The following is a 57,671-nucleotide window of genomic DNA, read 5'->3' on the forward strand; positions in this document are numbered from 1 at the left end:
GACAAAACCCCGAAGACCGCCGCCAAAAATCAAACTAACTCCTTTTATCTCAATAACTTAACCATCTGGCACAAATCTCGCTATAGCACTCCCCACACCCGTTCCACCCACAAAAATAACAATCGAAGGAGCACACCATGAGTGTGATCATCGCCTTGGCGGCCCTCGCGCTGCTGATGCTCGCGGCCTACCGTGGCTACAGCGTTATCCTTTTTGCCCCGATCGCCGCCCTCGGCGCCGTCCTGCTCACCGACCCGTCTGCCGTCGCCCCTGCTTTCACCGGGGTGTTCATGGAGAAGATGGTCGGTTTCATCAAACTCTACTTTCCCGTATTCCTGCTCGGCGCCGTGTTCGGCAAGCTGATCGAACTCTCGGGTTTCTCCCGCTCGATCGTCGCGGCAGCGATTCGTCTGCTCGGCACCCGCCAGGCCATGTTGGTGATCGTGCTGGTCTGCGCTCTGCTCACCTACGGCGGCGTTTCATTGTTCGTGGTGGTATTCGCGGTCTACCCGTTCGCAGCGGAAATGTTCCGTCAGAGCAACATCCCCAAGCGCCTGATCCCGGCAACCATCGCCCTCGGCGCGTTTTCGTTCACCATGGACGCCCTGCCCGGTACGCCGCAGATCCAGAACATCATTCCCAGCACCTTCTTCAACACCACCGCGTGGGCGGCGCCGTGGCTGGGTGTGATCGGCACGATTTTCGTGTTCTGCGCCGGCATGCTGTTCCTGCAGCGCCAACGCAACAAGGCGCAGCGTGCCGGTGAGGGCTACGGCACCGAACTGCGCAACGAACCGGAAACCGCCGAAGACCTGAAACTACCTAACCCGTGGATTGCCCTGTCGCCGCTGCTGGCGGTGGGGATCATGAACCTGCTGTTCACCCAATGGATTCCGCAGTGGTACGGCAAGACCCACAGCCTCGCGCTGCCTGGCATGACCGCGCCGGTCACCACCGAGATCGCCAAACTCACGGCGATCTGGGCGGTTCAGGCAGCCCTGTTGGTCGGCATCCTGATGGTGTTGGCTTTCGGCTTTCAGGCGATTCGCAGCAAACTCGCCGAAGGCAGCAAAAGTGCAGTCAGCGGTGCGTTGCTGGCGGCGATGAACACCGCGTCGGAATACGGTTTCGGTGCGGTCATCGCCTCGTTGCCGGGTTTCCTGGTGCTGGCCGACTGGCTCAAGAGCATCCCCAATCCGCTGGTCAACGAAGCGATCACTGTGACGCTGCTGGCCGGCATCACCGGTTCCGCCTCGGGCGGCATGAGCATCGCGCTGGCAGCGATGTCCGAACAATTCATCAGCGCCGCCCACGCCGCCAACATTCCACTGGAAGTGCTGCACCGGGTGGCCGCGATGGCCAGCGGCGGCATGGACACCCTGCCGCACAACGGCGCGGTGATCACCCTGCTCGCCGTCACCGGCCTGACTCACCGTGAGGCCTACAAGGACATTTTCTGTATTACGCTGATCAAGACCCTGGCGGTTTTCGTGGTGATCGGCACTTTCTACGCCACTGGCATTGTGTGAGGTATTGATGACGACTCTTTCTGGCAAGACCGCACTGGTTACCGGTTCCACCAGCGGCATCGGACTGGGCATCGCCCTGACGCTGGCCAAGGCTGGCGCCAACCTGATCCTCAACGGCTTTGGCGACGCGTCGAAGGTGATCGCCGAAGTCGAACAGTTCGGCGGCAAGGTCGGCCATCACCCGGCAGACGTCAGCGACCCTGCGCAGATCGCCGACATGATCGCCTACGCCGAGCGCGAGTTCGGCGGCGTGGACATTCTGGTCAATAACGCCGGTATCCAGCACGTCGCGGCGGTGGAAGAGTTTCCGGTGGAGCGCTGGGATTCGATCATCGCCATCAACCTGTCGTCGGTGTTTCACAGCACCCGCCTCAGTCTGCCGGGCATGCGCGCCAAGGGTTGGGGACGGATCGTCAACATCGCCTCGGTGCACGGTCTGGTCGGCTCCACCGGCAAGGCCGCGTATGTAGCGGCCAAGCATGGCGTGATCGGCCTGACCAAGGTGGTCGGTCTGGAAACCGCCGCCAGCAATGTCACCTGCAACGCCATCTGCCCTGGTTGGGTGCTGACGCCACTGGTGCAAAAGCAGATCGACGATCGCGCGGCCAAAGGTGTCGACCCGCAGCAGGCGCAGCACGATCTGCTGGCCGAGAAACAGCCGTCGCTGGAGTTCGTCACTCCGGCGCACTTGGGTGAGCTGGTGCTGTTTCTGTGCAGCGAGGCCGGCAGCCAGGTGCGTGGCGCGGCGTGGAATATCGATGGCGGATGGCTGGCGCAGTAAGCTTGCAACTGATCGCTCCCACATTGCAGTGGGAGCTTTCTGACCAACAATAAGAGGCAAACCATGTCCGACATTCTCTGGCAGCCCGATGCCAAACGCATTGCCCGATCCCGCATGGACGGCTTTCGGCGCTTCATCAATCAGCGCCACCACCTGAAGCTCGACGACTACCCGGCCCTGCATCAATGGTCGATCGACCAGCGCGAAGCGTTCTGGCAGGCGATCGTGGATTTCTTCGACATCAGTTTTCACACCCAGCCCGACGCTGTTCTGCGTGGAGGCATGAAAATGCCGGGGGCCGAATGGTTTCCCGGCGCCACGTTGAATTTCGCCGAACACCTGCTGAGCCGACGCGACGATGCCATCGCCGTGATCGCTATCGGGGAAAATGGCCAGCGAGAACTGCTGACCTGGGGCGAACTGGCCCAGCAAGTCGCCGGGTTCCAGGCCAGCCTGCAAGCCTCTGGCGTTGTCGTTGGCGACCGGGTTGCCGCGTGCATGCCCAACACCTGGCAAACCCTGGTGGCGATGCTCGCGACCACCAGTCTCGGGGCAATCTGGTCATGCTCGTCGCCGGATTTCGGCACCCACGGCGTAATCGACCGCTTTGGCCAGATCGAACCGAAAGTACTCATCACCTGCGCCGGTTACCGTTACGCCGGCAAAGAGATCGACCAGACCGTCAAGATCAACGAAATCCTCGAACAGCTGCCGTCCTTGCAACAACTGATCATCGTCCCTTACGCGCGCCCCCACGCCCATGCCACGGATTACCGGACGCCCGCCAACGTCACGCTGTGGGACGACTTCTATGAACCGGCCGATGAGCCGTACTTTGTCCCGGTGCCGTTCGATCATCCGCTGTACGTGCTGTATTCCAGCGGCACCACCGGCGTGCCGAAGTGCATCGTGCACAGCACCGGCGGCGTGCTGCTGCAACACGTCAAGGAGCACGGGCTGCATGTCGACCTGGGCCCCGGCGACCGGTTGTTCTACTACACCACCTGCGGCTGGATGATGTGGAACTGGCTGGTCTCGGCACTGGCGGTCGGCAGCGCGGTGGTGCTGTATGACGGTTCACCGTTTTATCCGGACAACGAGCGCTTGCTGGAGTTGCTGGACGACGAGCAGGTCAGCGTGTTCGGCACCAGCCCGAAATTCCTCGCGACTCTGGAAAGCAGCGGCATCAAGCCGCGCGAAAGCTACGACCTGAGCCACCTGAGAACCCTGCTTTGCACCGGCTCCGCGCTGTCGCCGCAGAGTTATGACTTCGTTTATCGCGACTTCAAACCGGACGTGTGCCTGTCATCGATGTCCGGCGGTACGGACATTGTGTCCTGCTTCGTCAACGGCAACCCGATGTCAGTGGTTCGCCGGGGCGAAATCATGGGCAAGAGCCTGGCGATGGCAGTGGAAGTGTGGAATGACGCGGGGCAACCGGTGATCGCCGAAAAAGGTGAGCTGGTGTGCACGCGACCATTCCCGGCGATGCCTATCGGACTCTGGAACGACCCCGACGGTGAAAAGCTGCGCAAATCCTATTTCAGTCAGTTCCCCGGCGTCTGGGCCCAAGGTGACTACGCCGAACAACTGCCTCACGGCGGGATGCTGATTCACGGCCGCTCCGACGCGGTGCTCAACCCCGGCGGCGTACGCATCGGCACGGCGGAAATCTACCGTCAGGTGGAAAAAGTCCCGGAGGTGCTGGACAGCGTCGCCATCGGTCAGCAGTGGCAGGATGATGTGCGCGTGGTGCTGTTCGTGCGCCTCAAGGAAGGCGTAGCGCTGGAGGAAGCGCTGCAACAGCAGATCCGCCAGGTGATCCGTGCCAACACCACACCACGCCATGTGCCGGCGAAGATCGTCGCGGTCACCGACATTCCGCGCACCATCAGCGGGAAAGTGGTTGAGCTGGCGGTTCGCAATGTCGTGCACGGTAAGCCCGTGAAAAACACCGATGCCCTGGCCAATCCCGAAGCGCTGGAGCAGTTTCGGGATCGGCCGGAGTTGACGACCTGACCGGGCGGCGGTTTTGAATCAACCGACAGCCAGCATGCTTACACTGGCTTGTTCAACGTGATGATCACCGGTTCGACAATTGGCTTGCCGCCACTGGTGTCGACCGCGCCGCCAATAATCGCCATATTGTCGTCAAACGTGATCTTGTTGGTGCAAACCTGACTCAGCAGCGACGTCGCCACAGCCAGAGAGTCGGCGTTTGCAAATGCCTTGGACGGAGGATGGCATTCCGTGCCTTCCTCCGATACAGGCAGACAACCCATGGCGATATTCAGCAACGGCGTTATATCGAGTCGCTGCCCCTCGTTACTTTCGAACTCTGCATCAGTGACATAGCCGACATCATCGGTTTGAGCACTTGCATGGAACAGTTCATGAATCAGGTCATCGGCCACCACATCATGGTTGAAGCCCAGACCTGTGAAGTGACTGTTGAGATTTTTGGTGTGGATTTCAACAAATGCAATATTTGATCCGCTACTGGACCCAGAACTTTTCCAGCGTTTGTAATTGTCCACGTCCAATGCGGCGAGCGTGGCGTCCTCCTTAAACCCATCGAGCACAATGTTACTCATCGAAAAACCGGCAAAGTCGAAGCGGATCAAGCGCAGATAGTTCACCAGGCGCTCGGTGGCTACCGCTGAGGTGTCACCAAATAATGTCTTCATCACCAGGCTGCAATCTTTTTTGAAGTCATGTTGCTGGATTACATTGATGGCGTTATCTATTTTCGCTCGAGCGCGCGGCAGACTCTGCTCGACGAACTTGCGCGTGTAGCTCTCTGGCAGGGTTTTAGGGGAATAAGGCAACTGCACAGGCGCTCGATACGAAAAACCGTCCAGCGGCTTGCCCCAAAGGTCGCCGCGACGATTCAAGGCATACCATTTGCCATCTCTGCGCGCAGCCAGTACCGAAACGCTGTCGCTCGCGACACCACATGGCCGCCAGCTGCCAACTCCCACTTGCGTACCGGCGCTTTCGATCAGATCAAAGGAATGTCGGCGACCGCTGATCGTGTGCAGCTGCCTGTTCGCTCTCGTGATAATCTCATGCGTATTTTTATTGAATCGCAGCAGGCCTTTATGAACGAGCTTCCCACCGCTCTGCAGGCCCGAAGGCACACCGTCGAACGGATTGAAAAGGGAAATCGCCGAGGTAAAGGCCAACCTGGTGAAACGCGCCGCTTTTGACGTGTTGGAAATGGCCTTGGCTGAAATGCTCACCACTTTCGAAGCGGCTCCCGCCACCGTTCCCACCAGGCCAATGCCATCCATCAAACAACCGTAGATCCCGTCTACTACCTTGTCATGTTCGCCGGATGCAATGTCCTCAATACATTTTTTGAACGGCACCACCAGGTCGATGAAATAAGTGAGCAGTCGCTCACCCTCCTGTCGGGAAAGCTCAAGTGGCGTCGGTATGCGCACCAACTCTCTGAGTTCATGGGCATGCAGGAACGGACGGTGATCGACGATGAACCTGGCAATGCGCGCAACGTTCGGATCGTTGAAGCGCTGGTATAAACCCTGCCTGGGATTTGCAGAGGTATGGGGCTTGGGCAACTTACCAAAGTTATCGAGGATTGCCTGGCTGGTAGTGGTCGCAGGGTCCGGTGCCGCCGCATGGGTATAGCATTTCAAATTGAGTGGCAGTTCTTGCGGGTCAGTCAGCGTCACTTGAGTAGTCAGATCTGCCGGCCAACTCATTCGCGAACGCTGTTCGAGTTTTCGCTCGCGAATGATCCAATTACCCAGCGCGTCGTTTTTGCGGAATTCTCCACGCGAGGTGAACAGCTCATAGCAAATGAAGGCGTTGTCGTGAGAAGCGAACATCACCAAGCCAAAACGTCCGGTCGCAGCGTCTCTGGTTTGCTGGGTTTCTCTATCTTGCTCTATCTCCAAAGGGCCAGGCCCACGACGTTTAACGGTATAGATCGCTGATCCGCGCACCGTCAGAAAGTTTATCTGTGCATTCATGAATACATTCAGATCCGGTTCGGGCATCTGCGCCAACGCCAGTTTCACGGTGGACAACATGGCGCTGTTGAGTTCCGTCCGATACACCGCTAACTGACGATCCATCTCCTCGTCACAGGAAGTGAGCTTCAATAATTGTGGGTAGCGCGTGTACAGGCTGATACCCGAGGGGTTGTAATTGATGGCCGGTTTGGGGATCCCGTTTGTGACCAGACGCACAGTGCGCCTGTCCCACTTGCCAGTGACCAGATCGCCCGATTGATGCAGGTCGACCATGGACATGACTTGCTGCCCTCCCAGCTCGGAGAGGGCATTTTCGTCCAGGGTGTCACAGCCCGGTGCCGCGACTTTCAATGCCGCGCGGGCAATGGCTGCTCTGGAGGGTAATGGGGTCGAGAATGCACGGGCTATCTGGGCGAGTTGCTCCGAGTATTGTTCGAACGCATCGATCGCACGTCGAGTGGTGGCTTCCTCAGCTTGTTCAAGTTCAGTGCCTGTCACTACCTGGTTAAGCAGTGCCCAATCGACGATGGGGTCGATCACAGCCAGATCCCGTAAATGTTTTTGTGCTGCGCTGACCGGTTCGAGATCGGCGTAAGCCATGATCTGCGAATAGCTCAATACTCGCGACGCACCCGTTTTCACCGCCTCCACCAGTGCAACGGCACGACTGAGGTTGAGCCACGCAATCGATCCCAGGGTGACAGAGGACGGTGTATCACTGACCAGAAACTCTGGAGCCGTGCGCGCCAGGAGCAAGTGCGCAGCCAGGGGAGCCACCTGTCGATCTACCCATCCCTTGGCCGAAAGAAAATCGGCGAGTAGCTCACGTATTACCGATGGATGACGATCCATATCGTCCGGTGAATACAGAACAAATCCGCCAATGTTCCTGCGCTGATGGCTGTGGCCTATCGAGGGATCCAGATCAAGCAATATGGCGGTAGTCAAGAACTGCCGGAGAACGGCATCGGAGACAGGCAGTTGTTCGTTCTCGCCCACCCAGCCAAGTTCTTGCAGATACTTCCTGGCAGCAATCTGGGAGACGGGATAACTGACGTACTCGACAATGCGCTGAGCAGCGTTTTCATGGGAGACCTTGGCGCGTCCGGTGACGTTATAAAAAGCGGTCAGTAACTTGCTTTTCGTCATGACTTTGGCTTTGGCCCGGCGAATGGCCGAAAACTGTTCATCTGACAACGTTACCAGTGTCTGGCCTTCAGTTTGAAAATGTTCCCAGTAGTCTGCGGGTTCGTCTACTTGAGGATCAAACTTGAACAACGCAATGAGGTTGCTGACCTGCGCCTTGTTTTTCGGCACGTCGATTTCATGAAACTCAAACCACTGGTCAAGCGTAATAGCGAGATCGGTCCATATATAACCGCCTGCCGCCCGAGCCACATCTGAAATCAGCTTTATTTCTGAACGTACTTCCTCAGTGAATTCAAAGTGCCCTGCTGCAACCAGATCCACCCAACCTCTTTTTCCGACGTAGACTTCCATCTTGCCGTCGGCCGTAACGCGTAACAGACCGTCATGATCGCGAGCGTCCTCCCGAATAAGTGCCCCAAATACCGCACCTAACTCCTCTAGCTTGTTAAGCATGAGCATGCCGGGATTGTAAATCTGGAACAGCGACGAACCATCCTGCAATTCAACTTCATGCGCAAACCAGTCGATGATTTGATCATCGGAATACTTGTCCAGCGCAATTTCCAACTGTTCCAGGACAACGCGACGTTCATCGGCATCAGCCTTGGATGTTTTGTTCCACGCGGCAAGCGTAACGGCCGATGGCCGGAAGAACTTGTTCTTTTTAACGGTATCCAATTTACAACCTCATCAAGTTAAGAGCTTATTCGCTCAGCCGGACGAAGTTGTACTTAAACGAAAAAACAACGTCTAGTTTAAAACCATTAAATTCCGTTACCAACCCCCTTCACAAACTTGCGCACGCAAAAAACTATTCCATCAAATCCCACTTCCCGGACACTGAGCCTTGAGCATCATCCGCACCATCTGAAAGTTTAATTCGCAACTTCAAATTATTAATCGAGTCAGCGTTCTTCAAGGCTTCCCGTTCGTTGATCACGCCTTCCGACACCAACGCAAACAACGCTGCGTCAAATGTTTGCATGCCAAGTTCCGTGGACTTTTCCATGATGGGTTTGAGTTTGTCCAACTCGCCGCCCTGTATCAGATCGGCGACGGTAGACGTGCCGAGCAGCACTTCGACCGCTGCTCTTCGCTGCCCCGCCACTGTACGCACCAACCGTTGCGAGATGCAGGCTTTCAAATTATTGCCCAGCGCCTGCAACAGCTGCGGCTTACGCTCTTCGGCAAACATATTGATGATCCGGTCCAGCGCCTGATTGGCGTTGTTGGCGTGCAATGTGGACAGCACCAGATGACCCGTTTCCGCGAACGCCAATGCATGCTCCATGGTCTCGCGGTCGCGGATCTCGCCGATCAGCACCACATCCGGCGCCTGGCGCAGGGTGTTCTTGAGCGCCGCATGAAAGCTACGTGTGTCGACCCCGACTTCGCGCTGATTGATGATCGACTTCTTGTGTCGATGGATATACTCCACCGGATCCTCAATGGTGATGATGTGCCCGCTGCTGTGGCGATTGCGATGATCGATCAGCGCCGCCAGGGAGGTAGACTTGCCGGAGTCGGTAGCGCCCACGAACAGAATCAACCCCTGCTTGAGCATCACCGTTTCGAGCAGCACTGGCGGTAATTTGAGGTCTTCGAATCGCGGAATGTCGAGTTTGACGTTACGGATAACAATCGACACGTCGTTGCGTTGTTTGAAAATATTGACCCGGAAGCGGCCGATACCCGTTCGAGAAATCGCCAGGTTCATTTCCAGATCCCGGTCGAACTCACGGCGCTGCTCGGCGTCCATCAGGGAGGCGGCGACACTGCTCACCTCGCCGGGTTTGAAGGGCTGGTCGCTCAAGGGTGTCAGTACCCCGTCGAACCGCGCACTGGGTGGTGCACCGGTGGAAAGAAACAGATCCGAACCGTGACGGCTCGCCAGCAGTTTGAGCAGTGCGTCGATTTCCATGGCAAGAAACACCCGTGAAGCTTTCAATGAATCGCAAGGCCCGTCGTCGTGACGCAACGGGCCTTACAGCGTCTACCGCACTAGGATAGTAGACGCCGCCTCACCGACCGATGCTCAGGATTGATGTGATGAACGCTGTACCGAACACCAACGACGCCCAGGCATTGATTGCCCGAACCGACTGGAGCCGCAGCCCGCTGGGCGCCTCCGGCACCTGGCCACAGAGCTTGCGCACCGCGGTGGACATCGTGATTCACTCGCCGATGCCGATGCTGCTGTTGTGGGGTCCGCAATTGACCCAGATCTACAACAACGGCTTTGCGCTGCTGGCCGGCAGCAAGCATCCGCACGCTTTCGGACAGCCGGCACATCAGATATGGCCGGAACTTCGAGACTTTACCGACCCGATTTACAGCGCAGTCCTACAAGGCCAGGTGCGAACCTACAGCGAACGTCGCTTCACCCTGCAACGGGACGGCCAGGATTCCGACTTCTGGCTGGATTTGACCTACAGCCCGATCCGCGATGAAAGCGCGCAAGTGGCTGGCATTCTGGTCACCGCCATCGAAACCAACGAACGCCGACGCATCGCCCTGGAACTGCAGCAACGTTCCGAAGACAGCCTCAAGGCCCAGCGTCAAAGCGAAGAGCGCCTGCAACTGGCGCTGGCGGCCACCGATGCGGTCGGCACCTGGGATTGGGACATCGGCGAAGACCGCTTCATCGCCGATGCGCATTTCGCCCAGTTGCACGGTGTCGATCCGGCCCTGGCCGGTCAGTTGCCGATCAGCGAGTACCTGCACGGCGTGCACCCCGAAGACCGCGCAATGATCGCCCGCAGTATCAAGCATTGCATTACCCACGGCACCGAATACGCCGAGGAATATCGCCTGCTGCAAGCCAATGGGGAACTGCGCTGGGTGTTCGCGCGAGGGCGCTGCTACAAGGATCATCATGGCCGGCCGATGCGTTTTCTCGGCGCCGCCCTGGACCTGACCGAGCGCAAGCACACCGAACAGGCACTGCGGCAAAGCCAGACCGAGCTGCAACTGATCATCAACGCCATGCCGATCCTGATCAGCTATGTCGACCACGAAGAATGCTTTCGCCTGAACAACGCCGCGTACCTTGACTGGTACGGGCTCACGCCACAGGAGCTGTACGGTCGCACGATCCGCGAAGTGATCGGCGAAGAGGCTTATTTCCTGCGGGCACCGTACATCGCTGAAGCCCTCGCCGGTCGGCCCTGCTCGTTCAGCCTGTACACGCCACACCGCGACGGCAGCCAGCGGCATGCCTTGATGAATTACCTGCCGCGCCACGGTGCGGACGGTGCGGTGAACGGTTTCTACATCTTCGTGATCGACGAGACCGAACGCAAAAAGACCGAAGAAGCCCTGCGCAACCTCAACGAAACCCTTGAGGAACGTGTGAGCGCGCGCACCGAGCAACTGGCCCAGGCCAACCAGCGTTTGCAGAACGAGATGTTCGAACGCGAACGCGCCGAAGACGCCCTGCGTCACGCACAGAAAATGGAAGCGGTCGGCCAGCTCACCGGCGGCATCGCCCACGACTTCAACAACATGCTGACCGGCATCATCGGCAGCCTCGACCTGATGCAGCGCTACATCGCCAATGGCCGCGCCGATGAGATCGGCCGTTTCACCGACGCGGCGGTGTCCTCGGCCAACCGCGCAGCCGCGCTGACTCACCGCCTGCTGGCGTTCTCCCGACGTCAGTCGCTGGATCGCAAGACCATCGACGTCAATGAACTGATCCACTCGCTGGAAGACCTGATCCGCCGCACCAAGGGTGATCCGATCGAGCTCAAGTTGCGCCTCGCCGACAATGTCTGGTCCGTCAGTACGGATGTCAGCCAACTGGAAAACGCCCTGCTCAACCTGGTGATCAACGCCCGCGACGCCATGCCCGACGGCGGCGAGCTGTTGATCGAAACCGCCAACGTCAACCTCGACGGCAACGACATCACCACCCTCGAACCGGTCAAGGCCGGGGACTACTTGATGCTCGCGGTGAGCGACAACGGCACCGGCATGACGCCTTCGGTGCGCTCCAAGGCGTTCGATCCGTTCTTTACGACCAAACCCATCGGGCAAGGCACCGGGCTCGGGTTATCGATGATTTATGGCTTTGCCCAGCAATCGGGTGGACACGTCAGCCTCGACAGCCTGCCTGGCCAGGGTACCTGCGTGCGGCTGTACTTGCCGCGCCTCCACGCGCCGGAACCTGAGCAGCCATTGGCGGAAACGGTCAGCGAGACACCCACCCCCGCGACCGGCGAAAACGTGGTGGTGGTCGAGGACGATCCGGCGGTGCGCATGCTGGTCATGGATCTGCTCAAGGAGCTGGGTTATCGCGCCCATGAGGCCGAAGACGCCAAGAGTGCCCTGCCGCTGCTGGAGTCGGACATGCGGATTGACCTGCTGGTGACCGACGTCGGCCTGCCGGGCATGAACGGCCGGCAAATGGCTGAGATCGCCCGCCAGCATCGTCCGGGGCTCAAAGTATTGTTCATGACCGGTTACGCGCAGAAAGCCGCCGAACGCCAGGGCTTTCTGGAAGATGGCATGGACATGGTCGCCAAGCCGTTTTCCATCGAACAGCTGGCCGGCAAGATCCGCACGATGATCAGCCAAAATCCGTGACTTGAGGCATAATCCGCGCCCCGCCGTCACCCCGCTACAGGTATTGCACGATGAAAGCCCAAGCCCGCCATATTCTGGTGAAGACCGCCGAAGAGGCTGAAAAACTCAAACAACGCATCGCCAATGGTGAAGCGTTCGATGTGCTGGCGAAGAAGTTTTCTACCTGCCCGTCCGGCAAGCGCGGTGGTGATCTGGGTGAAGTGCGGCCGGGGCAGATGGTCGGTGCGATCGATGCGGTGATCTTCAAAAGGCCGCTGCGCACGGTGCACGGGCCGATCAAGAGCAAATTCGGGTATCACCTGGTGCAGGTGTTTTACCGCGATTGATCCAGTGCCCTGAAGGCGCGGCTTTCGGCAGCGCCTTCAGGAATCGGCATCAATCCCTGGGGATCAGCGCCCCAGGCACTTGAATGACCTGACTGGCCAAACGATGTCCCGCCTCCGCCGCCTGCGCAGGACTTGCGCCCGACAAGCGACTCGCCAGATACGCCGCACTGAACGAATCCCCCGCCGCCGTAGTGTCCACCACCTTTTCGACCTTCTGCGCCGGGACTTCAAACGCTTCCCCGTCGCAACGGATCAGACAGGCTTCAGCGCCGCGCTTGAGCACCACTTCCGGCGTGCCAATCTGCGCGTACGCGTCAAACACCGCGTCACAGTCCTCGAAATGGAACAGCGCCTGCTCGTCGTCCACCGTCAGCAATGCCAGATCGACATGGGGCAACACGCTGCGATACGCCGTCCGCGCCTCCTCCACCGATGCCCACAAACGCGGCCGATAGTTGTTGTCGAAGACGATTCGCGCATCACGCTGACGGGCTTCGATCAAGGTTTGAATCAGCTTTTCCCGACCCTGTGCGCCGAGTACCGCCAGCGTGATACCGCTGAAATACAACACGTCATAATCCGGCAGCGCCGCCAGAATCGGCGCAGCCGCCGGCGTGGTGAAGCAGTCGCGAACGGCGGCTTCGTTGCGCCAGTAAAGGAAGCGGCGCTCCCCGGCAGCGTCGGTCTGGATGCAATACAGGCCCGGCAGGCGACCGGGCAAACGCTGAACCAGATCCAAGCCAATGTTTTCATCGGCCCAACTGCGGCACATCGCATCACTGAAGCTGTCGTCACCCAGCGCCGTGACGTAATCGACCTGCGCCTTGTCGCCCATGGCGCGGGACAGATACACCGCCGTGTTCAGCGTGTCCCCGCCAAAGCTCTGTTGCAGGCTGCCATCGGCACGTTGCTGGAGTTCGATCATGCATTCGCCGATCAGGGCGATGCGCGGGGTGTTCGGACCCAACGGACTGAGCGTGTTCATCAGAAACAGGTTTCCATGGTTTCGATCACCGACAGCTGCTCGTCCACCAGCAGCCCTACGCGCCACTTGTCGAAGGTCAGGCACGGGTGCGAAGTGCCAAAGGAAATGATGTCGCCGACGCGCAATTCCACGCCGGGCGCCACGGTCATGAACGCGTGCTGGTCCATCACTGCCGTCACCTTGCAGGCGCCGACATCGTCGCCCACCGCTGGCAGCACACCGGCCTTGTAACGCAGCAAGGGCACCGGCATCCCGGCATCGAACGCCACGTCACGCTTGCCCAGGGCAATCACGGCAAAGCCAGGCTCGGGCATCGACTGCACGTGGGCCCAGACTTCCAGCGCCGGACGCAGCCCTTCGTGCAGGTCACTGCGACGATCGAGCACGCAGCACTGCGCCTCTTTATAAATGCCATGGTCGTGGGCCACGTAACTGCCGGGACGCAACACGCTGAGGAAACGCCCGCCAGCGTTCTGCGCCTCGAACGATTCGGCGATCAGGTCGTACCAGGCCGAACCCGACGCGGTGATGATCGGCTTGGCGATGGCGAATGCTCCGCTGTCCTGCAACTGCACCGCCAGGCGCACCAGCGAAGCCGCGAATTCACGGATGCCGCTGACGGCGTGATCGCCATGGATCACGCCTTCGTAACCTTCGATGCCGGTCAGGGCCAGCGCCGGTTGTGCAGCAATGGCCTTGGCCAGTTCGATGACTTCCTGCTCGCTGCGGCAACCGCAACGGCCACCGACCACGCCGTACTCGATCATCACGTTCAGCCGCACGCCACGCGACGCGAAGAAAGCGCCCAGATCGGCGACGTTGTCCCGGTGGTCGACCATGCAATAGAAATCGAAGCCCGAATCGGCCGCCAACAGATCGGCAATCAACGCCATGTTCGGCGTACCGACCAATTGGTTGGCCATCAGCACCCGGCGCACGCCGTGGGCGTATGCGGCGCGGGTCTGGGTGGCGCTGGCCAGGGTGATGCCCCACGCGCCGGCGTCGAGCTGACGACGAAACAACGCCGGGGTCATGCTGGTCTTGCCGTGGGGCGCGAGTTCGGCGCCGCTGTCGCTGACGAATTTCTGCATCCAGCGGATGTTGTGCTCCAGCGCTTCGCGGTGCAGCACCAGCGCCGGCAGGCTGATGTCACGCACCAGTTGCGCGCCGAGGGCGGCGTCGCCCTTTTCCACGGCAGCAGTGTTGTTGGCAGTCGTCATGGTCGAACTCCTCACAGTCGCGCCCGCAGGCAAGCGCGGTTATTCGTTGATTCGCCGGGCGAGGCTGTTGGCGCTCTCGATCAAGACCCGGCGATAGTCGTTGTAATTGTTCTTGGCATCGGCGCGCGGCGCGACGATGCACAGGGTGCAGATGGCCACGCCATTCGGGTCTTTGACCGGGGCGGCGAAGCAGTGGGTGAAGGTGTCGGCGACACTGTCGAAGGAGAAGAAACCGTCGATGCCGGCCTGACGGATTTCCGCCAGAAACGTCTCCATCGGCAGGCGTTCGCCATCCGGCAGGATGAAGTCGTCGGGGTCGATCAAATCGCTGATCTGCTGGTCACTCAAGTGCGCCAGCAGCAGGCGTCCCGAGGCGGTCCACGGGATTGGCGCGTTTTCGCCAATATCGGAAGAAATGCGGAAATGCCGCTCGCCTTCCTTCATCAGTGCCACCGTGTATTTGCGCCCGTTAAGCAGGCACATCTGCGCGGTTTCCCGGGTCTGGCTGACGATCTCCTGCAACGCGTGATCGGCCTCGCGACTGAGGTCGAAATGTCGCAAATGCGCCTGCCCGAGGAAGTACAGCTGACGACCGAGATAGACGTGACCATCCTTGCCCACCGGCTCCAGGATCCGCCGCTCGAGCAATGACGCCACCAGTTCGTAGACCGTGGATTTCGGGCTGCCGATGCCGTTGGCGATGTCGTTCGGGCGCAGTGGCTGGCCGATTTCCTTGAGGAAATCGAGGATATCGAACGCCCGGTCCAGACCGCGTGCCCGGCGCTTGATGGTGTCTTCGGTCATTTCTGTGGTTCCCATTCAAAGTGCCGGGAGTTTATCGCGAAAGATCGTTCCCATGCTCCGCGTGGGAATGCAGCCAGGGACGCTCTGCGTCCTTTGGAACGCGGAGCGTTCCTTGAGGCATTCCCACGCAGAGCGTGGGAACGATCCGCGTGCTGATCAGGCCTTTTTCTTGTACGCAATGCAGTCGATCTCGACCTTGCAGTCGACCATCATGCTCGCCTGCACACAGGCCCGGGCCGGTGCGTGTTCGGGCTTGAAGTACTCGCCGAAGACCTTGTTGAAACTGCTGAAATCCCGCGGATCGTCCAGCCACACGCCGGCACGTACCACGTCTTCCAGGCCATAACCGGCCTCTTCGAGAATCGCGATCAGGTTTTTCATGGTCTGGTGCGTCTGCTCGACGATGCCGCCCACAATGATCTCGCCATCCACCGCCGGCACCTGCCCGGAAACATGCAGCCAGCCATCGGCTTCAACGGCGCGGGCGAATGGACGCGGCTGGCCGCCAGCGGCGGTGCTGCCGGTGCCGTAACGAGTAATGCTCATGGGTGTTTCTCCTGATTGAAAAAGTGAAAAGTCAGAACCGCGTGCTTTTGAGAAATTCCGCCAGCCGCGGCGATTGAGGACGCTCGAACAGTTCCTTGGGAGGCCCCTGCTCTTCGATGCGCCCCTGATTCATGAAAACGATCTTGTCCGATACCTCGAAGGCAAAACGCATTTCGTGGGTCACCAGCAACATGGTCATACCGTCCTCGGCCAGGCCTTTGATCACGTTCAGCACTTCGCCGACCAGCTCCGGATCGAGGGCCGAGGTGACTTCGTCGAACAGCATCAGGCTCGGGTTCATCGCAATCGCCCGGGCAATCGCCACGCGCTGCTGCTGACCGCCGGACAACTGGCCGGGAAAATGATTGCGCCGTTCCAGCAGACCGACCCGCTCCAGCCATTTTTCGGCCAGGGCCACGGCTTCGTCCTTGTGCATCTTTTTTACTTTCAGCAGGCCGAGCGTGACGTTCTGCAACGCGGTGAGATGCGGGAACAGATTGAATTGCTGGAACGCCATGCCGGTCATCGCCCGATGACGGGCAATGACTTTTTCCGGGTGGCGCACGCGTTTGCCGTTGAGTTCGTCATAGCCGATGGATTCGCCGTCGAGCAGGATCTGCCCGCGCTGGAATTCCTCCAGCATGTTCACGCAGCGCAACAGCGTGGTCTTGCCCGAGCCACTGGAGCCGATCAGCGTCACCACGTTGCCGCGCTGCATGCTCAGGTCGACGCCCTTGAGCACTTCGACCGCGCCGTACTGTTTGTGCAGGCCACGGATGTCCAGCAGGGGCTGAGCGTTCTGGAGGTTGGAAACTTGAGCTTGAGTCATGGCAGGGCCACCCGCTTTTCAATGTGCCGGCCGAGTAATTCGATGCCGTAGTTGATGACGAAGAACAGAAAACCGGCGAACAGGTAAAACTCCAGGGTCATGAACGTCCGGGCGATGATCTGCTGAGTGCTGAGCAACAGCTCGGCCACGCCGATCACCGACAGCAAGGTCGAGGCCTTGACGATTTCCGTGGACGAGTTGACCCAGGTCGGCAGGATCTGCCGCAGCGCCTGAGGCAACAGCACGTAGCCGAGGGATTGATAGAACGTCAGGCCGATGGCCTTGCCGGCTTCCATCTGCCCGCGTGGCAACGCCTGCAACGCACCGCGCACGATCTCGGCTACGTGGGAGCCGCAAAACAGCGTCAGCCCGAGGGCGCCGGCCTGAAAGGCACTGATCTGCCAACCGAGCGCCGGTGCCATGTAGAAGCAGGCCAACACCAGCACGAACACCGGCGTGCCGCGAATCAGATCGACATAAAAGCGGAACGGCGCGCGCATCCAGAACTTGCCGTAAGTCAGCACCAGCCCGGCAAACACACCGATCACCGTGCCGAACAGAATCGCCAGCGCCGACACCTGCACGCTGGTCAGAAAGCCTTGCCACAAGGCTTCGCGGGCAATCCACAACTCATGCAACCAACTGGGGGATTGGTACATCGCAGCCTCCTATCGGCGGATCGCCAGACGCTGCTCGAGGTAACGCAGCAGCATGGCAATGAGGTAACAGGCCGCGACATACAACACCGTGGTTACCAGCCAGGTTTCGATCACCCGGTAGCTCTCGACGTTGATCTTGCGCGCGTAATAGGTCAGCTCCGGCACCGCGATCGCGGCGGCCAGCGAGGTGTCCTTGAACAGCGAAATGAAGTTGTTCGACAGCGCCGGCAGCACGTTGCGCAACATCACCGGCACGGTGACGTAGGCTTTCACCTGCCACTCGCCCAGACCGATGGCCAGCCCGGCTTCGCGCTGGCCTTTGGGGATGCTCAACAAACCGCCGCGGAACACTTCGGTCAGGTACGCCCCGGCATACAGCGACAGCGTGATGATGAACGACGGGATCTTGTCCAGCCGGATCCCCAGGCTCGGCAACGCAAAGTAGATCAACAGAATCAACACCAGAATCGGCGTGTTACGGATCACCGTCACATACACCGATGCCAGCACCCGCAAGGCGCGATGCCTGGACAGCAAGGCAAACGCCATCAGCAGGCCGATCACGCAGCCGATGGCGATCGACACCAGCGCCAGTTCGAGGCCCAGACCGAGCCCCGCCAGCAAGGTGTCGAAATCGCGCCACACGGCAGCAAAGTTCAACTGATAGTTCATGGTCGGCAGTACCTTGAGCGGGGCGCATCAGAGCGCCCCACTCTCACGGGATCATTTGAATTCGACAGGGAAACCGATGGCAGGCGATGGCAGATCGACGCCGAACCATTGCTTGAACGAGGCGGCATAAGTCGGGAACTCGACGCCGGTCATGGCTTCATGCAGCGCGGTATTGACGAAGTTCAGCCAGTCCTGATCGCCACGTTTGACGGCGCAGGCGTAGGTCTGCGGACTCCAGGCGTAAGTCGGGCTGCGGTAGCGGCCAGGGTTCTGCACCATCAGGTATTTGACCGAAGACTGGTCGGTGGCAGCGGCATCGGCGCGACCGGAGTTCACGGCCTGGTACATCAGATCGACGCTGTCGTACTGATCGACCTTGGCCTTGGGCAGCGCCTGATGCACCAATTCCTCGGCATACACGTTCTGCAATACGGCTACGGTCACGCCATCGCCCCCGGCCTGCAGGTCTTCGATTTCCTTGTACTTGCTGTTGTTCGGCAGCAGCAGGCCGACGCCTTCGCGGTAGTACGGCAGAGTGAATGCCACTTGCTGCGCACGGCTGGCGGTGACAGTGATGAACTGACAGCTCATGTCGACCTTGTCGGTCAGCAGGTTGGGAATCCGCGCATCGGACGACTGCACCACGAACTCGACCTTGCTCGGGTCATTGAACAGCCCTTTTGCCACCATCCGCGCGATGTCGATATCAAAGCCCTGCAACTTGCCGTCCGCGCCCTGGAAGTGCCACGGCGCGTTGGTACTGCCGGTGCCCACAATCAGTTTTCCACGGGCCAGGACGCTGTCGAGCTTGCTGTCGGCCGCTTCGGCCATACCCATGACAGCGGAAGAAGCCGCGAGAACAAAAACACACGCTTTGAACAAGGAAGGTCGGCGATGCATGGCAAGCACTCCAGAGGATTGTTTATTCCGCTATACCGGAACACGGTTTGTTACTACGGAATAGACAGCAGAAAGTGTGCCACAGGATTCGCGGGGAATCTGCACCCGTTTGAAAATTCACAGGAATCAAAGAGATACGTAAAACGGAAAAATAGAGAAACAGCGAGAGCGCGGAGCGTGCGCTACCGTTGGCTACAACAATGCGGGTAACAGGTTCCCAGTCGGTGCACGGGTGATCGATTCAGGGGCAGCGTTTATCTCCGAGAACCTAGCTCAAAGGTCGTCTATCGAAACTTTTATGGTCGGATCATTTTCCCGCTCCTTGCAGAGAGCTATCAGCTCCAGATCCTCAAGGCGATTCATAAGTGCCTCATCGATTCGTACTACGGAAACTGCTTTCAAACCTGCATCGCTGCCCATCAGGAGCTCCTATGATAAATGCCTGAAAACGATACCAGCTGCCTTGCCTCCGCGGATCTGAGTCTTCTGAGGGAATGCTCTTGCATCAAAGTAGGACGAAATCATCCTTTGCAGGACCTACCTGTAATTTCTGACAGTAGACCGCCGTTTTGCCCTGCTTTAACGTCAAAGGCCTTCCATATTCATTGTTCAGGAGGCTCCGATGACGACACCGACTCGATATTCAGCGTTGCCCCCGACGTACCGGAAAGTCTTGAAAGCCAGGCGCCTTGTTGTCCTGTATTTCTTCAACGAGCACTGCGGTGCCTGCGTGTCTTCCGGCCCCGTTTTTCTCGAGATCGCCAAGCCCTTTCGGCCCTGGATGGATATCTTCATGCTCGATACCGCACAGTCGTGTCGGCATCCGGATGTCAAGGGCACACCGACGGTGCTGTTCTACAAGGAAGGGGTTCTGGTCAAAATACTGAAAGGCATCGGTACAGAGGAATCCCTGCGTCACAACTTCACCCAACACCTCGGCAAAACCAGGCACTGCGCTGCACCACGCAAACCGAGCCATGACCTGAACTGGCTGCATCACACCCTCCGCACCCTCTGCACCGTCCACCGCGCAAAACGGTGGAACCTTTCCTGAAAGTGCCATCCAAGCGCCATCAGGCAGTTGCACCTTCGCTGCTATTGATCTGTAACAACTAGCCTCGAGACCGGATTGGACAAGCTCCCATCCGGCTGCTTTTCTTTATTTCTCAGAAAGAGAAGAGTGCTGCCGGCCCTCGGGTCGCAGCCTTGCTACGTCCCAGGAGGGGTCAATGTCCTTTAAAGTCATGATGGTTTTCGGCACCCGCCCGGAGGCCATCAAAATGGCTCCGCTGGCCCGGATTCTGCGTCAGGGGCCCGACATCACACTCAACATCTGCTCCACCGGTCAACATCGCGAGATGCTCACTCAGGTGCTGGACGCGTTCGAACTGACGGTCGACGAAGACCTGCAAGTCATGACCCAAGGCCAGACCCTGAACGGTCTGTCGCAACATCTGCTCGCCCAGCTCGATCAGGCCTACGAGCGGGTCAAACCGGACATCGTGCTGGTCCACGGCGACACCACTACCAGCTTCATCGCCGCCCTCGCCGCCTTCAATCGTCAGCTGCCCATCGGTCACGTCGAAGCCGGTCTGCGTACCGGCAATCTGCGCGCGCCCTGGCCCGAGGAAGCGAATCGGCGCCTGACCGGCGTGATAACCGACCTGCATTTCCCGCCGACCTCCAAATCCGCTGCCAATCTGCTACGCGAAGGCGTACCCGAAGACAACATTGAAATCACCGGTAACACCGTGATCGACGCCTTGCTGTGGATGCGCAAGCACCAGCAGGACATCGATTGGCATCCGCCCGCCGATTCGCCTCTGGCGGCAATTGATGACCAGCGCCGGATGATTCTGGTGACCAGCCATCGACGGGAAAATCTCGGCGACGGTTTCCGCAATATCTGCCAGGCCCTGGCCGAACTGGCCGGGCAATACCCGGACGTGCAATTTGTCTATCCGGTGCACCTCAATCCGCTGGTGCAGGAGGTGGTGTACGGCATGCTGGCCGACAAACCGAACATCTATCTGGTGCCACCGCAGGACTATCCGAACTTCGTTTGGCTGATGGGCCGCGCGCACTTCATCCTGACCGACTCCGGCGGCGTCCAGGAGGAAGCCCCGGCAATCGGCAAACCGCTGCTGGTACTGCGCGATGTCACTGAACGGCCTTCCGTGCTCGAGAGCGGCACGATGTTGCTGGTGGGCACCGACAAGGCGCGCATCATCAAGGAAGCCCGGCTACTGCTGGACGACCCGGACACCTACACCCGCATGAGCCGCGTTCACTTCCCGTATGGCGACGGTCACGCCAGCGAACTGATCGCCACCCGCCTCCACGCCTGGCTGAGCGCACACTCGGCGGTGGGTAAAGGGGTATGAGTCTGGGTTGGGTCGATTTCTTCGCGTATGTGCTGTTCGGTCTCAAATATGTGGCGATTGCCCTCGCCCTGCTGATGTTCATCCTCGGCCTCGATGACCTGTTCATCGACCTCGTGTACTGGAGCCGCAAGTTCATCCGGCGCTGGCGGATCTACGAAAAATTCAAGCGCGCCGACGAGGAGCGCCTGTATTCGATTCCCGAGAAGCCGCTGGCAATCATGGTGCCAGCGTGGAACGAAGTCGGCGTGGTCGGCGAAATGGCGCGTCTGGCCGCCTCGACCATCGACTACGAGAACTATCAGATTTTCGTCGGCACCTACCCCAACGATGCCGACACCCAGGCCGATGTCGACGCGGTGTGCCAGCACTACCCCAACGTGCACAAAGTGGTGTGCGCCCGACCCGGCCCGACCAGCAAGGCCGACTGCCTGAACAACATCATCGACGCGATCCTGCGCTTCGAGAGCGAGGCGAAAATCCAGTTCGCCGGGTTCATCCTGCACGACGCCGAAGACGTGATTTCGCCGATGGAATTGCGCCTCTACAACTATCTGTTGCCGAACAAGGACCTGATCCAGATTCCGGTCTACCCCTACGCGCCGGAGTGGAAAGGCTTCACCGCCGGGCACTACGTCGATGAGTTCGCGGAAAACCACGGCAAAGACGTCATTGTTCGCGAAGCCCTCACCGGTCAAGTGCCCAGCGCCGGCGTCGGCACCTGCTTCAGCCGCAAGGCCATCAGCGCCCTGCTGGAAGACGGCGATGGCATTGCCTTCGATGTGCAAAGTCTCACCGAAGACTACGACATCGGTTTCCGCCTCAAGCAGAAAGGCATGAAATGCATCTTCGCCCGTTATTCGGTCAGCGATCCGAAACTGGCGCTGGAGCAACCCTGGGTGTTCGGGATGAACCGCGAGTTCTCTCAGGTGATCTGCGTGCGCGAGCACTTTCCCCGCGACCTTCAACATGCGATCCGGCAGAAATCGCGGTGGATTGTCGGCATCGTTTTCCAGGGCACCCAGAACCTCGGCTGGAGCCGCAAGGGTCTGCTCAATTATTTCCTGTGGCGCGACCGTCGCGGGCTGATCGCCTACCTGCTGAGCTTTTTGGTGAACCTGCTGTTCCTGGTACTGCTGTCGATGTGGGCGGTCACGATCATTTCCCCGGACTCGTGGCGTTATCCATCGATTCTCGCCGACAGTTCGCTGCTCTCGGTGCTGCTGTGGCTCAACGGCCTGATGCTGCTCAACCGCCTGTTCCAGCGCGGCTGGTTTGTCACTCGTTACTACGGATTGGTTGAAGGTCTGCTGTCAGCGCCGCGCATGATGTGGAGCAACTTCGTCAATTTCTTCGCCAACCTGCGCGCCCTGCGTCAGGTGATGGAAATGGGCGATTCTCGACGCGTGGCCTGGGACAAAACCACTCACGAATTCCCGGCGCTGACCAAGGCCCAGCGCACTCCACTTGGCCATCGGCTGGTGGAAAAAGGCCTGCTTACCGAAGAGCAACTGGAAGCGGCGATCACCAGCCCGGTACGCCGGCGCCTCGGGCGCGAACTGCTTTTGCGTGAATACATCAACAGCACCCAACTTGTGCAAACCCTGGCCGAACAGCTTGATCTGGAATGGGCGCCACTCAATCCGTTCAAGCTCGACAAACGCCTGATCGATGCCGTACCGCGCCGGGTCGCTTCCCACTACGGCATTTTGCCGGTGGCCGAAGAAGGCGACACCCTGATTCTGGCCTCCGAAGGCCCGGTCAGCCAGGTCTCGCTGGGCGCCATCAGCCGTCAATTGAAACGCCCGGTGCGCAGCCGTCTCGCACCACAGGGCCGCGTCACATTGGGGATTCGCTACTGGTACGCCAGCCCCCGCCAGAATGAGGAAGTGCGTCATATGCTCGAAGTGCTTGAGCGCCATCAGGACGATGAGGCCCTGCTGGAACGGGTCAGTCGCCATCAAGTGCTGCTCGGCAATCTGTTGCAGGTGCGCGGCATGGTGCCGCCCACCCTGTTCAATCAGGCGCTGATCGACTTCGATGCCGAGAAGATGTCACTCGGTGAACACCTGATTTCTCGGGGCATGATTACCCAGAAAGTACTGGAACAGGCGCTGGCTGATCAGACCAGCGAACAGCAAGCTGCCTACCGCATTGTCCGGGAGGTCGCATGAAGCCTGTGCATCGTCAAACCTTGCTGATGGGCAGCCTGCTGCTGGGCCTGAGCACCACGTATCCGCTGCAAGCGGCACCGCTGAGCGACTTTGAACAGTTCCGCAGCTATCCCTACATGGACCGCAGCTATCGCGAGGCGAAAAAGGGTAACTGGAAAGAAGTCGAACGCCTGATGCGCCACTTGCTGGAAAAGGTCCCGAAAAATGACGAGGCCCGGGCACTGTTGGTGGAGTCCCTGGCCATACAACGTCGTTACAAGGAAGCACTGCAAGCGTTGCCGGACAACAGCGAAGCGCTGCTCGACCTGCGCCTGACCTGGATCGAACAGGATCCTCCGACCAGCACGCAAGTGGAAAGCTGGATGGCCACCAGCAACCTGAATGACCGTGTGCGTCTTTGGCAGGCCTACAGCCTGAGCCTGGCCAAGTTCGGCGGCGCGGCCAAGGCCCACGACTGGCTGGCGCAACTGGCGCCCAAGGGCGATGACAATATCCTGCGTCTGGCCCGCGCCAACTGGTCGGAGCAACTGCGCGACTGGAGCGGCACCATCGACCAACTGGCACCGCTGGCCGCACGCAAACAACTGGACGCCGAAGGCTGGCAACGTCTGGCCAATGCCTACGTGCAACGCCTCGATGAAAAGCCGCTGCAGCAACTGCTGCAACAGGCGCCGAGTCCCGAAGCCGCGCGCAACATTCGCCTGGCAATGGTCGATCGCGCCATCGCCATGGGTCACGAGCAACAGGCCCAGCGCTGGATGCAGTCGCTGCCGGCCAGCGACCTCGCCGATCCGGCGCAACGACAGCGTCTGTGGGAACTGGCACGCAAGACCGAAGACGTGCCCACCGTGCAGCGTCTGAGCAACGATCTGCAACGTCCTTGCCTGGAAACCGCCGAATGGCTGTCGCGGCAGGATCCGGAAGCGGCGCTCAAGCAACTGCGCAATTGCACGCCAACGGACGACCCACAAACCTGGCTGGTACTCGCCCAGCGCCTGCAAGCCACGGATCTGTTGCAAAGCACCCGTCTGCCGGAGCCTTGGGACAGCCGTCGGCAAACGCAGGTGCTCGACATCTGGCAGGAGCAAGGTCGCAGCGCCGAGGTCAACGCGTGGCTGGCCGGTCAGCAACAGACGCCCGATATCGTCAAGCGCCGAGCCGAACTGACACAGCGCATGGGGCGAATGATCGAAGCGCAAACCCTGTGGGAACTGCATTACCGGCAAACCGACAATCTGTCCTCGCTGAATCAGGCCACCTATCTGGCAGTGAATGCGGGTGATCGCGCGCATGCCCAACAGTTGCTGGAATCCGCGTTCGATCGTCATGGCGGGCGTTTGCCGGCGACGGCGTTGCAGCGTCTGGCCGGTTTGTATGCCGCAGCGCCCTCCACGACTCCGGAGCAACAGCGACGCATGGCGCTCCTGCTCAACCGGGTGGACGGTGCCACGCGCGGCCAACTGCTCGCGCAACTCGCGGAGACCGGCCAGTGCGACGCCGTGCAGCATGCCATCGGCAGCCACCCGCAAGCGGCTGGCGATTACCGCGCGCTCGGTCGCTGCGCCATGCCTGATCGCCCGGGTGAGGCCGTCGTCTATTACCAGCAGGCTGAAAAACTCGGTGATCGCGGCAGTCGTCTGCCGCTGGCCTATGCCCTGGAAGCGGCCGGTGATTCTGCCGGTGCGCTGGCCATCTGGCGCAGCTTCCCGACCGCCGAACTCAGCGACAACGCGCGTCTGACAGCCAGTCGCAGCGCACTGAATGTCGGCGACAGCCAGACCGCAGAAACCTACTGGCAACAAAGCACCACTCGCGGCGCCAATGAGTGGGCCCTCGGCGCAGCCATCGCCGACGCACGGGGTGATCACGCCCAGGCACTGCAACGTCAGCGGCAGGCCCTGCAACAGGCTCCGGATGCCGGCCACTTCTACGCCGCATCGGTCACAGCGCAAAAGGCCGGGGACTTGCCGCAAAGCACTGCATGGCTGGCCGAAGCGGTACGCCACGAGCCGAACAACCCGCGTTATCGCGCCGACTACGGCATGCGTCTGGCCGGTGCCGAAACCCGCGAAGAGCGCGCCACGGCGATTCCGTATCTGCAACAGGCGACCCGGGATTTCCCCGAGGATTACCGCCTCGGCGAAACCCTGGCCTGGCGCTACGACGAAGTGGAAGACAGCGCCTCCGCACGCAAGGAACTGCGCCGGGTGATCGATCTGGAGCAGAACCCGGTGGCGGCGGATGACGAAGACGGCAGCATGGAGGCCCGCCGTTATCGCCAGCGCCGCGCCCATGAAACCTTGTCCCGGCGTGACAGCCGGACGATTGCCAGCACCTGGTCGCCGGCCGGGATCTCGACCAATGACTTCGTGCGCCCGGACGACAGCAAAGGTTCACGCCGTCGCTCGGATTCGCAGAATGTGCAACTGGCAATGTGGGACCACGCCCTGGGCGAAGAACCAAGCCGCGCCGGCAGCACGCTGTCGGTGTACGGACGTGTCTTGCTGGGCGGACAAGGTCGCTCCAGTTACGCCGAGTCCCTCGCCGCCGGTGTCGGCCTGCGCTACAAACCGTGGGGCACACAGAACATCAACTTCTACGGCGAGATCTACAAGCAGAGCCAGTTCGACGATGACGACAGTCACAGCCTGAGCCTCGGCCAGATGCTGGTGCCGGAAAAGCTGTTCGATCAGGTCAACGATCACCGCAAGGACGGCCACACCACCACCGACTACCTGCTGCGCGCCACCGCCTCATTCCTCGATCAGGGCAAGTACCGCAACGACTGGCGTGTCGACGAAAACGAATGGGACGAGCGTTTTCTCTACCTTGATGCTGCGTGGTGGACCAAGGCCGGCGATCACCAGTGGCTGTCGCGATTCCAGCAAGGTCATGCCTGGAAACTGCCGTTCAGCGGCGCCCAGACGATCATGCCTTACGGCTTCCTCGAATTTGCCAGCCAGGACCCGAGCAACGACTGGCGCCAGGACCTGCGCACCGGTGTCGGTCTGCGCTGGCAATGGTGGTACGACGAGGATCGCTACAACGCCTACCGTTCGAAACTGACGATTCGCACCGAATATCAACAGTCGCTGGGCGGCAATCTGTATGAAGGCGGCAACGGTGTGCTGCTGGGCGTGGAGTGGAATTTCTGATGGCTCGATGGATGCTGTGTTTGTGTTTGCTGATGAGCGCCACCGTCGCGAAGGCCGATGAGCGGCTGTTCTATCAGCCGCTGAATGTCGATGCCGGCCTGACGCAGGCGCAGTGGCAGAAGGTCTGGCAAGACACCGCGAAACAAGGCACGCGAACCGTGATCGTGCAGTGGACAGCCTATGGCGACTCGGACTTCGGCGGTGCCAATGGCTGGCTCGCCAACAGCCTGAAACTCGCTCAACGACAAGGTCTGCAACTGGTGCTCGGCCTGGCGATGGACCCGGCTTACTACAAGCGCATCGATGAACTGGACAGCGCCGGCCTCGGCGCCTACTGGCAGGCGCAACTGGGCCAGTCGCTCGCCCAGCAGCAGAAGCTGCGGCAGGACTGGAAGCTGCCGGTCAGCGGCTGGTATCTGCCGCTGGAACTGGATGACCTGCACTTTCTGGCGGCAGATCGACGGGCCACGCTTCAGCGTCAGTTGAAGGATTTCGCCACGAAGCTGGATGCGCCGCTGCATGTCAGCGCCTTCAGTGCCGGCAAGCTGGCTCCGGCGGTCAACGGCCAATGGCTGGGCGAATTGACGGCGGCGGGTGCGCAGGTCTGGTGGCAGGACGGCGCGGGCACCGGTCGTTTGCCACCGATGGTGCGCAATGGTTATGCCAGTGCACTGCCCTGCTCCGTGGGGATCGTGCGCGAAGCCTTCCGGCAGGTCAGCCGCGAGGGCGAGCCCTTCCGTGCCGAACCGGCCAGCCCGGATGCGACCTCGACCGGCTGTCATCAGAACGCGGTGTTTTCCCTGCGCTATCGACCGTGGGGCTCGGTCATCCTCGACAACCAACGCAAGCATCCGGGCAGCAATGTACAAAACCATTGAAGACGAAGTCCTGAAGAAGACCGCGCCCGCCGAACTGTGGAGCGAGTTCATCCAGCATGAATTCGAGCGGCTGCATTCGTTCTGCCTGTTGATCTACCTAGCGAGCATCGGCATCTGGCTGGCCTTCGACCTGATCGTCAGCTTCATCGGCAATCAGGGATTCACCTGGCGTTCGATGGTGTTCATCGCGGCCTTTGCGATTCTTGCTGTGGTGTTGATGTTCACCCGCAAGGCTCGACACTTCGACTGGCTGAACCTGACATTCGTGGTGATCATCACACTCGGCATCCGAATGGTGATCGACGGCCTGCCGCCGACCTTTCATGGCATCTGGCTGGTGCTCGCCGCAGCCACTACGTTGTACAGCGCCTCGGTACTGCCGCTCAGCCGCTGGTCGTTCTTCGGTGCCCAGGCCATCACCTGGCTGGTGCTCAATCCGTTCATGAACACCGGCATCGACCTGCTGGAACTCAAAGGCGTGATGACCATCGCCTACAGCGTTTTTCTCTGTGCTTTGACGATCTATACGTTTCTGAAGCTGCGCGAGGCCAAGCTCTACAACTACATCATGTCCAAGCTGTTGCTGGATCAGGCCTACAACGACACCCTCACCGAAATTCCCAACCGTCGCTCGTTCATGACCCGCGCCGGAAAAACCCTGCAAGCCGTGCCGCGTGAGCATGACCATTACCTGGCGATGATCGACATCGACAACTTCAAGAAAGTGAATGACGTCTACGGCCACGACATCGGCGATGAAGTGCTCAAGCGCATCGCGGCGGACATCAAAACCGTGATGTCACGCTTCGAATATGCCCGACTGGGTGGCGAGGAGTTTGCGATCTATCTGGCCGGTGTGCGCCGCGAGGATGTCGAGGCGCTGGCCGGGAAATTGTGCCGGGTGGTGCGTGAGCAACCGACCCGGCACCCGGTGACCATCAGCATCGGTCTGGCCCGGGTCGAAGATGGCGACACCCTGAACCAAGCCCTGATCAAGGCTGACGAAGCACTGTATGAGTCAAAGCATACCGGCAAGGACCGCTACACTTTTCATCAATGAGCCCGTCAGGCCTCACGCACAAGTAACACCCGTGTCACACGACGTTCTTCGACCGCCATCACGGTCATGCCCCAGCCTTCATGCTCCAGTCGATCGCCCTTCATCGGCAGGCGATCCAGCAGGCTCATCACCAGTCCGGCCAAGGTCTGATAATCCTCGGTCGGCTCGGCGCGAAAACCGGTGTGCTCGCGGATGCGGGTCAGGTTCAGCGCACCATTGACGATAAACCCGCCCTGCTCCTCGACCACGTCCGGGCCTGCGATCTCACTGGCGTCCGGTAGTTCGCCGGCAATCGATTCGAGAATGTCGGTCATGGTCAACACACCCACAAAGTCACCGAACTCGTTCACCACAAAGGCAATGTGGGTCGAGGCCGCACGCATTTGTTCCAGTGCGTTGAGGATCGAATAACTGTCCAGCAGATTGACGGTCTTGCGCGCCAGGTGTTCAAGGTTCGGCTCGTTGCCGGCCAGATACTCCTTGAGCAGTTCCTTCTTGTGCACGAAGCCCAGCGGCTCATCCACTGCGCCGTTACGAATCAGCGGCAAGCGCGAGTAGGACGAATGCATCAACCGCGTACGAATAGCCTCGGCGTCGTCCGCCAGATCAATGTGATCGACATCGGCGCGCACTGTCATCAAGGCGCGAATCGGTCGTTCGGCCAGTTGCAGCACACCACTGATCATCACCCGCTCGCGACGGTCGAACAGCTCTGCGCTCGGCGCTTCACCGTTGTCCAGCAAGTCGGAAATCTCCTCGCCGACCTCTTCCTCCGCCAGTTTGCGACCACCCAACAGACGCATCACCGCATGGGCCGTGCGCTCACGCATCGGGCGCAAGCCCTGCATCGAGCGCTTGCGACGAGCGCGGGCGATCTGGTTGAAGATCTCGATCAGGATCGAGAAACCAATGGCCGCGTACAGATAACCTTTCGGTATGTGGAAACCCAGGCCTTCAGCGGTCAGGGCAAAACCGATCATCATCAGGAAGCCCAGACACAGCATGATCACCGTCGGGTGGGCGTTGACGAAGCGGGTCAGCGGCTTGCTGGCAACGATCATCACACCAATGGACACGACCACCGCGATCATCATCACCGCCAGTTCATCGACCATGCCCACGGCAGTAATCACCGCGTCCAGGGAGAACACCGCGTCGAGCACGACGATCTGCGCCACGATCGGCCAGAACAGCGCATAAGCGGTGTTGGTCGAGCGCTCGCCGATGTGGCCTTCCAGCCGTTCGTGCAATTCCATGGTCGCCTTGAACAACAGGAACACACCACCGAACAGCATGATCAGGTCACGGCCGGAGAAGCTCTTGCCGAACACCTCGAACAACGGTGCCGTGAGGGTGACCAGCCAGGAAATACTCGCCAGCAGGCCAAGACGCATGATCAGCGCCAGGCTCAAACCGATGATGCGTGCGCGGTCGCGCTGATGCGGCGGCAGTTTGTCCGCCAGGATCGCGATGAAAACCAGGTTGTCGATACCCAGTACCAGTTCCAGCACGATCAGTGTCAACAAGCCCAGCCATGCCGTGGGATCCGCTAACCATTCCATAATCTGTCTCTATCTCTCGTCAGTGAATTCAGGCTGCCGGACACGGCAAAGTGCGGCGCGAAAGCTCGAAGGCTGCGCCAACAACGATAGTCGGTAGTCGGTAGACCGGATGTTGCGAGTGCGTCAAGACCGCGCAATGGCGCGAGGGGAACGTTGTTTTTTTAGAAGAACTGGGAGGCTCCGAGAGGGTGTTCATGCAAATCCTGAATGAAAAAAGGCCTTGAAGCGTACAGGCTCTGATGACTTTTCCTACAGCTGGAAATCATTTCAAAATCTGTACGCCGCCTGCCTATCGCCGCTCTCGTCAGCATCGGCAGCCAACGGATGCGCAAGGGCTAACGCCCGGAAAACCGCAGGCGAGACAACTGACGCAGGTCGTCCTCGACGTAGTAGTCGTTGGTCCAGCTATCATCCGCCGCCAACGGCTGCACCTGCTTCAACGCCAGTTTTTTCGCGAAATAGCGAAAACGGTAATGCTCGTAGAACCGCAGCAGTTCCAGGCCATAACGGTCCGCCAGATCGGTGTCGCCGCGAATGATCAGGTAGTTCTCGTCATTCCCGTTGCTGGCGGAAGTACTGAGGTTGTGGCTGCCGCTGATGATGGTCGGACTGTCGCTGGTGAAGTCGGTGACTACCGCTTTGGTGTGCACCAGCAGGTTGCCTTTCTGGCCCTTCATGTTCTCCCGCAACCAGCCTTCCAGCCCGGTGTTGAGCAACGCGGTGGCGGCGAATTCGGCGGTTCGGTCGGCGTGAAACCCGGTGATGCGGCTGACCGTGTTTTGCAGGCCGTAACGCAGGATGTCGTCGTGGGGCTGGCCGAGCAACGCGTTGAGAATCGCGTCGGGCAAGGCGAATGCAGTAACGAACAGCAGGTCTTTCTTCGCCCCCTCGATGATATCGACGAACTCCCGCAGATCCGCGCCGCCGGTACGCGGGGAGAACCCGGCGAACAGGGGTTGCGCCGGGTTCATCGGGTTGTGTTGGGTAATCCAGTCGCGGGTGGCGCCGACGTCTGCCGGCTCGGCCCAGATCTGCTCGAAGGTTTTCAAGTAACTCGTGGCGACCGCCGAATCGTCCAGCACATGCACCACGTTGGCCTGGCGGTACACGCCGTTGGCGGTGAAGTTGGTGCTGCCGCACAGCACCGCTTGCGGCTGACGCTCGCCGCCTCTGTCGAGGCGGCTGAGGACGATGAACTTGTTATGGAAAATGTTGTGGGTGACCCGCCCGCGCTTGCTGCTCGCCGGCAGTTTCGCAAGGCTCGCTTCATTGATCGTGGTGTCTTCGTCGTCGGGCCGGGCGTGATACAGCACACGCACCTGAACACCTCGATCGAACGCCGCGTTCACCGTGTCGACGATGGCTTGCAACTGGTATTCGTAGATCGCGATGTCCAGCGCCCACTGAGCGTCCACCGCTCGTTCGATAAAGCCTTGCAGGCGCCCGAGCAGACCGTTCTCCAGCCACTGACGCGCGGCATCGGGCCAGGCTTCGATGGGCAGGTTTTTGTTGGCACTGATCTGTGCGTCGAGATCGGGGAATTTGCGCTGAAACGCCTGGCTCGCTGCCACGGCACGGTTGAAGATCACGCCCTGACTGGCAGGATGACCGTCATCAGAACGGATCGTCAGCTCCAGCGCTTCGCCGAGTTGCGGCGCATCCGGCGTGCCATACGCCAGGTGCACGCGATAGTGGATCGTCATGCCTGGATTGACCGCGTAATCGGCCCAGCGAAATTTCTGCAACGGCGCCTTGTCGCTCGGCGTGGCGTGAAACTGCGCGAAGGTATGGGCCTTGCCGGGAAAGGTCAGGCTGTTGAACAGGAACAGCCACGGTTTGTCGCCCTGCTGCTTCTCGATGGCAAACCCCAGCAAGCCTTTGCGCCGGGGTTCGGCGAGGTCCATGGCGAGCAGCGCGCCGTTGGTGCCGGCGTAGGCCTTGACGCGAAAATCGTCCTGCGGATTGGCGACCAGCACGCGCATGATTCACTCCCTGTGATTTGGCCTCACTGCAGCATAGCCCTCAGACCGACAATAACTCGTCGATATGCCGGTAATCCGCGTCCAGTGCGGTCGCCAATTGCCTTGCGCGCTTCAGGCGGATCGGCCCGCGCTCGATATCGATCAACAGGCCCGGACATGCGAGCGCCGGCAGTTGCGGCCAGTCTTTCAAACGGCCATCGGTGATCACCAGCAACCGTTGCTGTTCAGCGGGGAAACGCTTGCGCCGCACCGTCAGCCAATGCCCGGCTTCCGTCAACGCCGCCAACAATGGCGTGCCGCCTCCCGCACCCAATCCATCGAGCCACGCGCGCAAGCCGCTGGAGGCCTTCAGCCCTTGCACCTGCCATTTCGGCGCGGCGCCGCTTGCGGTCAGCAACGCAAGGCGCGCGCGCTGCCGGTAAGCGTCATCGAACAGTTGTGCGAGCACGCCCTTGGCATCGCTCAGCGCCTGATGACGACGGGTCGAGGCCGAGGCATCGACGATCACCAGCCACAGTTCATGGGGCGTGCGGGTACGCAGTTGAAACAGCAGATCCGCCCGGGTTTTCGGGCGGCCATTGAGCAAGGTTCCGGGCCAGTTCACCGAGCCACTGCGAGCGGCATGACGCTTGCCCTGGCGGCCGTTATCGAGGCGTCCGGCGCGGGGTCTGGCATTCGCCCCCGCGTCGGATCGGGGGCGAATGCCTAACGCTTTTTTTGTAGGTGTGGCGGCCAGGTAGGGACTTCGCGGCGTGCGCCGGTAGCCAGTGCCGGCGCCGGCATTTCTCCCCACTGGCCCTGCCCCTCGCTCGGCTCGGCGTTAGTGCCGGACGGCGATTGCGCCGGTGGCTGCGAGCTGGTCGAAGACTGTTCGCGACGACGATGACGCAATGCGAACTCAGCCACCGCATCGATATCCTGCTCGGCGATGGCGTCCGCACCGCGCCACGCCGCATGCGCCCGCGCGGCACGCAGCCAGACCAGATCGGCGCGCAAACCGTCGACGCCTGCCGCGAAGCAGCGCTCGGTGATCTGTGCCAGCGCCGCGTCATCCAGCGGGATGCCCGGTAAAACCTTGCGGGCGTTCTCGCAGCGCTGACGCAGAGCTTGCTGTTCAGCCTCCCACTGCGCACAGAACGCCTGCGGATCGCTGTCGAAATCCAGCCGACGACGAATGATCTGACCACGCTCGGCCGGCGCCGTGTGACCGCTCAGGGCGACGTTCAAACCAAAGCGATCCAGCAATTGCGGACGCAATTCACCCTCTTCCGGGTTCATCGTGCCGATCAATACGAACTTCGCCGAGTGCCGATGGGAAATGCCATCGCGCTCGATCAGGTTAGTGCCGCTGGCAGCCACATCGAGCAGCAAGTCCACCAGATGATCCGGCAGCAGATTCACTTCATCGACGTACAACACGCCGCCGTCAGCCTTCGCCAGAACGCCGGGAGAAAACTGCGCGCGACCGTCGTTCAACGCCGCGTCCAGATCCAGCGTGCCGACCAGTCGCTCTTCGGTGGCGCCCAACGGCAAGGTGACGAACTGACCGCTGGCCAGCAGATCCGCCAGACCCCGGGCGAGCGTCGACTTGGCCATGCCGCGCGGGCCTTCGATCAGCACGCCGCCGATCTTCGGGTCGATGGCCGTCAGGTACAGCGCCAGTTTCAGATCATCGGCGCCAACCACGGCGGAGAGCGGGAAATGCGAAATGTCGGTCATGTTCAGTCTCAGCTCTCTTCTTCTATGTCCAGCAGCAGGTTTTCCAGAGCTTCTTTGTAGGCGCCCGGTTCCTGCCACATCCCGCGCTGCTGCGCTTCGAGCATGCGTTCGGTCATGTCGCGCAGGGCGTGGGGATTATGCTCGCGCACGAACTCGCGGGTCGCCGGGTCCAGCAGATACGCATCGGCCAGCAAGGCGTACTGATGGTCGTCGATCAGTTGCGTGGTGGCGTCGAAGGCGAACAGGTTGTCGACCGTCGCCGCCAGTTCGAACGCGCCTTTATAGCCGTGGCGCTTGACCCCGTCGATCCATTTCGGATTCGCCGCCCTCGAGCGGATAACTCGGTTCAGTTCTTCCTTCAAGGTGCGGATCTTCGGCAGGTCCGGCTGACTGTGATCGCCGTGATAACTGGCCGCCGCTTCGCCGCGCAGGCTTTCCACGGCGGCGAGCATGCCGCCCTGGAACTGGTAATAGTCGTTGGAATCGAGCAGGTCATGCTCGCGGTTGTCCTGGTTTTGCAGCACGGCCTGCACCTGGCTCAGGCGCTGGACGAATTGCTCGCGGGCGGCAGTGCCTTCGTCGGAACCACCGTAAGCATAGGCGCCCCAGTTCAGGTAGACCTCGGCCAGATCTTCGCGGGTTTGCCACAGGCGACCATCGATTGCGCCCTGCACGCCCGCGCCATAAGCGCCGGGTTTGGCACCGAAGATCCGCCAGCCGGCCTGACGTCGCGCCGCTTCTTCATCCAGACCCGATTGCCGCAGCGCCTCACGCTCGGCACGCACTTTGGCGGCCAGCGGATTGAGATCGTCCGGCTCGTCCAGTTCGGCCACGGCTTGTACGGCGGCATCAAACAGGCGGATCAGGTTGGCAAACGCATCGCGGAAAAATCCGGAGACCCGCAGCGTGACATCCACCCGAGGGCGGTCGAGCAGGCTCAGCGGCAGAATCTCGAAATCATCGACCCGCTGACTGCCGGTGGCCCATACCGGGCGCACGCCCATCAGCGCCATGGCCTGGGCGATGTCGTCACCGCCGGTACGCATGGTCGCGGTGCCCCACACCGACAGGCCGAGCTGGCGCAGGTGATCGCCGTGATCCTGCAGGTGTCGCTCGAGAATCAGGGTCGCGGACTGGAAGCCGATTCGCCAGGCGGTGGTGGTCGGCAGGTTGCGCACGTCCACGGAGTAAAAATTGCGCCCGGTGGGCAGCACATCGAGGCGACCGCGACTTGGCGCGCCGCTCGGGCCGGCCGGGACGAAGCGGCCGCTCAAGGCATCAAGCAGGCCACGCATTTCGGCCGGGCCGCAGGCATCGAGGCGTGGGGCGATCACTTCGCGGAGGTTGTCGAGGATTGCACCGACTTCAACCCAGCGCGGCTCGCTCCCACAGGGGGATGGCAGTGACTGGGAGATCAGTTGGGTGGCGAACAGCTCCAGACGTTCGCGAGTATCCCCCGCCGTGCGCCAGACTTCATCGCTCAGCGATTGCAATTCCATTGGGCGCGGGCCGGTCCAGGAATCAGCCAGTGCACAATCCAGCGGATCGAACCCCAACTGAAACGCTTTCGCCAACGCCCGCAACAAACTCGATTGCGCGCCTTTGCCATCGCCACGCGGAATCCGCAGCAACGCCAGCAACGTGTCGATGCGCAGCCGACCACTCGGCGACTCTCCAAAGATGTGCAGACCATCGCGGATCTGCGACTCCTTCAAATCACACAGATAAGTATCCAGACGCGGCAGCCAGATCGCCGCATCGGCATCGCTGTCGAGGGCTTCGTCGAGTTGCAGCTCGCGGTCGATCTGCGTGTCACGCACCAGTTGCAGAATATCGCGCTGCAATTCCCGGGCGCGGCGCGGATCGAGCAACTGAGCTTCGTAATACTCGTCTGCCAACAGCTCCAGATTACGCAGCGGACCATAGGTTTCGGCGCGAGTCAGCGGCGGCATCAGGTGGTCGATGATCACCGCCTGAGTGCGACGTTTGGCCTGGGCGCCCTCGCCCGGATCGTTGACGATAAACGGATAGATGTTCGGCAGCGGCCCGAGCAGCGCGTCCGGCCAGCAGTTCTCCGACAGACCCACGCCTTTGCCGGGCAGCCATTCGAGGTTGCCGTGCTTGCCGACGTGGATCACGCCGTGAGCCCCGTAGGTCTGGCGCAGCCAGAAATAGAACGCGAGGTATGCGTGCGGCGGCACCAGATCCGGGTCGTGATACACCGCGCTCGGATCGACCTGATAACCCCGCGCCGGTTGAATGCCGACGAAAGTCAGGCCAAAACGCAGGCCAGCGATCATCATCCGCCCGTCCCGGCACATCGGATCGTTTTGCGGCGAACCCCAGCGCTCCAGCACTGCCGCGCGATTGGCTTCTGGCAGCGCATTGAACATCGTCAGGTAATCGTTCATCGCCAGGCTTTGCTGGCACGGGCGCTGATCGAGGGTGTCGAGGTCATTGCTGACGCCACCCAGCAATTGCCGGATCAGTTCGGTGCCGCTGTCCGGCAGTTCGGCGGGCAGCGGATAACCTTCGGCCTGTAGCGCCCGCAGGATATTCAGCGCGGCAGCCGGCGTGTCGAGGCCGACGCCGTTGCCGATGCGTCCGTCCCGGGTCGGGTAGTTGGCGAGGATCAGCGCGATGCGCTTTTCAGCGTTCGGCACCCGCGCCAGATCGACCCAGCGTCGCGCCAGTTCGGCGACGAAATCCATGCGCTCGGGTTGGGCCCGATAACACACCACGTCGGACTGACTGCGCTCGCTGCGCCAGGCCAGATCCTTGAAGCTGATCGGCCGACTGATAATCCGGCCGTCCAGTTCCGGCAAGGCGATGTGCATCGCCAGATCCCGGGGGCCGAGGCCCTGCTCGCTCTCGCGCCAGCCAGGCTCGTTGTCTTGGGCGCAAATCGCCTGGATCACCGGAATGTTGCGACGGAACGGCCGCAGATGCGGCGCTTCCGGGCTGGACTGGGCGAAACCAGTGGTGTTCAGAATCACCGAGGCCTCGACTTCATCCAGCCAGTCCTCGACCACCGACAGGCAGCCAGGCTCTTTCAAACTGGCCACGGCGATCGGCAGCGGATTGAGTCCGGCTGCCTGAAGCCGTTGGCAGAACACGTCGATAAACGCCGTGTTGGCCGCTTGCAAATGCGAGCGATAAAACAACACCGCCGACACCGGTTGACCGGGCAGCCAATCGGCTTGCCAGTCACTCAGTGCGGCGGTGTTTTTGTTCGGGTGATAAATCGCCGTGCGCGGCAGCGTTTGCGGCTCGCCCCACACGTAATCCCGCGCCAGCCAGCGATTGGCCAGGCAACGGAAAAAGTCCAGCGCATTGTCCATGCCGCCCTGACGCAGAAACTGCCAGAGCCGGTCGCGATCCTCGGCGCCCACGGTGCTCAGGTCGCTGAGTTCCGGGTCGGGCCGGTCATCGCCCGGCACCAGAATCACCTGCACGCCACGCTCGGACAACTCGACCAGCCGCTCGACGCCATAACGCCAATAAGCGATGCCGCCGTGCAGCGAGATCAGAATCACCTTGGCGTGGCGCAGTACCTCATCGACATAGAGGTCGACCGACGCATGGTTCTGCACCTGCATCGGGTTGGCCAGCCGCACGCTCGGGTAATCCTCAGGCAGTTGCTGCGCGGCTTCGGCGAGCAGCGCCAGGCTGGAATCGCCGCTGCACAGGATCACCAGCTCGGCGGGGGTTTGTCCAAGGTCGGCAATGTTGTCATCCGACACGAAACCGCCGGGCTGGGTCCTGAGCAGGTGCATGGCTTAAACGCTGAGCGCGGCGCGCAGTTGCGCTTCGAGCTGGGCGGCGTCCAGCTCCTGACCGATCAACACCAGACGCGTCACGCGCGCCTCATCGGCGCCCCACTGACGGTCGAAGTGCTTGTCGAAACGAGTGCCCACACCCTGAACCAACAGACGCATCGGCTTGTTCGGGATCGCCGCGAAGCCTTTGACTCGCAGGATGCCGTGCTGAACCACCAGTTGCGTCAGCGCGTCGAGCAACAGGCTCTCGTCGGCTTGCGGCAATTCGATGGAGATCGAGTCGAAGGCGTCGTGATCGTGGTCATCATGATCGTCATCGCCTTCACCGTGGTGGTGATCGTGATGGCTGTGCCGGCTGTCGATGTGTTCTTCGGAACCGGCGCCCAGACCAATCAACACGTCCAGCGGCAGACGACCATTGCTGGCTTCGATGATTTTCACGGCCGGCGGCAGTTCTTCGGCGACTTCCAGACGGACGCGCGCGAGGTCTTCAGGGCTGGTCTGGTCGGCCTTATTGAGGATCACCAGGTCGGCGCTGGCCAGTTGGTCGGCGAACAGCTCGTGCAGCGGCGATTCGTGATCCAGGTTCGGATCGAGTTTGCGCTGGGCGTCGACCTGATCCGGGAACGCGGCGAAGGTGCCGGCGGCCACGGCCGGGTTGTCGACCACGGTGATCACCGCGTCAACGGTGCAGGCGCTGCGGATTTCCGGCCATTGGAAGGCTTGCACCAGCGGCTTTGGCAGGGCCAGGCCCGAGGTTTCGATCAGGATGTGGTCGAGGTCGCCGCGACGGGCCACCAGTTCGCGCATCACCGGGAAGAACTCTTCCTGCACCGTGCAGCACAGGCAACCGTTGGCCAGTTCGTAGACGCGGCCGGTGGCTTCTTCTTCGGTGCAGCCGATGGTGCATTGCTTGAGGATTTCACCGTCGATGCCCAGCTCGCCGAACTCGTTGACGATTACCGCGATACGGCGGCCCTGGGCGTTGTCGAGCATGTGCCGCAGCAAGGTGGTTTTGCCCGAGCCGAGGAAGCCAGTGACGATGGTGACGGGGAGTTTGGCCAGTGTTTTCATCGGATGCCCTTTGGCAAGGTGGCGGGCATACGGGACGAGACCGGCAACGCGAGTGCGTGCCTGGAGAGTTCGCCACCGGATCACCCCGCCCGGTTGAAAGTGAGAATCTGTGACGAGGCAGGTCTCCTGGCTGACGGTGTTCGGGCCTTGGCCCGGTATTCGCTGCGCCTTCCCGCTGGCTCTGGATTGAGTTGGCAGTGGCGTGGCAGCGAACAGCACCGTTCACAGTTGCGGGGGCAGCCGCGGCTTGGACCGCGTTCCCTTCTTAGCTTCGGCGTGGGCCGAAGAACCTCGAAAGCGCAAGGCTACGCATGGGTTGGTTGTGGGTCAATGGGCGGTGCTTTTCGGATTTGGGTGTATATCCGTTGCTGCGGTAACGGCTTCTTAGGGTTCCGCCCTTACGGCGGGTCACTTTTGGCAAACGCCCCAAAAGTAACCAAAAGGTCTCTAACCCTGACGTACGGCCCCTCGCTGAGGCTCGGGGTTCCTTCGCTCCGGGATTGATCCGGGGGCATCGCCTACGGTTTGCTTCGCTGCACCTCCTCTCGATGTGTTTGGCTTCGCCAAACGGTCGCTGCGCTCCCACCCCCGGATCAATCCCTCCACTCAGCCTGCCGACGGGCCCTGCGATCAAAAGCGGTACTCGAGCTAACGCTCATCGTGTTGAGTGGTTAAGGGCTCTTGATCTGGCTTTTGATGTGGCTTTTGATTTTTTGCCCCTTCGGCAGGCCGAGCGGAGGTGTCCATCAGGGGGTAGGCGCGTAGCGCCGTTCGACGAAGTCGAACACATCGAGAGGAGGTGCAGCGAAGCAAACCGTAGGCGATGCCCCCTGATGGACACCGTAGCGAGGGAACACTGAGCCTAAGCGAAGTGCCGTACGCCGGGGCCAAGACTTTTTGGTTACTTTTGGGGCGTTTGCCAAAAGTGACTCGCTGTAAGAGCGAAACCGCCAGCGGCAGCACCCGAAGCAACGGATATGCCCCCACCTATCCAAACCCACCCATTCAATTGACTAAAAACCCCCGCCCATGGTCTCCTACACAACTTGTTACGGGTGCCCTTCACAGGGTGAAACGGGAAACCGGTGAATCATGTGCTTTACTCTAAAGCCATGTCAGTCCGGTGCTGCCCCCGCAACGGTAAGCGAGCGAAGCGTCAGATCCACTGTGCCCACAGGCATGGGAAGGTGACGCTTGCAGGTCGGCAGACAGCCACCCCTCGTGAGCCCGGAGACCGGCCCGCAACACACAGTGCGCATCTTGCGTCGCTGAACATAACAAACCCGCGGTGGGCGGGCGCTGTTCGAACCTCTGCGTGCCCGGCCGCAGGGGTTTTCATGCGCTCTATTCACCCGCTGACACTTCAGAGGGAAGCGCCATGTCGATCATCAGCAGCACCGGCAGCAATTCGGACAAGATCTCCAGCACCACCACCCTGAGCCAACGCCTGACCGCCGCCGCCTGCGCGTCGATCCTCGGTGCGTGCCTGGTGTATTTCGCCGGTTTCTCGCACATCGAAGCGGTGCACAACGCTGCTCACGATACCCGCCACAGCGCCGCGTTCCCGTGCCACTGAGACCTGACGACATGATCAAGCGTATTGCGCAGACCGCAGGTTTCACCGGCCTTCTGGCCGCCCTGCTCCTGACGTTGCTGCAAAGCTTCTGGGTATCACCGCTGATTCTGCAGGCCGAAACCTTCGAGAAAGCCGAACCGGTGGCCGAAGTTCACGAACACGCTGCCGGCACCGCCGCCCACACCCACGATGCCGAAGCCTGGGAGCCGGAAGACGGCTGGCAGCGCGTGGTGTCCACCACCGGTGGCAATCTGGTGGTTGCCGTGGGTTTCGCACTGATGCTCGCGGGCCTGTACACCCTGCGTGCGCCGACCAAAACCTCGCAAGGCCTGCTCTGGGGCCTGGCCGGTTATGCGACTTTCGTACTTGCACCGACCCTGGGCCTGCCACCTGAGCTGCCGGGCACCGCCGCCGCGGATCTGGCCTCGCGTCAGATGTGGTGGATCGGCACCGCCGCTTCCACCGCTGTCGGTCTGGCCCTGATTGCATTCAGCCGTCACTGGCTGATGAAAATCCTCGGCGTGGCGATCCTTGCCGTGCCGCACGTGATCGGCGCGCCGCAACCGGAAGTGCACTCGATGCTCGCCCCGGAAGCCCTCGAAGCGCAGTTCAAAATCGCTTCGCAGCTGACCAACGTCGCGTTCTGGTTGGCCCTGGGCCTGATCAGCGCGTGGTTGTTCCGCCGCAAAAGCGAAGGTCAGTACCAGGCATGACCGATGACAGCGCAGCGCCGACCTTCGTGGTCGGCCTGGGCTGCCAGCGCGGCTGCCCGGCCAGCACGCTGCGCGCCTTGCTTGATCAGGCATTACAGGCACATCGAATTGATCTGGAGAAGGTCAAGGCGCTGGCCAGCATCGACCTCAAGCGCGACGAACCTGGCCTGCAGGAACTCGCCGCCCAACTGGCGCTGCCGTTGCTGTATTTCAGCAGCGAAGAACTGGCCAGTTATCAGCAACGACTGAGCCATCATTCACAGATTGCCTTCGAACGCACCGGTTGCTACGGCGTAGCGGAAAGTGCCGCGCTGGCGCTCGCCGAGCAGTTGATAAGCGGCCCGGCAAAACTGCTGATACCCCGGCAAAAATACGCCCAGGCAACTCTGGCATTGGCCGGCGCGGCGTAAATTCCCGATAATTCAAGCTTTCGATCATGAGCATTCTTCATCTGAAGCGCTTGTGAAGCACCGCCCTGCCCCTTTTTTACAGGATCCAACGATGACCGTTTACTTCATCGGCGCCGGCCCCGGCGACCCGGAATTGATCACTGTCAAAGGCCAGCGGCTGATCCGCAGTTGCCCGGTGATCATCTACGCAGGTTCGCTGGTGCCGACGGCGGTGCTGGAAGGTCATTGCGCGGAAACCGTGGTCAACAGCGCCAAACTGCACCTGGAACAGATCATCGACCTGATCAAGACCGCCCATGCCAAGGGCCAGGACGTGGCGCGGGTGCATTCGGGCGATCCAAGCCTGTATGGCGCGATTGGCGAGCAGATTCGTTATTTGCGCGAGCTGGATATTCCGTTCGAAATCATTCCCGGCGTGACCGCCACCGCCGCGTGCGCCGCGCTGTTGGGCGCAGAACTGACCCTGCCGGACATCTCGCAAAGCGTGATTCTGACCCGTTATGCGGACAAGACCGCGATGCCTGTCGGTGAAGAGCTCGGCAATCTGGCGCAGCACGGGGCGACCATGGCGATTCATCTGGGGGTCAATCATCTGGAGAAGATTCTGGCCGAGTTGCTGCCGCATTACGGCGCAGATTGCCCGATCGCGGTGATTCATCGGGCGACTTGGCCGGATCAGGATTGGGTAGTCGGAACGCTGGAGGATATTGCCGAGAAGGTGACGACCAAGGGGTTTCGGCGTACCGCGTTGATTCTGGTTGGGCGGGTGTTGGGTAGCGATCACTTTAGCGAGTCGTCGCTGTATCGCGCGGGGCATGCGCACCTTTATCGACCGTGAATGGGACGCGGAGCGTCCCGGACTGCATTCCCACGCAGAGCGTGGGAACGATCAACAGGCATGAAAAACGGCGCTCACGGGGCGCCGTTTTTCATGTCGCAGCGAACACCTTAGTAGTAGGCGTTTTCTTTCTGCGTGTGGTCGGTAACGTCGCGAACGCCCTTGAGCTCCGGAATGCGCTCGAGCAAGGTGCGCTCGATGCCTTCCTTCAGGGTCACGTCCGCCTGGCCGCAGCCCTGGCAACCGCCGCCGAACTGCAACACGGCAATGCCGTCTTCAACCACATCGATCAGGCTGACCTGACCGCCGTGGCTGGCCAGTCCCGGGTTGATTTCGGTTTGCAGGTAGTAGTTGATGCGCTCGTTGATCGGGCTGTCGGCGTTGACCATCGGGACTTTGGCGTTCGGCGCCTTGATGGTCAGCTGGCCGCCCATACGATCGGTGGCGTAGTCGACGACGGCATCATCGAGGAACGCTTCGCTGAACGAGTCGATGTAAGCGGTGAAGCTTTTCAGCCCAAGCGCCGTATCTTCAGGTTTCTCTTCGCCCGGCTTGCAGTAGGCAATGCAGGTTTCGGCGTACTGGGTGCCAGGCTGGGTGATGAAAACGCGGATGCCGATGCCCGGGGTGTTCTGCTTGGAGAGCAGATCGGCCAGGTAATCATGGGCGGCGTCGGTAATGGTAATAGCGGTCATGGAAACTCCTCGCAGGCTTGGGGCGGAGTTTACGCCAATCGGCGCGCGGCACAAAGTCCTAGTATTTACGTAGGAATAGTTCGCAAATCGGCTAAGCGCCAGGTTCGCCGTCAATCCGTGCTTTAAGCCACTGATAACTGCGCTTTTCCACCCATTCGTAGCTCAGCCAAGAACCGATACCGATGGCCAGCGCACAGACAACAAACATCAAATACGGGTTGATCCCATAGCGTCGGGCCAGATAACCGCCGGCCGACAACACCAGCACGTGCATCAGATATACAGAGTAGGAACAGTCGCCCAGCAGCTTCAGCAGCCTGTTGCGCTCGACATGGCGCTCCAGCGCCATACTGGCCATGACCAGCACCGCACTGGGCACGCCCCAGTTCAGCAATCGGGGTTCCGGCGGCAGGTGATAGATCGCCAGCAACGCCGCGCCGATCCCCAATAAGGGCAGCCAAAGCGCCGGGCCGATCCAGCCGCGACGGTAGAGCATGCCGATGCCGATCCCCAGCAGGAACTCATAAACGATGTCCGAGCGATAAAACTCGCTGACCCAGCCAAACCCGGTCCAGGCCTGGCACACCGCAAACAGCAGTGCCGCGACCACCAGCAAACGCACTTGCAGCCGGAACAACAGCGCCCAGGCGAACAACACGTAGAACAGCATTTCGTAATTCAGGGTCCAGCCGACATTCAGGGTCGGGTAGATCCCGTAGCCGCCGGGGTTTTCGGTCGGGATAAATAGTAACGACAGGAACAGATGACTCCAGTCCACCGTCTGATCCGGCAGCAATGGCCGGGCGAACACCACCAGCAACGCCATCAGCACCGTGTAGAGCCAATACGCCGGGACAATCCGAAACAGCCGATACAGCAGAAACCGCGCGGGCGGCAGCGCCTTGCCTTCGGTGGACAGGAAAATCACCAGCCCGCTGATCACGAAAAAGATATCGACGCCCACGGCACCCTTGTCGATGAACAGCTGACCTATCGGCCCCCGCGCCTCGAAGTCGAAGAAAATCTGCATGAAGTGATGGCAGACCACCGCCCACGCGGCGAGCGCTCGCAGGGCCTGCACTGAAATCAACATCGATGGCGCTCCCGATCCCGTACTTCACAGGATTGGGACAACCGCCATCGCTCAAACGATCAAAGATTCTCGTACCGGTTCATGTCCAGCACGCCCTCCTCCACCGGGTCGGTTTCGTGGATGTACTGGCTCAGGTCATGGAAATAGAACCAGAACTGCGGATGGCTGCGGCGGATGCCCCAGCGTTCGACGACTTTCTCGAACTGCGCCGCGTCTTTGGCACTTTCCATCGCATCGACAAACGCCGGCACCTGATCCGCCGGGACGTTGAACATGAAATTCGGGTAGCTGCTGAGCACGCCCGGGTAGATCGTCAGCGTGTCCAGGCCCGGCTGATAACGCAGCGATTCACCGAGCAGGAACGCCACGTTGCTGTGGGCGCGGTTGCGCAGCAGGCTGTAGACCTCGCGCTTGCCGCTGCGGGTTTCAACCCGGAGCATGGTGGCTTCCGGCAATTGATCGATCACCTTCAGGCCCGCCGCCGGGCGCGAAGTCAGGCGACTCAGCGCCTGTTCGGCGTTTTGCAGCGCCGGGTCGATGTTCGGGCGCGAGCAATAGGCGTCTTCACAGCGGTTGATCGGATCCGGACGCGCGTTGAGATCGCCGTAACGCGCCAGCAATTGCATAGCGAAATCGCGTTTCGGGTCTTTCTCGTCGAGTTTCAGCGCGGTCGGCTTGTCGTCGTCGATGGCTTCGTAATCGAGCCACATCTTGAACTGGCCGCTGCTCTGGTACCAATCGTCGAGGTAGCCCTCACGGGAATCGGCGGGCATCAGGCGCAGGAAGTTCTGTTCGGCGCCGTTGCGGATCAGGTCGAAATACAAGCGCGTTTGCGCCTGATGGGAGACGTTGCCGAACACATCGAAATTCACTGCCAACTGATAATAGGTGCGCTCCAGCAGCGGATAGTCGAACAGCCACATCGTCTGCGGCACCTCGCCGATCAGGCCCTTGGTCACCGAAGCGCTGTCGAAGTGGCGGAAGATGCTGAGCAAGGCGTTATCGTTGCCGGCCCACAGGGTCGACCAGCTCGGCGCCGGCAGATCCGCATAGCTGTCACGGCGCAGGGCTTCGTATTGGTTTCGCTTGTTGCGGTAGTTGTGCCACAGGCTCAGGACACTGCCGACATCGTCGTTCTGCCCCGGCATGGCCAGCAATGGCGTGGCCTGGCCGCGATAGTTCGGGTCGGTGATGTAGAGGTCGTGTTCCGGGGCCTGGAACAACGCCCAGAAGTTGTCGCGGATCACGTCAGTCGCGATCTGCCCACGGCACACCGGGCCGCGAATGAAGGTGCGCACGAAGTATTCTGCGTTATCGAGCATGAACTGATAGCGCGCCTGCGCGGGGATCGCCTCGAAGGTCGCGAACGGGTTGGCCCGACTCTGCGGCCCGTAGCCCGGCAAAGCGTTGACCTGCCAGTTGCCGTTGTAGAACAGGCTTTTGACCCGCGCCATCTTCGCCGCGCTCAGCGGATAGGTGATGTGGGTCTTGTGCACGATCACGCCCTGCACCGGCCACAGGCGGTAATACACCTGAGTACCCGGATCGTCGTTCGGGCGACGGGTGGCGATCAGATCGATTGGTTGCCCGGTCGGCGTGCGCGAGCGCACCCACTGGAAGTAATGCCCCGGCTCGCCGTCCTTGAAATAGATGTGCGCGAGGAACCAGTGCTCGAACAGCCAGCGCCCGACCAGACTTTCCCGCGCGCCAGGCTGGTTGAGCAGATTTTCCCACTGGACGATCTGCATCGCCTCCTTGGCGCTTGGCGCCAGGCCTTGCTCATCGATCGGTGCGCCGGAAGCGAGCCAGCGTTGCAGTGTCTGATATTGCTGATCGGTCAGCCCGGTCACCGCCAGCGGCATTCCCTCTCTCGGATGGGCGCCGGCATAGCCTTCGAACTCGGCGGGCATCGCGCACAGGTTTTCGCGGTTGAGACCCAGGACAATGTCTTGCGGCAGTTTGGCGTTGGGGGTCAGCGGTGTTTTGTGTCCCAGTTCCAACATGCGCGTCATCAGTGCGGCCTGGCTGCCCTGGGCGTCGAGCACCGAGTAGAAGTCTTTCTGCTGCCAGGCCCGCTTGCCGAAGGCGTCATAGAACAGCCGCGTGGTCGGCGCCGCCTGGGTGCGTTCGCCATCGTAGACCGGCATCTTGCTCGCGCCCCGCGCTGCGCCTTCACCGCTGCCCAGGTTGAGCTGACAGGCAGAGTCATAACACGCATGGCAGGCCACGCACTTCTCGGTGAAGATCGGCTGAATATCGCGGCTGTAAGAAATAGCGGGAGAAATCGAGGGTTGCTGCGCAGCGGCGCCCCAGCTTAAGAACAGCAAAAAAATGCTGATGACGCGGTACGACATGTCCCTGATCCTGATCCTGAAGAAAAACGCCGCGATTCTACCGTTATGACGCTCGTACCAACATGAGCGATATTCATGCAAAAGCGCCACATGCTCTAAAACCGCACAGGTTTGTTATGATCCCGGCCCTTCGTCATGGTCTTTTTCGAGTAGCCCCAATGTCCGATCGCAGCGTCCGCCTTCAAGCTCTCAAGCAAGCTCTCAAAGAGCGCATCCTGATTCTCGACGGCGGCATGGGCACGATGATCCAGAGCTACAAGCTCGAAGAGCAGGATTATCGCGGCAAACGTTTCGCCGACTGGCCGAGCGACGTCAAGGGCAACAACGACCTGTTGGTGCTGACCCGCCCGGACGTGATCGGCGGAATCGAGAAAGCCTATCTGGATGCCGGTGCCGACATCCTCGAGACCAACACCTTCAACGCCACGCAGATTTCCATGGCCGACTACGGCATGGAAGAACTGGTCTACGAACTCAACGTAGAAGGCGCCCGTCTGGCGCGCAAGGTCGCCGACGCGAAAACCCTCGAGACCCCGGACAAGCCGCGTTTCGTCGCCGGCGTTCTGGGCCCGACCAGCCGCACCTGCTCGCTGTCGCCGGACGTCAACAACCCGGGCTATCGCAACGTCACCTTCGATGAGCTGGTGGAAAACTACACCGAGGCCACCAAAGGCCTGATCGAGGGCGGCGCGGACCTGATCCTGATCGAAACCATCTTCGACACCCTCAACGCCAAAGCCGCGATCTTCGCCGTGCAAGGCGTGTTCGAAGAACTGGGCTTCGAGTTGCCGATCATGATTTCCGGCACCATCACCGACGCCTCCGGCCGTACCCTGTCGGGCCAGACCACCGAAGCGTTCTGGAACTCCGTGGCCCACGCCAAACCGATTTCGGTCGGCCTGAACTGCGCCCTCGGTGCCCGCGAACTGCGTCCGTACCTGGAAGAACTGTCGGACAAGGCCAGCACCCACGTTTCGGCGCACCCGAACGCTGGCCTGCCGAACGAGTTCGGCGAGTACGACGAACTGCCGGTGGACACCGCCAAGGTCATCGAAGAATTCGCCCAGAGTGGTTTCCTCAACATTGTCGGCGGTTGCTGCGGCACCACGCCGGGCCACATCGAAGCCATCGCCAAAGCCGTCGCCGGTTACGCGCCACGGCAGATTCCGGACATTCCCAAGGCTTGCCGCCTGTCGGGTCTGGAACCGTTCACCATTGATCGCAGCTCGTTGTTCGTCAACGTCGGCGAGCGGACCAACATCACCGGTTCCGCCAAATTCGCCCGCCTGATCCGTGAGGACAACTACACCGAAGCCCTGGAAGTCGCCCTGCAGCAGGTCGAGGCCGGCGCCCAGGTGATCGACATCAACATGGACGAAGGGATGCTCGATTCGAAGAAGGCCATGGTGACCTTCCTCAATCTGATTGCCGGCGAGCCGGACATCTCCCGCGTGCCGATCATGATCGACTCCTCGAAATGGGACGTGATCGAAGCCGGCCTCAAATGCATCCAGGGCAAGGGCATCGTCAACTCGATCAGCATGAAAGAAGGCGTCGAGCAGTTCATCCATCACGCCAAACTGTGCAAGCGCTACGGCGCCGCCGTGGTGGTGATGGCGTTCGACGAAGCCGGCCAGGCCGACACCGAAGCGCGCAAGAAAGAAATCTGCAAACGCTCCTACGACATTCTGGTCAACGAAGTCGGCTTCCCGCCGGAAGACATCATTTTCGACCCGAACATCTTCGCCGTGGCCACCGGCATCGAAGAACACAACAACTACGCTGTGGACTTCATCAACGCCTGTGCCTACATCCGTGACGAACTGCCGTATGCCCTGAGCTCCGGCGGCGTGTCCAACGTGTCGTTCTCGTTCCGTGGCAACAACCCGGTGCGCGAGGCGATCCACTCGGTGTTCCTGCTGTACGCGATCCGCGCCGGCCTGACCATGGGCATCGTCAACGCCGGTCAGCTGGAGATCTACGACCAGATCCCGCAGGAACTGCGCGACGCCGTTGAAGACGTGATCCTCAACCGCACGCCCGAAGGCACCGACGCCCTCCTCGCCATCGCCGATAAGTACAAGGGCGATGGCAGCGTCAAGGAAGCCGAGACCGAAGAATGGCGCAGCTGGGACGTCAACAAGCGTCTGGAGCATGCGCTGGTCAAGGGCATCACCACCCACATCGTTGAAGACACCGAAGAGTCCCGTCAGTCCTTCGCGCGCCCGATCGAAGTGATCGAAGGCCCGTTGATGTCCGGCATGAACATCGTCGGCGACCTGTTCGGCGCCGGCAAAATGTTCCTGCCGCAGGTGGTGAAATCCGCCCGTGTGATGAAACAGGCTGTGGCGCACCTGATTCCGTTCATCGAACTGGAAAAGGGCGACAAGCCGGAAGCCAAGGGCAAGATCCTGATGGCCACGGTGAAGGGCGACGTGCACGACATCGGCAAGAACATCGTCGGCGTGGTACTGGGTTGCAACGGCTATGACATCGTCGACCTCGGCGTGATGGTGCCAGCCGAGAAGATCCTGCAGGTGGCCAGGGAGCAGAAGTGCGACATCATCGGACTGTCCGGCCTGATCACCCCGTCGCTGGATGAAATGGTCCACGTGGCCCGCGAGATGCAGCGCCAGGACTTCCACCTGCCGTTGATGATCGGCGGCGCGACCACCTCCAAGGCACACACGGCGGTGAAGATCGAACCGAAGTACAGCAACGACGCAGTGGTCTACGTGACCGACGCCTCCCGCGCCGTGGGCGTGGCGACGCAGCTGCTGTCCAAGGAACTGAAAGCCGGTTTCGTTCAGAAGACCCGCGAAGAGTACATCGACGTCCGCGAGCGCACCGCCAACCGCAGCGCCCGCACCGAACGCCTGAGCTACGCCGCCGCGATCGCCAAGAAGCCGCAGTTCGACTGGGCCACTTACACCCCGGTCAAACCGACCTTCACCGGCACCCGCGTGCTGGACAATATCGACCTCAACGTCCTGGCCGAGTACATCGACTGGACGCCGTTCTTCATCTCCTGGGACCTGGCCGGCAAGTTCCCGCGCATCCTCGAAGACGAAGTGGTCGGTGAAGCCGCGACCTCGCTGTACAAGGACGCCCGCGAGATGCTGACCAAGCTGATTGACGAGAAGCTGATCAGCGCCCGTGCAGTGTTCGGCTTCTGGCCGGCCAATCAGGTGCACGACGACGATATCGAGCTGTACGGCGATGACGGCAAGCCAATGGCCCGCCTGCATCACCTGCGCCAGCAGATCATCAAGACCGACGGCAAACCGAACTTCTCCCTGGCCGACTTCGTCGCGCCGAAGGACAGCGAAGTGACCGACTATGTCGGTGGTTTCATCACCACCGCCGGGATCGGTGCCGAAGAAGTGGCCAAGGCTTATCAGGACGCTGGCGACGATTACAACTCGATCATGGTCAAGGCCCTCGCCGACCGTCTGGCCGAGGCCTGCGCCGAGTGGCTGCACCAGCAGGTGCGTAAAGAGCACTGGGGTTACGCCAAGGATGAAGTCCTCGACAACGAGGCGCTGATCAAAGAGCAGTACTCCGGCATCCGCCCTGCCCCGGGCTACCCGGCGTGCCCCGATCACACCGAGAAGGCCACCCTGTTCGCCCTGCTCGACCCTGAGGCCCAGGAAATGCGCGCCGGTCGCAGCGGCGTGTTCCTGACCGAGCACTACGCGATGTTCCCGGCGGCAGCGGTCAGCGGCTGGTACTTCGCCCATCCGCAGGCGCAGTACTTCGCCGTGGGCAAGGTCGACAAGGATCAGGTGCAGAGCTACACCTCGCGCAAAGGCCAGGAACTAAGCCTGACCGAGCGCTGGCTGGCGCCGAATCTGGGTTACGACAACTAATCCGGCTTCACGCGACACCCTGTGGGAGCCAATTGGCTCCCACAGTTATTTCTGTGGCTTCAAAGGCGTTGGCTATGCTTGTCTGACACACACGGCAGACGAGGGATTTATGGACGATCCAGTCGACAACAAGCCACCGACGTTCTGGCAGATGCTGCATAGCGTCATGGCGGCGGCGTTCGGGGTGCAGAGCGGCAAGAACCGGGCAAGGGACTTCACCCACGGCAAGCCCAGCCATTTCATCTTTTTGGGTATCGCATTCACGGCGGTGTTCGCGCTGACGCTGTTCGGCATTGTGCAACTGGTGGTGCACCTGGCGGGCGTCTGACGGCACTAGTGCATCAGGGTCTGCAGATTGAACGGGTAGCGATACGAAACCGGGCGCCCTTTCGCCGAGAGCTTGCGAAAGTGCACGCCGTAGTCCGGCGAGGCGCCCATGGCAAGGATTCGACGGGCATGATCCCTGTCGATCAGTTGCAGCAACGGAATCTGCCGATCCCGGCCGCCATACTGATTCAGATCGACGCCTTGCGCGTGATCATGCAGCTCGACCAGTGCCCAGCCACCCAGGGTGAAATGGCCGCCGAGCAACGCGCTCAGACGCCCGTCGACCACCGCCTGCAAGGCTTCGGGCGAGGTGTTGACCGCGCTGAACAGCACGTCCTTGCCCGGCACCTTGCCGGCCTCGGACGCGGCACGCATCACGCCGAAGGCCATTTCATCATTGGCTGCCCATACCAATGAAACGTTGGGATAGCGGACCAGCAACTGCTTCGCCTGCTCGTAAGCCCGCTGCTGGGTCCAGCCGCCATAGACCAGTTGCCGCAAACGCACCTGCGGATTCTCCGCCAGGGCTCGCTGCATGCCCTTTTCGCGCAATTGCGCCGATGGCGTGATCTTGAGGCCGGAAAACGCCAGCAGATCGATGCTTTCACCGGGCGCCACGGGCGGATGCAGGCGGATCAGCTCTTTCATCATCAGGTAGCCGCCCTCCTCGTCATTGGGCACCAGGCTGCCGATGCGATCCGCGCCCTCTGTCACCAGTGCCTGCTGGTTGGACGTCAGTGCCGAATTGACGATAAAAAGCTTCACACCACTGCCATTGGCCAAGCGCAGAATCTGCGGCGCCACGTACTGTTCGTTGACGAACACCAGATAATCCGGGCGCTCAGGCCCCTGCAGGGCCAGTCGCGCCTGCGCCAGGGTCAATTCCGGCTGGCGCTGGGCATAGAGAATTCGCAGGTCGATGCCCAGATCCCGGGCGGCAGCCTGCATGAATTGCGAGTAGCTGACCCAGAATGCTTCCTGCGTCGAGCCCGGATTCAGGAACAACACCGACTCCGCACGCGCGCAGGTACCGAAAACCGCGCCGAACAGCAGCAGGCTGAGGTGAAGAAGCTTGAACATGAATCATCCGGGCCCAAGGAAAAATGGCCGCGCATTATAGCCATTGATCACCTGGCCTTTGGCGCTTGATCCCGCCTTTTGTCCGACAATCGTCGCAAGCGGGGCCCGGACGAGTCGTTTTACTGATGGCTGACCCAGAATACCGCCGTTCCAACGACCAGAATGATCAGGAACAGAATCGCCCAGGCATCGACGCTGCTATCGCTTTTCCTTGCTTTGGTTGGGTTGCTCATTGCATCGCCTCTTGTCGGTTTTATCGGTGATTGCAGAAAGACTCGTCCACAGTAAAGACGATGATTGTCCGCACGACAAATGTGGTTTAGTTGACAGTGATTCTTGTTAGGCGATTTGGTTCTTTACATATACTCAAACATCACTTTTGCGCATAACTGCAAACGGGTATATTGCCCCGGCTCCGTCAGGGAGTGCGCGGCCGTGCGCGCAGAATTGCAGAGGAACCATCGGACTCCAGCAAGCGAAAACGCAGCGTTTTCCGAGTGGCCAAAGCCTGAGAACAGGACTTATATGTACGTATACGACGAGTACGATCAGCGGATCATCGAGGACCGCGTCAAGCAGTTCCGTGATCAGACCCGACGCTATCTGGCAGGTGAGCTGAGCGAAGAAGAATTCCGCCCCCTGCGCCTGCAGAATGGCCTGTACATCCAGCGTTTCGCGCCAATGTTGCGAGTGGCGGTGCCTTACGGCCAACTGACCTCGCGTCAGGTGCGCATGATGGCCAAGATCGCCCGCGACTATGACAAGGGCTACGCCCACATCAGCACGCGGCAGAACGTGCAGTTCAACTGGCCGGCGGTCGAAGACATCCCGGACATCCTCGCCGAACTGGCCACTGTGCAGATGCACGCCATCCAGACCAGCGGCAACTGCCTGCGCAACGTCACTACCGACCAGTTCGCCGGTGTTGCAGCCGACGAGTTGATCGACCCGCGTCCGTGGTGCGAAATCGTTCGTCAGTGGACCACGTTCCACCCGGAATTCGCTTACCTGCCACGCAAGTTCAAGATCGCCGTCAACGGTTCGACCTCCGACCGTGCGGCCATCGAAGTCCACGACATCGGCCTTGAGCCGGTACACAACGCTGCTGGCGAACTCGGTTTCCGCGTGCTGGTCGGCGGTGGTCTGGGTCGTACCCCGGTGGTCGGTGCGTTCATCAACGAGTTCCTGCCATGGCAGGACCTGTTGAGCTACCTCGACGCGATCCTGCGGGTGTACAACCGCTACGGGCGTCGCGACAACAAATACAAGGCGCGGATCAAGATCCTCGTCAAGGCGCTGACGCCGGAAGTCTTCGCCCAAAAAGTCGATGCCGAGATGGAACACCTGCGCGGCGGCCAGACCACCCTGACCGAAGCCGAAGTCCATCGCGTCGCCAAACACTTCGTCGACCCGGACTACAAGGCACTGAGCAGTCAGGACGCCGAACTGGCCGCCCTCGACAAAGAGCATCCGGGTTTCGCCCGCTGGCGCACCCGCAACACCCTGGCGCACAAGAAGCCGGGCTATGTGGCCGTGACCCTGTCCCTGAAGCCGACCGGCGTTGCACCGGGTGACATCACCGACAAGCAGCTCGACGCCGTCGCCGACCTGGCCGACCGCTACAGCTTCGGTCAACTGCGCACCTCCCACGAGCAGAACATCATTCTGGCCGACGTCGAGCAGAGCCAGCTGTTCACCCTGTGGGGCGAACTGCGTGAAGGTGGCTTCGCCACTCCGAACATCGGCCTGCTGACCGACATCATCTGCTGCCCTGGCGGTGATTTCTGCTCCCTGGCCAACGCCAAGTCGATCCCGATCGCCGAATCGATCCAGCGCCGTTTCGACGACCTGGACTACCTGTTCGACATCGGTGAACTGGACCTGAACATCTCCGGCTGCATGAACGCCTGCGGTCACCACCACGTCGGCCACATCGGCATCCTCGGTGTGGACAAGAAAGGTGAAGAGTTCTACCAGGTCTCGCTCGGCGGCAGCGCCAGCCGTGACGCCAGCCTGGGCAAGATCCTCGGCCCTTCCTTCGCCCAGGAAGACATGCCGGACGTGATCTCCAAACTGATCGACGTGTACGTGGAACAGCGCACCGAAGACGAGCGTTTCATCGACACCTACCAGCGTATTGGCATCGACCTCTTCAAGGAACGCGTCTATGCAGCGAATCATTAAGAACAACGAGGTCGTCGACGAAACCTGGCACCTGCTGCCCAAGGATTTCAACATCGACGAAATCAGCAACTGCGACGACCTGATCGTCCCGCTGCAGCTGTGGCGTGAACACGCCCGCATGCTCAAGGCCCGCGATGGCGGTCTGGGTGTGTGGCTGGACGCCGATGAAGAAGCCGAAGAAATCGGTGACGACGTCAATGAGTTCCAGGTAATTGCCCTGAACTTCCCGGCGTTCACCGATGGCCGCAACTACTCCAACGCCCGCCTGCTGCGTGACCGTTACGGTTTCAAAGGCGAACTGCGAGCGATTGGCGACGTACTGCGCGACCAGCTGTTCTACATGCGCCGTTGCGGTTTCGATGCCTTCGCCCTGCGCGCGGACAAAGACCCGTACGATGCCCTTGAAAGCCTCAAGGACTTCTCGGTGACCTATCAGGCCGCCACTGACGAACCGCTGCCGCTGTTCCGTCGCCGCTGAACATGCGCCTGAGCCCGGCTACCGGGCTCAGGATCGCACCGTTTCCCCCCACTGTTTCAGCTCACAGGCGCGCAGAACCCTGTGCTTGCACACTGCTCAGTCCTGGATGCCGGGCCAGGGCCTGTTCGGTCAACTGTCGGGTCAGTCTCGCCATTTGGTTTCGATAGTTTTCGAAGATCGCCATCATTCTTTGAGTCGCAACCGGCCGTGGCAGCTCTGCCTGCACCTCCAGTCGCGCGAACGCGTCAGCACTGTCATTCAGCAGCGTCAGAAACTGTTCCCGATATATCGTATGCAAGTACTGCGACCAGAAAGGCTGTGTCTTGATCGACGCCAGCAGTGCGGGTGAGTTTTCTGCCTTGACGACCTCGGTGTAGGCCCGGTCCAGTTGCTCTTCGGTGATCTCGACATCGAGTCGGACATTGATGTCCCGTGGCTGGGCAGGCAGATCCAGTCGCTGGGCAAGCCCGACCCGGTAGCCGAGGTTCAGCTCCAGCGCCTGCTGACGACTGAGCGTGCCATCCTGCGTACGGCTGCTTATCTCGATCAACGCCTGCTTTTCCACTTCCTGCAAACGGAACAGGCCCCGCAGCAACCGGATCAGCTCCCCTTCAAGAGACTGCGCACCGGAGCGCGCAGCCTCCATTGCCCGGTAACACAACACCCTGACTTCGATATCACTGAACAGAGCAGAGGCATCTGCAGCACTGACTCGACCGATCCAGGCCATTCGAAACAGCGCGTTACGCAGTTCATCGCTTTCTGAAGCGGCCTGCAACACGTTCCAGACTCGCTGGGCCAACTGTGTATGTTGGCGGGTGTAGTCGGCGGTGTAACGCATTTGCTCGAGCACCAGAAAGAAATCCCTGGACCGCGGGTTGGTGATCAATGCCGCCCAGGTCCGCTGCATCTGGACGACCAGATCGCCTGCCACGCCCGAGACCCAGTGAGCACCCAGTGCATCCGTACGCAGCGCCTCCGGCACTCGCTGGATGTAGTCGGCAGTAATCACGCCCAGACTGATGCCACGATCCCGCTGGTAGGTTGCGATTGCTCTCAGGGTGGCAGGCGAAAGCGGATTGCCGTCGACATTAGTACCTCGGTTCAGCTCCAGACGAGCCGTGAACACTGAGTCGGGCAGTGTCGCGATCATGTTGTCACGCAGATCCAGGGTTTGCAGTTCAGCCAGACCGTATACGCCCAATGGCCACTGACTGATGCCACTGGCACGCAATGACAGGTGACGCAAGCGACTCCAGGAGGTCACGGCCGGCAAGCGGCCGAGATCAGGATTGAAACTCAGGTTCAACGATTGCAGATGTGTCATTGCGGCTAGCGAAGCCTGTGCTTCAGCGGTCAGATGAATCTGATTGTTGCTCAGATTCAGATGGGTCAGCCGTGACATGCTCTCAAGCGCCAGGGGAACCCGAGTCAGCCCGTTTCCAGTCAGGCTCAAGTCGTTCAGATTGGGGAAGTTATGCAAAAAAGCATTCAAACCGGCACTGGCGCCCACATTGTCCATTTCCAGTGCATTGACATGTCGGAAGTCGGCGACGATGACAGGCAGGTCGCCAAGCGGTTGCGGATCAAACACCAGTCTGTAGAACGTCCGGGAGGCTTGCGTCACGGTAGCGGATTCCCTGCGCCAGGCCTGCAGAATCGCCTGGGCGGCCCTTGCCTTGCTGCGCGGAGGAACTTTGCGCCTCGGGCCGTCGCCCACCTGATATCGGGTGTCGCGATGAACCCATTGCTCCAGCGTATTACGCATCGACTCGTATTGTTGCCTCAACCCCTCGAGCGTCCGGACTGCCAGTACATCGTCGCTGTCCAGTGTCTTCACGAAATGATCGATTTGCGCAGCCGAATGCGAGGGGAACAACTCCCGGGCACGTTGTATCAGTACAGATGATCGCCTGGATGCCGGGTCTGCAGGTGGCTCGGCCAGCCAGGTCGATCGTTCCACCAGGCGATCAGCCAGGACCATGGGCGAGCGATAACCTTCACGCAACGCTTCCTTTTCCAGCAGGCGGGCGAAAACCTCGCGTCGTTGATGAGCCATCGCAGTGATTTTTCGACGCAAGACCTCCTCTCCTTTGTCGACGTCAACCTTCAGGGATTTTCGTGCGTGCTCCGGCAGGCCGTCCCACAGCGCATGAAAGAAACTCTCGCGAGTGCGGCCGTCGTGAGTTGTAAGCACTTTTTCGTCCGCATCGAGTGCTTGAAATCGATCCGTGTAGGCTTCGATAAAAACCTTGTGGCGCGCAGTCGTACTGCCGATACTCGCGCGCTCGTCCGAATGCACCGCCCACTCCACAATTTCGATGAACACGTCGGCAGGCCACCCCGGCAGACTGGCCAGGCTATCCAGCACCAGCAGATCGCTGGACAGCCCACAGGCGGCGTCCAGATAAAGTCCTTCGTAGGCGCGATTCAACCGAACGACTTGCTCATAGCGCCGCGCTTCTTCGGCCAGACGCAAAGGCACGCTACCGGACTCGAGTTCTTCCAGTTCTCCCGAATCAGCGTTGGCCACCAGTTCATCGGCAACGCTCGCTGGCAGACCGGCAAATGCCTCACGTACCGGCTCGGCCAGGGATTCGCGAAGAACGTCGGTCTGGAGATCGACCCGATGGAACAGTCCCAGGCGTGATTTGTTCGCCTTGCCGGCGATCACGACCCTCAGCTGTTCGATCTGTCCGGCCTGGTCAGCGGGCGCCGAGCCTAGCAAGCGCAATCGTTGAGGGCTGTCGAGACCGGCCAGCAACACCGGATAGTAATCACCCTTGTGAAGCCGTTCTTCGCCGATCTTCAACCGCTGTAGCGCCTTTGCCGGACCATAGCGTTCGATTTCCTTTCCGACGACACTGACCACACTCACCGCGAGGTTTTTTGGCCACCCAGGGGCGGACGTAAGGAGGAAAAGTTGCAAGTCCGGATTGGCAGCAGAAGCGGATAAAGGGTTATTCAACTGTTTCATGAATTGCTCGACAGCCGCATCGGCGCGAAATCGCCTGACGCTGTCGACGAGCACGGCCATCGGCTTGCTTCGATCAATGAACAGTTGCCGCAACGGCTGTTCGCCGATATCGATGGTCGCCAGGACTTGTAAAGCCTGCGCATCGGTAAGGTGTTCCTGGCGATACCCCAGACGACGGAACAGTCTCAGGCGGTTCCAGTCCTGGGGAAGTTCGGAGTCGTGTCGCCAGGCGCCGGCGCGGTTGGTTTCCAGTACGGGGGAGTAACGGTCCGCCACGTCAGGATGGGCCACCTCCCAAACATCGGACTCAGGCCTCGGCCGTACGACA

The 57,671-nt window shown here is 60.7% G+C and carries 41 protein-coding genes and 2 riboswitches (1 of these 43 only partly in view); of the genes, 19 read left to right on the forward strand and 22 right to left on the reverse strand.

Annotated elements, in window-relative coordinates; translation table 11 throughout:
• Positions 1 to 137 precede the first annotated feature (137 nt).
• The 3 genes from ACM6JM_RS10650 to ACM6JM_RS10660 all read left to right on the forward strand — a co-directional run bounded on the left by ACM6JM_RS10650 (position 138) and on the right by ACM6JM_RS10660 (position 4,329).
• Positions 138 to 1,529, forward strand: coding sequence for a GntP family permease (locus ACM6JM_RS10650; RefSeq protein ID WP_064596987.1), 1,392 nt, complete (start codon positions 138 to 140; stop codon positions 1,527 to 1,529).
• Positions 1,530 to 1,536: 7 nt separating this feature from the next.
• Complete coding sequence (gene hbdH, locus ACM6JM_RS10655) at positions 1,537 to 2,310, forward strand: 3-hydroxybutyrate dehydrogenase (RefSeq protein ID WP_007952053.1); 774 nt, start codon at positions 1,537 to 1,539, stop codon at positions 2,308 to 2,310.
• A 63-nt stretch (positions 2,311 to 2,373) separates the two neighbouring features.
• A complete protein-coding gene (locus ACM6JM_RS10660; RefSeq protein WP_414881826.1) occupies positions 2,374 to 4,329 on the forward strand; it encodes an acetoacetate--CoA ligase in 1,956 nt (651 codons plus the stop codon).
• 38 nt (positions 4,330 to 4,367) lie between these two features.
• On the opposite strand, the gene ACM6JM_RS10665 is transcribed toward ACM6JM_RS10660, so the two are convergent.
• Both ACM6JM_RS10665 and ACM6JM_RS10670 read right to left on the reverse strand, forming a co-directional pair.
• Positions 4,368 to 8,135 carry a hypothetical protein gene (locus tag ACM6JM_RS10665; protein ID WP_052266558.1) on the reverse strand — a complete coding sequence of 1,256 codons (3,768 nt, stop codon included), beginning with the start codon at positions 8,133 to 8,135 and terminating at the stop codon, positions 4,368 to 4,370.
• A gap of 133 nt (positions 8,136 to 8,268) precedes the next feature.
• Complete coding sequence (locus tag ACM6JM_RS10670; protein ID WP_414881827.1) at positions 8,269 to 9,378, reverse strand: PilT/PilU family type 4a pilus ATPase; 1,110 nt, start codon at positions 9,376 to 9,378, stop codon at positions 8,269 to 8,271.
• Positions 9,379 to 9,506: 128 nt separating this feature from the next.
• On the opposite strand from ACM6JM_RS10670, the gene ACM6JM_RS10675 reads away from it, so the two are divergent.
• Together ACM6JM_RS10675 and ACM6JM_RS10680 are read left to right on the forward strand one after the other, a co-directional pair.
• Positions 9,507 to 12,044: a PAS domain-containing protein gene (locus tag ACM6JM_RS10675; RefSeq protein ID WP_414881828.1), complete on the forward strand. Its 2,538-nt coding sequence runs from the start codon at positions 9,507 to 9,509 to the stop codon at positions 12,042 to 12,044.
• Positions 12,045 to 12,094: 50 nt separating this feature from the next.
• Positions 12,095 to 12,370 (forward strand): peptidylprolyl isomerase, encoded by a 276-nt coding sequence (locus tag ACM6JM_RS10680; protein ID WP_103385163.1) that lies wholly within the window; start codon positions 12,095 to 12,097, stop codon positions 12,368 to 12,370.
• A gap of 49 nt (positions 12,371 to 12,419) precedes the next feature.
• Here the strand turns inward: ACM6JM_RS10680 and ACM6JM_RS10685 are convergent, their stop codons facing one another.
• From ACM6JM_RS10685 to ACM6JM_RS10725, 9 genes are all read right to left on the reverse strand, one after another.
• Positions 12,420 to 13,355, reverse strand: a complete 936-nt coding sequence (locus ACM6JM_RS10685; RefSeq protein ID WP_039768790.1) for a sugar kinase — start codon at positions 13,353 to 13,355, stop codon at positions 12,420 to 12,422.
• Positions 13,355 to 14,575: an amino acid deaminase gene (locus ACM6JM_RS10690; protein ID WP_414881829.1), complete on the reverse strand. Its 1,221-nt coding sequence runs from the start codon at positions 14,573 to 14,575 to the stop codon at positions 13,355 to 13,357. The genes ACM6JM_RS10685 and ACM6JM_RS10690 overlap by 1 nt, the downstream gene beginning before the upstream one ends.
• 39 nt (positions 14,576 to 14,614) lie before the next feature.
• The gene (locus tag ACM6JM_RS10695; protein WP_039768792.1) at positions 14,615 to 15,379 is read right to left on the reverse strand and encodes an IclR family transcriptional regulator; all 765 of its coding nucleotides are present in this window, start codon (positions 15,377 to 15,379) and stop codon (positions 14,615 to 14,617) included.
• Between the two features lie 156 nt (positions 15,380 to 15,535).
• The gene (locus ACM6JM_RS10700) at positions 15,536 to 15,925 is read right to left on the reverse strand and encodes a RidA family protein (RefSeq protein WP_007912330.1); all 390 of its coding nucleotides are present in this window, start codon (positions 15,923 to 15,925) and stop codon (positions 15,536 to 15,538) included.
• Between the two features lie 31 nt (positions 15,926 to 15,956).
• A complete protein-coding gene (locus tag ACM6JM_RS10705) occupies positions 15,957 to 16,754 on the reverse strand; it encodes an amino acid ABC transporter ATP-binding protein (RefSeq protein WP_414881830.1) in 798 nt (265 codons plus the stop codon).
• Positions 16,751 to 17,413: an amino acid ABC transporter permease gene (locus ACM6JM_RS10710; protein WP_011334481.1), complete on the reverse strand. Its 663-nt coding sequence runs from the start codon at positions 17,411 to 17,413 to the stop codon at positions 16,751 to 16,753. Before ACM6JM_RS10710 ends, ACM6JM_RS10705 begins: the two co-directional genes overlap by 4 nt.
• 9 nt (positions 17,414 to 17,422) lie before the next feature.
• Positions 17,423 to 18,085 carry an amino acid ABC transporter permease gene (locus ACM6JM_RS10715; protein ID WP_103385161.1) on the reverse strand — a complete coding sequence of 221 codons (663 nt, stop codon included), beginning with the start codon at positions 18,083 to 18,085 and terminating at the stop codon, positions 17,423 to 17,425.
• Between the two features lie 51 nt (positions 18,086 to 18,136).
• Positions 18,137 to 18,985: a transporter substrate-binding domain-containing protein gene (locus ACM6JM_RS10720; RefSeq protein WP_039768800.1), complete on the reverse strand. Its 849-nt coding sequence runs from the start codon at positions 18,983 to 18,985 to the stop codon at positions 18,137 to 18,139.
• A 273-nt stretch (positions 18,986 to 19,258) separates the two neighbouring features.
• Positions 19,259 to 19,405 carry a hypothetical protein gene (locus ACM6JM_RS10725; RefSeq protein ID WP_172829487.1) on the reverse strand — a complete coding sequence of 49 codons (147 nt, stop codon included), beginning with the start codon at positions 19,403 to 19,405 and terminating at the stop codon, positions 19,259 to 19,261.
• Positions 19,406 to 19,607: 202 nt separating this feature from the next.
• Here ACM6JM_RS10725 and ACM6JM_RS10730 point away from each other — a divergent pair, with 202 nt between their 5' ends.
• The 6 genes from ACM6JM_RS10730 (at position 19,608) to ACM6JM_RS10755 (ending at position 28,633) form a co-directional block, all read left to right on the forward strand.
• Positions 19,608 to 20,039 carry a thioredoxin family protein gene (locus ACM6JM_RS10730; protein ID WP_074690362.1) on the forward strand — a complete coding sequence of 144 codons (432 nt, stop codon included), beginning with the start codon at positions 19,608 to 19,610 and terminating at the stop codon, positions 20,037 to 20,039.
• Between the two features lie 175 nt (positions 20,040 to 20,214).
• A complete protein-coding gene (wecB, locus tag ACM6JM_RS10735) occupies positions 20,215 to 21,369 on the forward strand; it encodes a non-hydrolyzing UDP-N-acetylglucosamine 2-epimerase (protein WP_039768803.1) in 1,155 nt (384 codons plus the stop codon).
• Entirely contained in the window at positions 21,366 to 23,540 is a 2,175-nt protein-coding gene (gene nrfB, locus ACM6JM_RS10740; RefSeq protein ID WP_414881831.1) for a cyclic di-3',5'-guanylate-activated glycosyltransferase NrfB, read from the forward strand. The genes wecB and nrfB overlap by 4 nt, the downstream gene beginning before the upstream one ends.
• Positions 23,537 to 26,695, forward strand: coding sequence for an NfrA family protein (locus ACM6JM_RS10745; RefSeq protein WP_414881832.1), 3,159 nt, complete (start codon positions 23,537 to 23,539; stop codon positions 26,693 to 26,695). The genes nrfB and ACM6JM_RS10745 overlap by 4 nt, the downstream gene beginning before the upstream one ends.
• Positions 26,695 to 27,573: a DUF4434 family protein gene (locus ACM6JM_RS10750; protein WP_414881833.1), complete on the forward strand. Its 879-nt coding sequence runs from the start codon at positions 26,695 to 26,697 to the stop codon at positions 27,571 to 27,573. Before ACM6JM_RS10745 ends, ACM6JM_RS10750 begins: the two co-directional genes overlap by 1 nt.
• Entirely contained in the window at positions 27,557 to 28,633 is a 1,077-nt protein-coding gene (locus tag ACM6JM_RS10755; protein WP_103385158.1) for a GGDEF domain-containing protein, read from the forward strand. Before ACM6JM_RS10750 ends, ACM6JM_RS10755 begins: the two co-directional genes overlap by 17 nt.
• 5 nt (positions 28,634 to 28,638) lie before the next feature.
• Here ACM6JM_RS10755 and ACM6JM_RS10760 read toward each other — a convergent pair whose 3' ends face one another.
• The 6 genes from ACM6JM_RS10760 to cobW all read right to left on the reverse strand — a co-directional run bounded on the left by ACM6JM_RS10760 (position 28,639) and on the right by cobW (position 38,749).
• A complete protein-coding gene (locus tag ACM6JM_RS10760) occupies positions 28,639 to 30,195 on the reverse strand; it encodes a TerC family protein (RefSeq protein ID WP_163975462.1) in 1,557 nt (518 codons plus the stop codon).
• A gap of 335 nt (positions 30,196 to 30,530) precedes the next feature.
• Positions 30,531 to 32,177: a phospholipase D-like domain-containing protein gene (locus tag ACM6JM_RS10765; protein WP_414881834.1), complete on the reverse strand. Its 1,647-nt coding sequence runs from the start codon at positions 32,175 to 32,177 to the stop codon at positions 30,531 to 30,533.
• A 40-nt stretch (positions 32,178 to 32,217) separates the two neighbouring features.
• A complete protein-coding gene (locus ACM6JM_RS10770; protein WP_080770625.1) occupies positions 32,218 to 32,781 on the reverse strand; it encodes a vWA domain-containing protein in 564 nt (187 codons plus the stop codon).
• Positions 32,782 to 32,882: 101 nt separating this feature from the next.
• Entirely contained in the window at positions 32,883 to 33,896 is a 1,014-nt protein-coding gene (locus tag ACM6JM_RS10775) for an ATP-binding protein (RefSeq protein ID WP_103385155.1), read from the reverse strand.
• An 8-nt stretch (positions 33,897 to 33,904) separates the two neighbouring features.
• A complete protein-coding gene (cobN, locus tag ACM6JM_RS10780; protein ID WP_414881835.1) occupies positions 33,905 to 37,672 on the reverse strand; it encodes a cobaltochelatase subunit CobN in 3,768 nt (1,255 codons plus the stop codon).
• Positions 37,673 to 37,675: 3 nt separating this feature from the next.
• Positions 37,676 to 38,749, reverse strand: coding sequence for a cobalamin biosynthesis protein CobW (cobW, locus tag ACM6JM_RS10785; RefSeq protein ID WP_414881836.1), 1,074 nt, complete (start codon positions 38,747 to 38,749; stop codon positions 37,676 to 37,678).
• A gap of 98 nt (positions 38,750 to 38,847) precedes the next feature.
• Positions 38,848 to 39,058: riboswitch (cobalamin riboswitch) on the reverse strand.
• Between the two features lie 727 nt (positions 39,059 to 39,785).
• Positions 39,786 to 40,007, forward strand: a riboswitch (cobalamin riboswitch).
• Between the two features lie 120 nt (positions 40,008 to 40,127).
• Between cobW and ACM6JM_RS10790 the strand changes: the two genes are divergently transcribed.
• The 4 genes from ACM6JM_RS10790 (at position 40,128) to cobM (ending at position 42,286) form a co-directional block, all read left to right on the forward strand.
• Positions 40,128 to 40,325, forward strand: a complete 198-nt coding sequence (locus ACM6JM_RS10790; RefSeq protein ID WP_039768819.1) for a CbtB domain-containing protein — start codon at positions 40,128 to 40,130, stop codon at positions 40,323 to 40,325.
• 11 nt (positions 40,326 to 40,336) lie between these two features.
• Positions 40,337 to 41,038 carry a CbtA family protein gene (locus tag ACM6JM_RS10795; protein ID WP_039768821.1) on the forward strand — a complete coding sequence of 234 codons (702 nt, stop codon included), beginning with the start codon at positions 40,337 to 40,339 and terminating at the stop codon, positions 41,036 to 41,038.
• Entirely contained in the window at positions 41,035 to 41,448 is a 414-nt protein-coding gene (locus tag ACM6JM_RS10800) for a cobalamin biosynthesis protein (RefSeq protein ID WP_039768823.1), read from the forward strand. Before ACM6JM_RS10795 ends, ACM6JM_RS10800 begins: the two co-directional genes overlap by 4 nt.
• A 91-nt stretch (positions 41,449 to 41,539) precedes the next feature.
• Complete coding sequence (cobM, locus tag ACM6JM_RS10805) at positions 41,540 to 42,286, forward strand: precorrin-4 C(11)-methyltransferase (RefSeq protein WP_414881837.1); 747 nt, start codon at positions 41,540 to 41,542, stop codon at positions 42,284 to 42,286.
• Positions 42,287 to 42,396: 110 nt separating this feature from the next.
• Here the strand turns inward: cobM and nfuA are convergent, their stop codons facing one another.
• The 3 genes from nfuA to ACM6JM_RS10820 all read right to left on the reverse strand — a co-directional run bounded on the left by nfuA (position 42,397) and on the right by ACM6JM_RS10820 (position 46,428).
• Entirely contained in the window at positions 42,397 to 42,981 is a 585-nt protein-coding gene (nfuA, locus tag ACM6JM_RS10810) for a Fe-S biogenesis protein NfuA (protein WP_007959519.1), read from the reverse strand.
• Between the two features lie 91 nt (positions 42,982 to 43,072).
• Positions 43,073 to 44,074 carry an acyltransferase family protein gene (locus ACM6JM_RS10815; RefSeq protein ID WP_414881838.1) on the reverse strand — a complete coding sequence of 334 codons (1,002 nt, stop codon included), beginning with the start codon at positions 44,072 to 44,074 and terminating at the stop codon, positions 43,073 to 43,075.
• Between the two features lie 59 nt (positions 44,075 to 44,133).
• The gene (locus tag ACM6JM_RS10820) at positions 44,134 to 46,428 is read right to left on the reverse strand and encodes a fatty acid cis/trans isomerase (protein ID WP_414881839.1); all 2,295 of its coding nucleotides are present in this window, start codon (positions 46,426 to 46,428) and stop codon (positions 44,134 to 44,136) included.
• A gap of 158 nt (positions 46,429 to 46,586) precedes the next feature.
• On the opposite strand from ACM6JM_RS10820, the gene metH reads away from it, so the two are divergent.
• Complete coding sequence (gene metH, locus ACM6JM_RS10825; RefSeq protein ID WP_103386645.1) at positions 46,587 to 50,297, forward strand: methionine synthase; 3,711 nt, start codon at positions 46,587 to 46,589, stop codon at positions 50,295 to 50,297.
• A gap of 109 nt (positions 50,298 to 50,406) precedes the next feature.
• The gene (locus tag ACM6JM_RS10830) at positions 50,407 to 50,625 is read left to right on the forward strand and encodes a DUF2970 domain-containing protein (RefSeq protein ID WP_007959515.1); all 219 of its coding nucleotides are present in this window, start codon (positions 50,407 to 50,409) and stop codon (positions 50,623 to 50,625) included.
• Between the two features lie 5 nt (positions 50,626 to 50,630).
• On the opposite strand, the gene ACM6JM_RS10835 is transcribed toward ACM6JM_RS10830, so the two are convergent.
• On the reverse strand, positions 50,631 to 51,704 hold the full coding sequence (locus ACM6JM_RS10835) for an ABC transporter substrate-binding protein (RefSeq protein ID WP_414881840.1): 1,074 nt from the start codon (positions 51,702 to 51,704) through the stop codon (positions 50,631 to 50,633).
• Between the two features lie 525 nt (positions 51,705 to 52,229).
• Here ACM6JM_RS10835 and ACM6JM_RS10840 point away from each other — a divergent pair.
• Together ACM6JM_RS10840 and ACM6JM_RS10845 are read left to right on the forward strand one after the other, a co-directional pair.
• The gene (locus ACM6JM_RS10840; protein ID WP_039768834.1) at positions 52,230 to 53,888 is read left to right on the forward strand and encodes a nitrite/sulfite reductase; all 1,659 of its coding nucleotides are present in this window, start codon (positions 52,230 to 52,232) and stop codon (positions 53,886 to 53,888) included.
• Complete coding sequence (locus tag ACM6JM_RS10845) at positions 53,872 to 54,366, forward strand: DUF934 domain-containing protein (protein ID WP_007959510.1); 495 nt, start codon at positions 53,872 to 53,874, stop codon at positions 54,364 to 54,366. The genes ACM6JM_RS10840 and ACM6JM_RS10845 overlap by 17 nt, the downstream gene beginning before the upstream one ends.
• Before the next feature lie 61 nt (positions 54,367 to 54,427).
• Here ACM6JM_RS10845 and ACM6JM_RS10850 read toward each other — a convergent pair whose 3' ends face one another.
• A protein-coding gene (locus tag ACM6JM_RS10850; protein ID WP_414881841.1) for an NEL-type E3 ubiquitin ligase domain-containing protein crosses the window boundary here: on the reverse strand, positions 54,428 to 57,671 show its 3' portion. The gene runs 1,610 nt beyond the window's last position; 3,244 of the gene's 4,854 nt are visible here — the last part of the coding sequence; its start codon lies off the right edge, out of view; the stop codon is at positions 54,428 to 54,430.

This window comes from Pseudomonas sp. IT-P2 (assembly GCF_949767575.1).
Classification (GTDB): Bacteria; Pseudomonadota; Gammaproteobacteria; order Pseudomonadales; family Pseudomonadaceae; genus Aquipseudomonas; species Aquipseudomonas pharyngis.

Bases quoted from the DNA above. Each gene is read 5' to 3' on its own strand.
- ACM6JM_RS10705 (WP_414881830.1), bottom strand. From the start codon at position 16,754: ATGACTCAAGCTCAAGTTTCCAACCTCCAGAACGCTCAGCCCCTGCTG.
- ACM6JM_RS10755 (WP_103385158.1), top strand. From the start codon at position 27,557: ATGTACAAAACCATTGAAGACGAAGTCCTGAAGAAGACCGCGCCCGCC.
- ACM6JM_RS10700 (WP_007912330.1), bottom strand. From the start codon at position 15,925: ATGAGCATTACTCGTTACGGCACCGGCAGCACCGCCGCTGGCGGCCAG.
- cobN (WP_414881835.1), bottom strand. From the start codon at position 37,672: ATGCACCTGCTCAGGACCCAGCCCGGCGGTTTCGTGTCGGATGACAAC.
- ACM6JM_RS10690 (WP_414881829.1), bottom strand. From the start codon at position 14,575: ATGACGACTGCCAACAACACTGCTGCCGTGGAAAAGGGCGACGCCGCC.
- metH (WP_103386645.1), top strand. From the start codon at position 46,587: ATGTCCGATCGCAGCGTCCGCCTTCAAGCTCTCAAGCAAGCTCTCAAA.
- nrfB (WP_414881831.1), top strand. From the start codon at position 21,366: ATGAGTCTGGGTTGGGTCGATTTCTTCGCGTATGTGCTGTTCGGTCTC.
- ACM6JM_RS10710 (WP_011334481.1), bottom strand. From the start codon at position 17,413: ATGTACCAATCCCCCAGTTGGTTGCATGAGTTGTGGATTGCCCGCGAA.
- ACM6JM_RS10660 (WP_414881826.1), top strand. From the start codon at position 2,374: ATGTCCGACATTCTCTGGCAGCCCGATGCCAAACGCATTGCCCGATCC.
- cobM (WP_414881837.1), top strand. From the start codon at position 41,540: ATGACCGTTTACTTCATCGGCGCCGGCCCCGGCGACCCGGAATTGATC.
- ACM6JM_RS10750 (WP_414881833.1), top strand. From the start codon at position 26,695: ATGGCTCGATGGATGCTGTGTTTGTGTTTGCTGATGAGCGCCACCGTC.
- ACM6JM_RS10715 (WP_103385161.1), bottom strand. From the start codon at position 18,085: ATGAACTATCAGTTGAACTTTGCTGCCGTGTGGCGCGATTTCGACACC.
- ACM6JM_RS10650 (WP_064596987.1), top strand. From the start codon at position 138: ATGAGTGTGATCATCGCCTTGGCGGCCCTCGCGCTGCTGATGCTCGCG.
- ACM6JM_RS10670 (WP_414881827.1), bottom strand. From the start codon at position 9,378: ATGGAAATCGACGCACTGCTCAAACTGCTGGCGAGCCGTCACGGTTCG.
- ACM6JM_RS10790 (WP_039768819.1), top strand. From the start codon at position 40,128: ATGTCGATCATCAGCAGCACCGGCAGCAATTCGGACAAGATCTCCAGC.
- ACM6JM_RS10845 (WP_007959510.1), top strand. From the start codon at position 53,872: ATGCAGCGAATCATTAAGAACAACGAGGTCGTCGACGAAACCTGGCAC.
- ACM6JM_RS10795 (WP_039768821.1), top strand. From the start codon at position 40,337: ATGATCAAGCGTATTGCGCAGACCGCAGGTTTCACCGGCCTTCTGGCC.
- wecB (WP_039768803.1), top strand. From the start codon at position 20,215: ATGTCCTTTAAAGTCATGATGGTTTTCGGCACCCGCCCGGAGGCCATC.
- ACM6JM_RS10680 (WP_103385163.1), top strand. From the start codon at position 12,095: ATGAAAGCCCAAGCCCGCCATATTCTGGTGAAGACCGCCGAAGAGGCT.
- ACM6JM_RS10815 (WP_414881838.1), bottom strand. From the start codon at position 44,074: ATGTTGATTTCAGTGCAGGCCCTGCGAGCGCTCGCCGCGTGGGCGGTG.
- ACM6JM_RS10720 (WP_039768800.1), bottom strand. From the start codon at position 18,985: ATGCATCGCCGACCTTCCTTGTTCAAAGCGTGTGTTTTTGTTCTCGCG.
- ACM6JM_RS10775 (WP_103385155.1), bottom strand. From the start codon at position 33,896: ATGACCGACATTTCGCATTTCCCGCTCTCCGCCGTGGTTGGCGCCGAT.
- ACM6JM_RS10730 (WP_074690362.1), top strand. From the start codon at position 19,608: ATGACGACACCGACTCGATATTCAGCGTTGCCCCCGACGTACCGGAAA.
- ACM6JM_RS10695 (WP_039768792.1), bottom strand. From the start codon at position 15,379: ATGACCGAAGACACCATCAAGCGCCGGGCACGCGGTCTGGACCGGGCG.
- ACM6JM_RS10835 (WP_414881840.1), bottom strand. From the start codon at position 51,704: ATGTTCAAGCTTCTTCACCTCAGCCTGCTGCTGTTCGGCGCGGTTTTC.
- ACM6JM_RS10800 (WP_039768823.1), top strand. From the start codon at position 41,035: ATGACCGATGACAGCGCAGCGCCGACCTTCGTGGTCGGCCTGGGCTGC.
- hbdH (WP_007952053.1), top strand. From the start codon at position 1,537: ATGACGACTCTTTCTGGCAAGACCGCACTGGTTACCGGTTCCACCAGC.
- ACM6JM_RS10725 (WP_172829487.1), bottom strand. From the start codon at position 19,405: ATGGGCAGCGATGCAGGTTTGAAAGCAGTTTCCGTAGTACGAATCGAT.
- ACM6JM_RS10765 (WP_414881834.1), bottom strand. From the start codon at position 32,177: ATGCGCGTGCTGGTCGCCAATCCGCAGGACGATTTTCGCGTCAAGGCC.
- ACM6JM_RS10830 (WP_007959515.1), top strand. From the start codon at position 50,407: ATGGACGATCCAGTCGACAACAAGCCACCGACGTTCTGGCAGATGCTG.
- ACM6JM_RS10760 (WP_163975462.1), bottom strand. From the start codon at position 30,195: ATGGAATGGTTAGCGGATCCCACGGCATGGCTGGGCTTGTTGACACTG.
- ACM6JM_RS10820 (WP_414881839.1), bottom strand. From the start codon at position 46,428: ATGTCGTACCGCGTCATCAGCATTTTTTTGCTGTTCTTAAGCTGGGGC.
- ACM6JM_RS10840 (WP_039768834.1), top strand. From the start codon at position 52,230: ATGTACGTATACGACGAGTACGATCAGCGGATCATCGAGGACCGCGTC.
- nfuA (WP_007959519.1), bottom strand. From the start codon at position 42,981: ATGACCGCTATTACCATTACCGACGCCGCCCATGATTACCTGGCCGAT.
- ACM6JM_RS10675 (WP_414881828.1), top strand. From the start codon at position 9,507: ATGAACGCTGTACCGAACACCAACGACGCCCAGGCATTGATTGCCCGA.
- ACM6JM_RS10685 (WP_039768790.1), bottom strand. From the start codon at position 13,355: ATGAACACGCTCAGTCCGTTGGGTCCGAACACCCCGCGCATCGCCCTG.
- cobW (WP_414881836.1), bottom strand. From the start codon at position 38,749: ATGAAAACACTGGCCAAACTCCCCGTCACCATCGTCACTGGCTTCCTC.
- ACM6JM_RS10745 (WP_414881832.1), top strand. From the start codon at position 23,537: ATGAAGCCTGTGCATCGTCAAACCTTGCTGATGGGCAGCCTGCTGCTG.